Annotated in this window: 62 protein-coding genes and 2 tRNA genes (1 of these 64 running past the window's edge); 36 read left to right on the forward strand and 28 right to left on the reverse strand. The window is 48.8% G+C overall.

Translation table 11 applies throughout. The annotated features are described in order from the left end of the window. Positions 1 to 423 precede the first annotated feature (423 nt). Together SIC18_RS08180 and SIC18_RS08185 are read left to right on the forward strand one after the other, a co-directional pair. Positions 424 to 669, forward strand: coding sequence for a hypothetical protein (locus SIC18_RS08180; RefSeq protein WP_413429272.1), 246 nt, complete (start codon positions 424 to 426; stop codon positions 667 to 669). A gap of 295 nt (positions 670 to 964) precedes the next feature. Next, entirely contained in the window at positions 965 to 1,594 is a 630-nt protein-coding gene (locus SIC18_RS08185) for an outer membrane protein (RefSeq protein ID WP_413429274.1), read from the forward strand. Between the two features lie 68 nt (positions 1,595 to 1,662). On the opposite strand, the gene SIC18_RS08190 is transcribed toward SIC18_RS08185, so the two are convergent. The 3 genes from SIC18_RS08190 to SIC18_RS08200 all read right to left on the reverse strand — a co-directional run bounded on the left by SIC18_RS08190 (position 1,663) and on the right by SIC18_RS08200 (position 4,040). After that, positions 1,663 to 2,007, reverse strand: a complete 345-nt coding sequence (locus tag SIC18_RS08190) for a hypothetical protein (RefSeq protein WP_413429275.1) — start codon at positions 2,005 to 2,007, stop codon at positions 1,663 to 1,665. A gap of 242 nt (positions 2,008 to 2,249) precedes the next feature. Then, positions 2,250 to 2,930, reverse strand: a complete 681-nt coding sequence (locus tag SIC18_RS08195; RefSeq protein ID WP_413429276.1) for a type 1 glutamine amidotransferase domain-containing protein — start codon at positions 2,928 to 2,930, stop codon at positions 2,250 to 2,252. A gap of 558 nt (positions 2,931 to 3,488) precedes the next feature. Then, positions 3,489 to 4,040 (reverse strand): hypothetical protein, encoded by a 552-nt coding sequence (locus tag SIC18_RS08200; RefSeq protein WP_413429277.1) that lies wholly within the window; start codon positions 4,038 to 4,040, stop codon positions 3,489 to 3,491. 1,789 nt (positions 4,041 to 5,829) lie between these two features. Between SIC18_RS08200 and SIC18_RS08205 the strand changes: the two genes are divergently transcribed. The 6 genes from SIC18_RS08205 to SIC18_RS08230 all read left to right on the forward strand — a co-directional run bounded on the left by SIC18_RS08205 (position 5,830) and on the right by SIC18_RS08230 (position 11,385). Beyond that, complete coding sequence (locus SIC18_RS08205) at positions 5,830 to 6,276, forward strand: cupin domain-containing protein (RefSeq protein ID WP_413429279.1); 447 nt, start codon at positions 5,830 to 5,832, stop codon at positions 6,274 to 6,276. A 632-nt stretch (positions 6,277 to 6,908) separates the two neighbouring features. Beyond that, positions 6,909 to 7,076: a hypothetical protein gene (locus tag SIC18_RS08210; protein ID WP_157028558.1), complete on the forward strand. Its 168-nt coding sequence runs from the start codon at positions 6,909 to 6,911 to the stop codon at positions 7,074 to 7,076. A 151-nt stretch (positions 7,077 to 7,227) separates the two neighbouring features. After that, positions 7,228 to 7,680, forward strand: a complete 453-nt coding sequence (locus tag SIC18_RS08215; protein ID WP_413429280.1) for a hypothetical protein — start codon at positions 7,228 to 7,230, stop codon at positions 7,678 to 7,680. A gap of 156 nt (positions 7,681 to 7,836) precedes the next feature. Further along, positions 7,837 to 8,586 carry a ZIP family metal transporter gene (locus SIC18_RS08220; RefSeq protein WP_413429281.1) on the forward strand — a complete coding sequence of 250 codons (750 nt, stop codon included), beginning with the start codon at positions 7,837 to 7,839 and terminating at the stop codon, positions 8,584 to 8,586. A 628-nt stretch (positions 8,587 to 9,214) separates the two neighbouring features. Then, positions 9,215 to 9,835 carry a cysteine hydrolase gene (locus tag SIC18_RS08225; RefSeq protein ID WP_048348092.1) on the forward strand — a complete coding sequence of 207 codons (621 nt, stop codon included), beginning with the start codon at positions 9,215 to 9,217 and terminating at the stop codon, positions 9,833 to 9,835. After that, entirely contained in the window at positions 9,835 to 11,385 is a 1,551-nt protein-coding gene (locus SIC18_RS08230; protein WP_053068522.1) for an ATP-binding protein, read from the forward strand. Before SIC18_RS08225 ends, SIC18_RS08230 begins: the two co-directional genes overlap by 1 nt. A 268-nt stretch (positions 11,386 to 11,653) precedes the next feature. Here the strand turns inward: SIC18_RS08230 and SIC18_RS08235 are convergent, their stop codons facing one another. Beyond that, positions 11,654 to 11,908 carry a DUF3764 family protein gene (locus SIC18_RS08235; RefSeq protein WP_245407286.1) on the reverse strand — a complete coding sequence of 85 codons (255 nt, stop codon included), beginning with the start codon at positions 11,906 to 11,908 and terminating at the stop codon, positions 11,654 to 11,656. Between the two features lie 417 nt (positions 11,909 to 12,325). On the opposite strand from SIC18_RS08235, the gene SIC18_RS08240 reads away from it, so the two are divergent. Continuing rightward, complete coding sequence (locus SIC18_RS08240) at positions 12,326 to 12,502, forward strand: conjugal transfer protein TrbI (protein WP_071840730.1); 177 nt, start codon at positions 12,326 to 12,328, stop codon at positions 12,500 to 12,502. A gap of 703 nt (positions 12,503 to 13,205) precedes the next feature. Here SIC18_RS08240 and SIC18_RS08245 read toward each other — a convergent pair. Next, the gene (locus tag SIC18_RS08245; RefSeq protein WP_048348094.1) at positions 13,206 to 14,006 is read right to left on the reverse strand and encodes a hypothetical protein; all 801 of its coding nucleotides are present in this window, start codon (positions 14,004 to 14,006) and stop codon (positions 13,206 to 13,208) included. A 719-nt stretch (positions 14,007 to 14,725) separates the two neighbouring features. Here SIC18_RS08245 and SIC18_RS08250 point away from each other — a divergent pair. The 3 genes from SIC18_RS08250 to SIC18_RS08260 all read left to right on the forward strand — a co-directional run bounded on the left by SIC18_RS08250 (position 14,726) and on the right by SIC18_RS08260 (position 15,972). Beyond that, positions 14,726 to 14,983, forward strand: coding sequence for a high light inducible protein (locus SIC18_RS08250; protein ID WP_413429284.1), 258 nt, complete (start codon positions 14,726 to 14,728; stop codon positions 14,981 to 14,983). Further along, a complete protein-coding gene (locus SIC18_RS08255; RefSeq protein ID WP_413429285.1) occupies positions 14,980 to 15,192 on the forward strand; it encodes a hypothetical protein in 213 nt (70 codons plus the stop codon). The genes SIC18_RS08250 and SIC18_RS08255 overlap by 4 nt, the downstream gene beginning before the upstream one ends. A gap of 69 nt (positions 15,193 to 15,261) precedes the next feature. Continuing rightward, positions 15,262 to 15,972, forward strand: a complete 711-nt coding sequence (locus SIC18_RS08260) for an alpha/beta fold hydrolase (RefSeq protein WP_413429286.1) — start codon at positions 15,262 to 15,264, stop codon at positions 15,970 to 15,972. Positions 15,973 to 16,242: 270 nt separating this feature from the next. Here the strand turns inward: SIC18_RS08260 and SIC18_RS08265 are convergent, their stop codons facing one another. After that, on the reverse strand, positions 16,243 to 17,385 hold the full coding sequence (locus SIC18_RS08265) for an acyltransferase family protein (protein ID WP_413429288.1): 1,143 nt from the start codon (positions 17,383 to 17,385) through the stop codon (positions 16,243 to 16,245). 102 nt (positions 17,386 to 17,487) lie between these two features. Here SIC18_RS08265 and SIC18_RS08270 point away from each other — a divergent pair, with 102 nt between their 5' ends. Further along, positions 17,488 to 17,859 carry a hypothetical protein gene (locus SIC18_RS08270; protein WP_413429289.1) on the forward strand — a complete coding sequence of 124 codons (372 nt, stop codon included), beginning with the start codon at positions 17,488 to 17,490 and terminating at the stop codon, positions 17,857 to 17,859. Positions 17,860 to 18,377: 518 nt separating this feature from the next. Here SIC18_RS08270 and SIC18_RS08275 read toward each other — a convergent pair. Further along, positions 18,378 to 19,607 (reverse strand): YbfB/YjiJ family MFS transporter, encoded by a 1,230-nt coding sequence (locus tag SIC18_RS08275; protein ID WP_413429291.1) that lies wholly within the window; start codon positions 19,605 to 19,607, stop codon positions 18,378 to 18,380. Positions 19,608 to 19,905: 298 nt separating this feature from the next. Between SIC18_RS08275 and SIC18_RS08280 the strand changes: the two genes are divergently transcribed. Beyond that, positions 19,906 to 20,118 carry a hypothetical protein gene (locus tag SIC18_RS08280; protein WP_413429292.1) on the forward strand — a complete coding sequence of 71 codons (213 nt, stop codon included), beginning with the start codon at positions 19,906 to 19,908 and terminating at the stop codon, positions 20,116 to 20,118. 487 nt (positions 20,119 to 20,605) lie between these two features. Here the strand turns inward: SIC18_RS08280 and SIC18_RS08285 are convergent, their stop codons facing one another. Further along, entirely contained in the window at positions 20,606 to 20,932 is a 327-nt protein-coding gene (locus SIC18_RS08285; RefSeq protein WP_413429294.1) for a hypothetical protein, read from the reverse strand. A gap of 616 nt (positions 20,933 to 21,548) precedes the next feature. Further along, positions 21,549 to 21,622 (reverse strand) — tRNA-Pro (locus tag SIC18_RS08290). A 78-nt stretch (positions 21,623 to 21,700) separates the two neighbouring features. Between SIC18_RS08290 and SIC18_RS08295 the strand changes: the two genes are divergently transcribed. Then, positions 21,701 to 22,084 (forward strand): PAS domain-containing protein, encoded by a 384-nt coding sequence (locus SIC18_RS08295; protein WP_413429295.1) that lies wholly within the window; start codon positions 21,701 to 21,703, stop codon positions 22,082 to 22,084. Next, entirely contained in the window at positions 22,074 to 23,267 is a 1,194-nt protein-coding gene (locus tag SIC18_RS08300; RefSeq protein ID WP_413429296.1) for an ATP-binding protein, read from the forward strand. The genes SIC18_RS08295 and SIC18_RS08300 overlap by 11 nt, the downstream gene beginning before the upstream one ends. On the opposite strand, the gene SIC18_RS08305 is transcribed toward SIC18_RS08300, so the two are convergent. Together SIC18_RS08305 and SIC18_RS08310 are read right to left on the reverse strand one after the other, a co-directional pair. Continuing rightward, a complete protein-coding gene (locus tag SIC18_RS08305; RefSeq protein WP_048346306.1) occupies positions 23,264 to 23,617 on the reverse strand; it encodes a response regulator transcription factor in 354 nt (117 codons plus the stop codon). The two genes, SIC18_RS08300 and SIC18_RS08305, sit on opposite strands and share 4 nt — an antisense overlap. Before the next feature lie 73 nt (positions 23,618 to 23,690). After that, positions 23,691 to 23,762 (reverse strand) — tRNA-Lys (locus tag SIC18_RS08310). 95 nt (positions 23,763 to 23,857) lie between these two features. On the opposite strand from SIC18_RS08310, the gene SIC18_RS08315 reads away from it, so the two are divergent. Genes SIC18_RS08315 through crtH form a run of 5 tightly spaced genes read left to right on the forward strand, consistent with a single transcriptional unit; the run spans position 23,858 to position 28,480 of the window. Beyond that, entirely contained in the window at positions 23,858 to 24,406 is a 549-nt protein-coding gene (locus SIC18_RS08315; protein ID WP_413429297.1) for a gamma carbonic anhydrase family protein, read from the forward strand. A 27-nt stretch (positions 24,407 to 24,433) separates the two neighbouring features. Further along, positions 24,434 to 24,556, forward strand: a complete 123-nt coding sequence (locus SIC18_RS08320) for a photosystem II protein Y (protein ID WP_006852358.1) — start codon at positions 24,434 to 24,436, stop codon at positions 24,554 to 24,556. Between the two features lie 43 nt (positions 24,557 to 24,599). Beyond that, complete coding sequence (gene trmFO / locus SIC18_RS08325; protein ID WP_413429299.1) at positions 24,600 to 25,979, forward strand: FADH(2)-oxidizing methylenetetrahydrofolate--tRNA-(uracil(54)-C(5))-methyltransferase TrmFO; 1,380 nt, start codon at positions 24,600 to 24,602, stop codon at positions 25,977 to 25,979. Continuing rightward, the gene (locus SIC18_RS08330; RefSeq protein ID WP_048346309.1) at positions 25,960 to 26,913 is read left to right on the forward strand and encodes a cation transporter; all 954 of its coding nucleotides are present in this window, start codon (positions 25,960 to 25,962) and stop codon (positions 26,911 to 26,913) included. The genes trmFO and SIC18_RS08330 overlap by 20 nt, the downstream gene beginning before the upstream one ends. Before the next feature lie 31 nt (positions 26,914 to 26,944). Beyond that, on the forward strand, positions 26,945 to 28,480 hold the full coding sequence (gene crtH, locus SIC18_RS08335) for a carotenoid isomerase (protein WP_413429300.1): 1,536 nt from the start codon (positions 26,945 to 26,947) through the stop codon (positions 28,478 to 28,480). 997 nt (positions 28,481 to 29,477) lie between these two features. Here crtH and SIC18_RS08340 read toward each other — a convergent pair. Next, positions 29,478 to 29,684 carry a hypothetical protein gene (locus tag SIC18_RS08340; protein ID WP_157028561.1) on the reverse strand — a complete coding sequence of 69 codons (207 nt, stop codon included), beginning with the start codon at positions 29,682 to 29,684 and terminating at the stop codon, positions 29,478 to 29,480. A gap of 681 nt (positions 29,685 to 30,365) precedes the next feature. On the opposite strand from SIC18_RS08340, the gene SIC18_RS08345 reads away from it, so the two are divergent. After that, a complete protein-coding gene (locus tag SIC18_RS08345; RefSeq protein ID WP_413429302.1) occupies positions 30,366 to 30,911 on the forward strand; it encodes a hypothetical protein in 546 nt (181 codons plus the stop codon). Positions 30,912 to 31,528: 617 nt separating this feature from the next. On the opposite strand, the gene SIC18_RS08350 is transcribed toward SIC18_RS08345, so the two are convergent. Then, positions 31,529 to 32,251: a response regulator transcription factor gene (locus SIC18_RS08350; protein ID WP_413430529.1), complete on the reverse strand. Its 723-nt coding sequence runs from the start codon at positions 32,249 to 32,251 to the stop codon at positions 31,529 to 31,531. Positions 32,252 to 32,369: 118 nt separating this feature from the next. On the opposite strand from SIC18_RS08350, the gene SIC18_RS08355 reads away from it, so the two are divergent. After that, positions 32,370 to 32,642, forward strand: a complete 273-nt coding sequence (locus SIC18_RS08355) for a DUF6761 family protein (protein WP_071840731.1) — start codon at positions 32,370 to 32,372, stop codon at positions 32,640 to 32,642. A 36-nt stretch (positions 32,643 to 32,678) separates the two neighbouring features. On the opposite strand, the gene grxD is transcribed toward SIC18_RS08355, so the two are convergent. From grxD to SIC18_RS08375, 4 genes are all read right to left on the reverse strand, one after another. Beyond that, entirely contained in the window at positions 32,679 to 33,002 is a 324-nt protein-coding gene (grxD, locus tag SIC18_RS08360; RefSeq protein ID WP_048346315.1) for a Grx4 family monothiol glutaredoxin, read from the reverse strand. A gap of 45 nt (positions 33,003 to 33,047) precedes the next feature. Beyond that, on the reverse strand, positions 33,048 to 33,281 hold the full coding sequence (locus SIC18_RS08365; protein ID WP_413429303.1) for a BolA family protein: 234 nt from the start codon (positions 33,279 to 33,281) through the stop codon (positions 33,048 to 33,050). Positions 33,282 to 33,349: 68 nt separating this feature from the next. Beyond that, a complete protein-coding gene (locus tag SIC18_RS08370) occupies positions 33,350 to 33,889 on the reverse strand; it encodes a hypothetical protein (RefSeq protein ID WP_413429304.1) in 540 nt (179 codons plus the stop codon). Between the two features lie 26 nt (positions 33,890 to 33,915). Beyond that, complete coding sequence (locus SIC18_RS08375) at positions 33,916 to 34,569, reverse strand: lysophospholipid acyltransferase family protein (RefSeq protein ID WP_245407289.1); 654 nt, start codon at positions 34,567 to 34,569, stop codon at positions 33,916 to 33,918. 178 nt (positions 34,570 to 34,747) lie between these two features. Between SIC18_RS08375 and SIC18_RS08380 the strand changes: the two genes are divergently transcribed. From SIC18_RS08380 to SIC18_RS08405, 6 genes are all read left to right on the forward strand, one after another. Further along, positions 34,748 to 35,497, forward strand: coding sequence for a pyridoxine 5'-phosphate synthase (locus tag SIC18_RS08380; RefSeq protein WP_048346317.1), 750 nt, complete (start codon positions 34,748 to 34,750; stop codon positions 35,495 to 35,497). Further along, positions 35,494 to 35,814: an MgPME-cyclase complex family protein gene (locus tag SIC18_RS08385; RefSeq protein WP_048346318.1), complete on the forward strand. Its 321-nt coding sequence runs from the start codon at positions 35,494 to 35,496 to the stop codon at positions 35,812 to 35,814. The genes SIC18_RS08380 and SIC18_RS08385 overlap by 4 nt, the downstream gene beginning before the upstream one ends. A 99-nt stretch (positions 35,815 to 35,913) precedes the next feature. Continuing rightward, positions 35,914 to 36,120: a hypothetical protein gene (locus SIC18_RS08390; RefSeq protein WP_250395650.1), complete on the forward strand. Its 207-nt coding sequence runs from the start codon at positions 35,914 to 35,916 to the stop codon at positions 36,118 to 36,120. A gap of 135 nt (positions 36,121 to 36,255) precedes the next feature. Continuing rightward, positions 36,256 to 36,432, forward strand: coding sequence for a hypothetical protein (locus tag SIC18_RS08395; protein ID WP_413429307.1), 177 nt, complete (start codon positions 36,256 to 36,258; stop codon positions 36,430 to 36,432). A 609-nt stretch (positions 36,433 to 37,041) separates the two neighbouring features. Continuing rightward, positions 37,042 to 37,437, forward strand: coding sequence for a phosphoribosyltransferase (locus SIC18_RS08400; protein WP_048348098.1), 396 nt, complete (start codon positions 37,042 to 37,044; stop codon positions 37,435 to 37,437). A gap of 9 nt (positions 37,438 to 37,446) precedes the next feature. After that, on the forward strand, positions 37,447 to 37,911 hold the full coding sequence (locus tag SIC18_RS08405) for a nucleoside 2-deoxyribosyltransferase (protein WP_413429308.1): 465 nt from the start codon (positions 37,447 to 37,449) through the stop codon (positions 37,909 to 37,911). Between the two features lie 15 nt (positions 37,912 to 37,926). Here SIC18_RS08405 and SIC18_RS08410 read toward each other — a convergent pair whose 3' ends face one another. The 4 genes from SIC18_RS08410 to SIC18_RS08425 all read right to left on the reverse strand — a co-directional run bounded on the left by SIC18_RS08410 (position 37,927) and on the right by SIC18_RS08425 (position 41,212). Continuing rightward, positions 37,927 to 38,553: a DUF3598 family protein gene (locus tag SIC18_RS08410; RefSeq protein WP_413429309.1), complete on the reverse strand. Its 627-nt coding sequence runs from the start codon at positions 38,551 to 38,553 to the stop codon at positions 37,927 to 37,929. 127 nt (positions 38,554 to 38,680) lie between these two features. Continuing rightward, positions 38,681 to 39,262, reverse strand: a complete 582-nt coding sequence (locus SIC18_RS08415) for a glutathione S-transferase family protein (RefSeq protein ID WP_413429310.1) — start codon at positions 39,260 to 39,262, stop codon at positions 38,681 to 38,683. Between the two features lie 413 nt (positions 39,263 to 39,675). Further along, positions 39,676 to 40,692, reverse strand: coding sequence for an SDR family NAD(P)-dependent oxidoreductase (locus SIC18_RS08420; RefSeq protein WP_413429312.1), 1,017 nt, complete (start codon positions 40,690 to 40,692; stop codon positions 39,676 to 39,678). Between the two features lie 283 nt (positions 40,693 to 40,975). After that, the gene (locus SIC18_RS08425; protein ID WP_250395827.1) at positions 40,976 to 41,212 is read right to left on the reverse strand and encodes a hypothetical protein; all 237 of its coding nucleotides are present in this window, start codon (positions 41,210 to 41,212) and stop codon (positions 40,976 to 40,978) included. Positions 41,213 to 41,376: 164 nt separating this feature from the next. Between SIC18_RS08425 and SIC18_RS08430 the strand changes: the two genes are divergently transcribed. Beyond that, complete coding sequence (locus SIC18_RS08430) at positions 41,377 to 41,781, forward strand: hypothetical protein (protein WP_084763986.1); 405 nt, start codon at positions 41,377 to 41,379, stop codon at positions 41,779 to 41,781. Positions 41,782 to 41,788: 7 nt separating this feature from the next. Here the strand turns inward: SIC18_RS08430 and SIC18_RS08435 are convergent, their stop codons facing one another. Then, positions 41,789 to 42,025 carry a hypothetical protein gene (locus SIC18_RS08435; RefSeq protein ID WP_413429315.1) on the reverse strand — a complete coding sequence of 79 codons (237 nt, stop codon included), beginning with the start codon at positions 42,023 to 42,025 and terminating at the stop codon, positions 41,789 to 41,791. 105 nt (positions 42,026 to 42,130) lie between these two features. On the opposite strand from SIC18_RS08435, the gene SIC18_RS08440 reads away from it, so the two are divergent. Further along, positions 42,131 to 42,577: a Fur family transcriptional regulator gene (locus SIC18_RS08440; protein WP_048346324.1), complete on the forward strand. Its 447-nt coding sequence runs from the start codon at positions 42,131 to 42,133 to the stop codon at positions 42,575 to 42,577. On the opposite strand, the gene SIC18_RS08445 is transcribed toward SIC18_RS08440, so the two are convergent. After that, a complete protein-coding gene (locus SIC18_RS08445; RefSeq protein WP_048346325.1) occupies positions 42,578 to 43,051 on the reverse strand; it encodes a GLTT repeat protein in 474 nt (157 codons plus the stop codon). Between the two features lie 19 nt (positions 43,052 to 43,070). Between SIC18_RS08445 and SIC18_RS08450 the strand changes: the two genes are divergently transcribed. Next, the gene (locus SIC18_RS08450) at positions 43,071 to 43,370 is read left to right on the forward strand and encodes a cell division protein SepF (protein WP_157028562.1); all 300 of its coding nucleotides are present in this window, start codon (positions 43,071 to 43,073) and stop codon (positions 43,368 to 43,370) included. On the opposite strand, the gene arsS is transcribed toward SIC18_RS08450, so the two are convergent. From arsS to SIC18_RS08465, 3 genes are all read right to left on the reverse strand, one after another. After that, positions 43,363 to 44,343: an arsenosugar biosynthesis radical SAM (seleno)protein ArsS gene (arsS, locus tag SIC18_RS08455; protein ID WP_413429317.1), complete on the reverse strand. Its 981-nt coding sequence runs from the start codon at positions 44,341 to 44,343 to the stop codon at positions 43,363 to 43,365. The genes SIC18_RS08450 and arsS overlap by 8 nt on opposite strands. Before the next feature lie 109 nt (positions 44,344 to 44,452). Then, positions 44,453 to 45,649 carry a glucosylglycerol 3-phosphatase gene (gene stpA / locus SIC18_RS08460; RefSeq protein ID WP_048346326.1) on the reverse strand — a complete coding sequence of 399 codons (1,197 nt, stop codon included), beginning with the start codon at positions 45,647 to 45,649 and terminating at the stop codon, positions 44,453 to 44,455. Positions 45,650 to 45,766: 117 nt separating this feature from the next. Beyond that, a complete protein-coding gene (locus SIC18_RS08465; RefSeq protein ID WP_413429318.1) occupies positions 45,767 to 46,351 on the reverse strand; it encodes a glutathione S-transferase family protein in 585 nt (194 codons plus the stop codon). 545 nt (positions 46,352 to 46,896) lie between these two features. Here SIC18_RS08465 and SIC18_RS08470 point away from each other — a divergent pair. Further along, positions 46,897 to 48,426: a hypothetical protein gene (locus tag SIC18_RS08470; protein WP_048346330.1), complete on the forward strand. Its 1,530-nt coding sequence runs from the start codon at positions 46,897 to 46,899 to the stop codon at positions 48,424 to 48,426. On the opposite strand, the gene SIC18_RS08475 is transcribed toward SIC18_RS08470, so the two are convergent. Both SIC18_RS08475 and SIC18_RS08480 read right to left on the reverse strand, forming a co-directional pair. Beyond that, a complete protein-coding gene (locus SIC18_RS08475; protein ID WP_413429319.1) occupies positions 48,423 to 51,074 on the reverse strand; it encodes an AAA family ATPase in 2,652 nt (883 codons plus the stop codon). The genes SIC18_RS08470 and SIC18_RS08475 overlap by 4 nt on opposite strands. After that, the gene (locus SIC18_RS08480) at positions 51,065 to 52,381 is read right to left on the reverse strand and encodes a metallophosphoesterase family protein (protein ID WP_413429321.1); all 1,317 of its coding nucleotides are present in this window, start codon (positions 52,379 to 52,381) and stop codon (positions 51,065 to 51,067) included. The genes SIC18_RS08475 and SIC18_RS08480 overlap by 10 nt, the downstream gene beginning before the upstream one ends. Between SIC18_RS08480 and SIC18_RS08485 the strand changes: the two genes are divergently transcribed. The 3 genes in view from SIC18_RS08485 to SIC18_RS08495 are tightly spaced (at most 22 nt apart) and all read left to right on the forward strand, a layout consistent with a single transcriptional unit that may run on beyond the window. Continuing rightward, positions 52,380 to 53,534 (forward strand): phosphotransferase enzyme family protein, encoded by a 1,155-nt coding sequence (locus SIC18_RS08485; RefSeq protein ID WP_413429322.1) that lies wholly within the window; start codon positions 52,380 to 52,382, stop codon positions 53,532 to 53,534. The two genes, SIC18_RS08480 and SIC18_RS08485, sit on opposite strands and share 2 nt — an antisense overlap. Position 53,535: 1 nt before the next feature. Continuing rightward, positions 53,536 to 54,120, forward strand: a complete 585-nt coding sequence (locus SIC18_RS08490) for a DOMON-like domain-containing protein (protein ID WP_413429324.1) — start codon at positions 53,536 to 53,538, stop codon at positions 54,118 to 54,120. Between the two features lie 22 nt (positions 54,121 to 54,142). After that, positions 54,143 to 54,773 carry the 5' portion of a lytic transglycosylase domain-containing protein gene (locus SIC18_RS08495; RefSeq protein WP_413429325.1) on the forward strand. The gene runs 362 nt beyond the window's last position, so the window shows 631 of its 993 coding nt (coding positions 1-631); it begins with the start codon at positions 54,143 to 54,145; its stop codon lies beyond the right edge, outside the window.

The following is a 54,773-nucleotide window of genomic DNA, read 5'->3' on the forward strand; positions in this document are numbered from 1 at the left end:
TTTGACAAAGCCATCCTAACGAGTGAATTGTGTCTTAAGAATCAGAACTCCTAAGTCTATGTTGATTGGTTGGTTGGCTGATCCCATTCCCTTCCTAACTATGTAGGGTTCTATGTCTGTAAAGGTTTTCTTCCCGCTTCCCACGACCCACTCGAAGATGGCTGAGGTGCCTTCTTCGATTGACCTGCTTTCATTTCATCTCTGGAGCTATGCCAGCGCTGGTCGGCCTGACAAGTGTGCAGATTCTATGTTTTGGTTAAGGACTGCCACTGATGTAGCAATGAGCACCTGCCTTGCGTCAAAGTGACTGGATTGAATGGACAGCGATGGCTAAACAATCAAGTGTTCTGTTTGTCTCCATCCAAAAGATGGTGATGACCTCCATTACTTTCGTTGGAATTCTCGGAGCTACATCATTGGCCATTGCTCCGGCAGTTGAAGCTAACCATCACCATCATAGGAATCACCACAACAGACATCATCGCCGTGTCGAGAACAGGGAAAGACGCCGAGCTATCCGTCATGACCGGCGGGATTGGGATCGATATCGCCGTAATAACTACAGCATTGGAAGATATGGAGGTTATCTACCACTTCGTCCTGCCTACGCCTATGGATATGGCTACAGGAATGGTTACAGGTATCACAATCCTTCTGGCATACAGGTAAGGATTGGATTTTGATCTAGATCAGCTCCATCATTGTTTAGGGGCTCAGCCCATCTCAGTACTCATCCGCTAGAACTTTGCCCAGTTGGTGTACCGCGCGGCTTGGTTAGGTGCTCCTCCTACTGCAACTCCTGCATGACCTTTGCATAGGTCTAGGGGGCATTAGCGGAGAGACGAGCGGATGGTCAAACAGCAAACCTGAAACTGCCTACTTCGACTGGTATCAGCAGCACAAGTGAGGCATCGTTGCCTTATTTCAATACTGTGCTGTGCTGCGTTGTCTCTCCTTAGGCCTGTTGGCTGCTTCTATTTCTGTTGCTGCTTTACCTACCGTTGCTCAAGAGGGCAGTGCCGACTTCCCTAAGCTGTATATCACTGGGGCAGCTGGAGCGAATAATCCAACAACCCGATCGAATACTGGAGAGGCCGGAACTTTTGAAGAATATACAAATCCTGGTGCATCTGCAGAATTAGGATTCGGTCTTGATTTTGACGGTTTTAGAGTCGAGGTGACTTATGCCATAGATGCCAGTCAATTGCGAGGCTATACGAATATTAGAGGAGTTGATTTTGACTATGTTTCAGGCGGAGAGACCCGAAAGCAATCAGCTTTCTTAAGCGGATACTGGGATGTTTTGCGTCATAAAAGTTGGACGCCTTACTTCGGTGCCGGAATAGGCTATTCAAATTTAGATGTGCGAAACTTTTCTGATGCAGGTCTCTCTTATGATGCATTCAATCGCTCTCTTTGGGGGTATCAATTAAAAGCTGGCCTGTCTTTAGATGTCTCGTCAAGATCGACACTGTTTGCTGAAGGTATTTATAGGGCAACGTCTCGCTTTGATACCAATGATGGATTCAATGATTGGAACAATGCGTCTTGGAGTAGCTGGGGTGGTCAGCTGGGGATCAGAGTAGATCTTTGATTTGTGCTATTGAATAGAATTGACTGAAATTAAAAATCATTTTGTTGTGAGAATATTGGCTTTGCATTCTACTGTTTATTTTTCTTGTAATGGTTTCTAATTGCTACTGGCTTATTGCCAGATTGGAGAAGAATCATGTCTATTGAACCGTCTGGTAGCAGTCTGCCCCTGTAAATGCCAGGCTCATCATATTCAGCTAGGCCAATTTCACAATCAAATGGGTCTACTACACCTATTATCTTCTCGGCATGGGCCTTGGTCACTTTCCCATCATCTGTATGCCCAGAATGTGTCGGTGACTCCCACGACCGAGTGCCGGTGATCACGCCATCATTATCCACATTAATTGAAAGCATGGATGTACCTACATGTTTCCCGATACTATTAAACCCTATGTTTTGGGCTGAATTCATGCCTGATAGTTCTGACAAATGTATTGGTGGCTTGCAGGAAATATCAGCTATTGTTTGATGCTTTTCAATTCCACAGGCAGAGACAGACCCGGCTAGCAGCAACCAATAAATTGTTCGCATTGAACTAATCATTAGATTGAACTTGAAGGGAATGACTAGCCCTTCGGGGCTGTGTGTTGTGTCAAAGCTTGATTAGCAGGATGTCCTGTTTTGTCTCCTGCCAGGCGTTGCTAGTTCTCATTCTATTTTAGTGCTGCAAGAACTAGATTTGCAACAGCCTCTGAGGAGCTCGGGTTCTGACCGGTGATGAGATTGTCATCCTGACAGGTGTGGGACTCCCAGTCGCTTCCTTTGGAATATTTGGCACCATGTGAAATCATCGTATCCTCCACTAGCAGTGGAACAATCTTCGTGAGACCAATAGCATCTTCTTCAGAGTTTGTGAATCCCGTCACTTCTCGCCCTTTCACAATGTGAACCCCGCTCTTGTCTTTTGCGTTGACTAGCGAAATTGGAGCGTGACAGACAGCGGATACTGGCTTATTGCTATTCCAGAACTCTTCGATCAGACGAATCGATGCATCATTGTCGACGAGATCCCACAATGGACCATGACCACCTGGGTAGAAGACTGCATCAAAATCTTTGCTAGAGATTGAGTCAAGCTTCGCTGTCCTGGAAAGTTCTTCATTGGCTGCCCTATCTGCTTTGAAACGTCGAGTGGCCTCAGTTTGTGCTGAAGGGTCGTCGCTTTTGGGATCAAGTGGAGGCAGCCCACCTTTTGGAGATGCCAGTGTGATCTCAGCTCCTGCATCTGTGAATGCGTAGTAGGGAGCAGCAAGCTCCTCTAACCAAAACCCCGTCGCTTGGCCTGTATCGCCGAGTTGATTGTGTGATGTGAGTACGAAGAGGATTCGTGTCATGATTGTGATTGCTTTTCAGTGCATGTAAGTGTTGATGCTTGTCTATTCAGCAAGCAAAGAAAAGAGCTTACCGCTGATAGATTTTAGCTGTTAGAGGGGTATGATTTGTAGTGTTGTTCCCAAATCAGATACCTACTCGATCCCCATTGTGTTGTCTTTAGGCCGGGACGTCCTGTAAATCGATTGAAAGAACAAAGGTAGTCTGAGTTCGTCGATCTTGTTCTAGTTTGTTAGGACGAAAGAAATCATGTTGATCTCTTCCGTTTCTATGCAGCATTCTTCTCCCCATATCGCCCATCAGAGTAGTGATCTCTGTTGCTTTATTGTCCAACGCGCCTTATGGCTTACTCCTAGGCTGCTAAGTTATAAGTCTGTTTCTTGTCACTCTTGTCAATCAAGTTACTAACCACTCAGGCTCAACCTCTGCGACTATATCCCTTTTAAATTCTTTAATACTGAGTGCTCGCCAATGCTTACAGTTTTCAGAATTGTCAGTCCTCAGTGCCACCAGTGGGGGTGACATTAAATCTACTTTGTGTTTACAATTTTCTTGCCAGACTAATTACTCGCAGCATGGCAAACGGCATTTAATGTATGAACATCTGCTGCGCTTCTCGGCTGATTGCCGTTGATCAGACCTTGCTGACAGTTGGCTTGACCATTCACTCTGATTCCATTGACATAATAGGTGAAATCGATGCTTATAGGCTGTGGCGATGATTGTTCAAGCTCGTAATCAAGATTCCTATTGGTTTCTGGAACGACGATCGTAGGAGAATTTTGCTCACGAGAGTTGGCAATCGCAGAGGTGATCATTGCTCCTGTTGCTAAACCTGCGATACCCCATTCAGCTCTTCTATTTGGATACCAGCCCCAATTATCATGATGCCATCTGCCACCGTGATGCCAACCACCTCCGCCGTGATGCCCACCTCCGCCGTGATGCCCGCCTCCACCGTGATGCCCACCGCCGCCGTGATGCCCGCCTCCGCCGTGATGCCCGCCTCCGCCGTGATGCCCGCCTCCGCCGTGATGCCCGCCTCCGCCGTGATGCCCGCCTCCGCCGTGATGCCCGCCTCCGCCGTGATGGTGTCCAGCACTGATTGGCATGACTCCTGCCAACGTTAATGCTGATGCAATCAAGAACGTTCGCAGCATAACCTCAATATCATTTTTTTATGGAATAGCCACTGATAATCGATTTGTCAACATTGTTAAGAATTTAGAATTGCTCCTGTTAATTGTAATCTTGCTTGTTCGCTTGCCTGAGTGTTGGTGGATGAGACTTGGCTTGATAAGCCACTCTCAAATGTTTTGGTCGGTTTGGTTATGCGACCAATGATTTGTGGCTCTCTGGCGGCCAAAGACCAGCTATTTTTTGATTCTGAACGTTCTAAGCAAAGTCAAATATTTGGAATCAGAAGATCCGAATTCTATTCTCCACCGCAGTGTTAATCTTCCATTCCTTTGCAGAAGGTGCAATCCTTGTTATAGGGATGCGCAGAAGCGACCACGCCCAATCCCACAATGAGTTGCCTGTATCAGCTGTAGTTGTGCTGATTCTCATCTGCTGGAGCACGAGGTTATGAGTGCTGTTATCACTGGTAGTTGGATCAACTGAAAGGGTCCGAAGGCCTTTCATTTCTATGCGTTGGTGTGATGTCTAGCCCTCTTCAGTCTTGGTTTCTTGCTTTCGTTTGTTCACCAATGCTGCATCTTCGCACCTCTTTGCTGTATGTATCTGCAGAATTAGTGGGTTCTGCCCTGACTTGTTGTCCAAAAAACTAATCATTGGGAGTCAGTATTTCATCCCCACTGCCTGGGTCGAATTGATCCTTTGAAGGTGTATGAGGGCATCCTTTGGAGGTCTGCATTTCTGCAAGACACCTTCTGGCGAAGATCTGAGTGATTCCTCTTACCTAGCCCATCTTGCATGAGACCTTCCTGTCCACACTCTGCTGCCTTCAGCTTCAGCAGGCAGCAGTTGGAGCAGGGGTAGCACCTAATCAAGAGTTGAACTCTTCGATCAACCACCTATCCATGCACCGCCGGGTCGGCTCCTGGCCTGGCATGGCATGGGGTGAGTCAGGCAAGCCCCAACAGGTTGTCCTGCGGGGGCAGTCCTGGTCCTGGACGGGATCCAAGAAACCTAAAGGTTAGGTCTCAAGTTCTTTCTACCAAACAATGCAAAGTCCCTCAACCTTTCGCGGGCTTCTAAATCGCGAAAGATTGATGGTTGTGGGACTGTTGACCCCGTCCAAAGAGTCACTATTTCATTTTGCGTCCGCCTGAGTCTCTGTTAGTGCGAAAAGCTCTCAATAGTTGTGACGATTGAGCGTGACGCATGAAAAAGGTGAGCCCTCTTGGCTTCATTGTCTTGACCTCTTGCACCGTTGGTTCCTTCGTCTGCCTTGATCAATCAGGCAATACAGAAGGCGACTAACCTTCTTCTGGGGTCTGAAGAGCCAAACTCTTTTAGAACTTTTAAACCACAAGCTGAGGACATTCTGTAGTTCAGTCAATCAACCAAGACGTAGGTTCTTGCTTATTGGGTTTTCTCTGGCATTATTTCGATGTGAGGAGGGCTTCTTCACGGAGTGGAAACTAGGAAACACGTCTAACGAGAAGCCGAGAGACCCCGCCTTTGGCGGGGTTTTCTTTTGTCTCTTCACATAGTCCGAATCGTTGTTGACACCACTTCGATTTCATCTGTTTTTGCGTGAGCAGCAGATCGCCGTTATTGCAAGAATGATGTAACCCTCGGATCGATCCTGTGTGTTGCGATGGAGGCAAAGGCCGGAAAAAGCTCGGGGGCAGCACAGGTGCTCATTCTTTAAGTAAGGAGGAATCACCCATTCATCGCACCAAAGAACAAGTTTTCGCCAATCTCTAAGAAACAATGATCCGCATCACACTGACCGCTGCAACACTGCTCTTAGTTGCCAGCGGTACTCAGAGGGTTCTTGCCGAACAGGTCGAGCAACAGCCTGATCCCATCGCTTCTGAGGTGGTTCTGCAAGCATCCTCTTCCTGGAAGGGTGATCAGTACAAATATCCCCAAGGCACGCCACTGATCACTGTCAAAACAATCCTCTTCCAGCCAGGAGCCAAATCAAAACCACACTCCCATGACATGCCGGGAGCTGCACTGATTCAACAAGGAGAACTTTTATGCGCGGTTCCTTTGAAGGGACCTGCCAAGCGCTTTGTAGAAGGGGACGTTCTCCCAACAACATTCAAAAATGATCTACATACCTGTGAGAATACGGGAACTGACGTGGCCAAAGTATTGGTTTTTTATGCAGGTGCAGTTGGTCTTCCTACGTCGTATTACATCCAGAAATAAGCGGCTTGAAGGCATAAGCAAACGGACCTAGAACAAATGATCCGCACCACACTCACTGGAGCAGCCGTCCGATTAATGTCAAAAAAAATAGAAGCCCAACTGTGAAGGCTGGCTGTGATGAACTGTCAAGAAGGGACCATCATTCAGATCATGCTGGCTGTACTTCAAATCCTGTTCATGACATTTTGAGCTCAAAAGGTAGATGACTACATGATTCGGATAGCACCTAGTTTCGAATGGCATAAAGGGGATGAAACAGCGGAGGTCCATCCAATGATTTGCGCCCACTTCGATTGCCACAACCTCGTTAAGTCATCACAAAACGGTCGCCTTCTTAATGTTGCTCTTCTTCTTAAGAGGCCTCAACACTCCAGTTAGGACTTCAATGCAAAGTCGACTCATGGATATGCGAGTGTCTAGATAGCCCCCAATATTTTAAGAAGCAAAAAAAAGCCACCCTGTCCAGGGGCGACTCACTGCATGCGCCACCAAGTCATCCAAACCGGGTGCTTAACCATCAAAATCTAGCGAAGGTTGATCGTGAGAGCTAACCGCACATTTTGATTGAACACTTGTTGTTAGTTGGTGTAGCTAATGAAGCGCATACGGCTGTGAATAGATGCAGGTAACAAGTGCCTCGTAGAGACAGACAGGCTGATGGCCTGGTAGCTGGGAGTGAGCCTCTAGCCCTTTCGCGAGAGATGTCAGCTGAGCACTCCACCCTTCTATGGGATGTGGAGATGGGGTTGTTGGCAATTTCTGAACAGGCCCAGGACGGTTCACCTCTTCAATTTCCATAAAGTCCATCCAGGACTGAGAATCACTCAAGTATGGCTAAAATTCACCGCTTTAGGTGGCATAGTATTAGTTATCGATAGAGCCTTACAAAGGAACACTAGTGGGTTGTTTGTTTCACTATTTATCCTTCGACAAAAAATACTTGATCTGCCAATGGCGGGGATTTTCGATTCTTGCTATGAGGGAGGAGACTTAGTCTTTTCAATTTTGTCAAATCAACGTGTGGGACTCGCAATTCTTGCTGGCTTCATTCTCTCGGGACAGGTACAAGCGAAACCAGTTAACAAAAATCTCAATCTTATGTCTGTTAACAATAAGGCAGAGATGACTAGGGCTATTTGTATGAATTCTGGTGCAACCAGTAAGCTACTAATCACAAAGATGGCTGTCGTAAGGCGTATGAGTAGTGTTAAGTGTCATTCTGGGGAAGCCATGATTAGATATCGAGAAGATTCCTCCGATCCAGGTCATGTGTTGGTCAATATTGATCCACCTATTGGCAATGGTAAAGGTTTAGACTGTGATGGTAAAGCTGATATTGGACTTCATTACATTGGCCTAAACTGTTTGCAATCAAATCTAGAATCTACTGCACATTCCAAATAGCTTATCAACTTCTATCCACCACGCCTTTTTTGTTTTGCCCCTCTTTTTGAGGGGTTTTTATTGTCTGCAGAATCTCAGTCCAATTGTACTTTTTGCAGCAGCGGAAAGTGTGCGAGGACCTGTTTGCGAGAATGAGAATCATTCTTGCTAACGCAAATGTCTGGTATGGCCTTGAAACCGCTGTTGGTCGTAGTTGTCGTCCTTGTTTCTCTTGCAGCTGGCAGATCTGCCATACGAGCTAAGGGTTCCGATCTTCATAAACCAGCCCTAGGTTTTGGCGAAGCTTTCGCTGCTGGGATTTTTCTTGGAGCTGGGCTCATTCATATGCTTGGCGATGCTGAGGGAGCTTTTGTCGCTGCAAACGTCAACTACCCCTTCGCAATGGTGATCTGTGGTGCTGTGATGTTGCTACTGCTCTGGATCGAACATCTGGCTAATCAGAGCAGTGCAAGCCCAGCAGGAAACAAAAAGCTTGTAGCTTTTTCGGCTGTGCTGATGCTTTCAATTCACTCGCTGTTGATGGGTGCTGCTTTTGGAATATCAATATCAGCTGCATTGACAATGGTGATTTTTGTTGCAGTTCTTGCTCACAAAGGTTCTGCAAGTTTTGCCTTAGGTCTTGAGCTAAGCAGGTCTCAATTTTCTTTATCGTCTGTTTGGTGCTTGTTTATGTTTTTTGTTGCGATGTTTCCGCTTGGTGCCTTGCTTGGCCAGTCCGTGAGCGGAGCAGCTAAGGCCTATCCTTTGGTTGAAGCTTCAATTAGTGCTGTAGCTGCTGGAACATTTTTATTTTTTGGTACGTTGCATGGTTTAGCTACCAGTCCAATGATCGTTCGTTGTTGTAATCAGAGGGAATTTGTGGGAGCGGTTGCTGGATTTACTTTGATGGCAGTTGTGGCTATATAGACATAATGGAATTATTTGAAATATACTACGGGATTATTGATCACTTGCTAAGGCTGCTTGGGATCGCATGTGACACGAAATTTCAAAGATTTATAGATAAGCTTTGTCCTTCATGATTTCTAGTATTGGTAATTATCCGCACTGTTGTTAGCAACAAATTTGCTTCTACTTGGCTTTAATGTAAACTGACACATCCCATCCAAGCTGGTTAATGCCGTGTGTGAGCTAACAATTGTAGCTTTTATTGTCATTGCTCGTGAGGACCATAGTAGTCCTTTCTAGAATGCTGGAAATAGTCATTTTTCATTCTTGTTAATTCTCTGCCAACATTAAAAGTATACTTCCGTAGGTTAAGTTGGACAGTTGTTTGTGATCAGTCTAGGCTAATCCCTAATGTTGCTTCGTTTATACGCGAACAACTTGAAGTTGATATAGACATTTTATTGGAAAATTCTCAAAGAGTTTAGGTCGGGGTCACTTGGATTGATGGCTTAAATACTGGCATGATGCGTGCGGCGCCACCATGCAGACAGAATTATCTCTTTCTCTTTATGAGGATTTGGCAATGATATTATTCATTTTAGTATTCATGGCTTAGATTATAACTCTGCAAGTGCTGCCTACTCCTATGTCTACACTGCCTTCGCGTAATATTGCTTTACTACTTATTGGCTTTCAGCGGGACTATTTTGACCCTGACGGCATTCTGTTCTCTGTTGTTGAAGAATCTCATCGTATTTCTGGAACTCTTGAGCATACAATTCAACTAATTGATTCTATTATTGATTCACCAGTTACTATTGTTAATACACCAATTGTGTTTAGTGAGACTTATCATGAAATAGAGAATCCGATGGGTATTTTGAAAGCAATCAAAGATGCTGAAGCATTCAAGTCTGGCACACCTGGTGCTGAAACTATTCCGCAAATTGCAAAGTATGGAGATCGAATTGATGTTATTCCAGGAAAGAAAGGTTTCAATGCATTTTCTAATACAGAATTGAAAGATTTACTTGAGAAGAAAGGAATAGAACGACTTGTAATAGCAGGCTGCGTGACCTCTCTTTGTGTGAATGCCACTGCACTTGCGGCTAAGGAAAATGGGTTTGAAGTAACGATCTTATCTGACTGTACTTCTGGTCGAACTCCAGTTGAACAAGATATGTTCTGTAAGGAAATTTTTCCATTATTTACTGATGTGATAGATCATAATCAATTCGCCAATGGAATTCTTCGTGATTCTGACTGATGTCCATAGATCGTCATCATGATCCAGATGCTATAGCAGAAGCTCAGTCAAGGCTAATTGAACGCTTGGCAGAGTCTGAACGAAGTATTAGAGATATTCTTACTAACCTTCCTGTTATTGTTGCTCGCTTTGATAGGCATGGTAAAGGAGAAATTCAATTTGTGAATATGGCTTGGAATAGAATATTAGGGTTTGATATTGATTCTACTATTGGGACCGCGATTGACTCATATGTTTTGCTAGATGATTTAGAAAAGTGGAGAATACTTGTTACTAATGCTAAGAGTAGTGCTCATGATTTTTCGGATAGTCAAGTTCGCTTTAAAGACTCAAATGGCGAAATACGTTGGCTGAAGGTTAAATTTGATCAGCGCGAAAGTGGTGAGGCCATTGTTTTAATGGAAGACTTTACAGATAGAAGACGTTTAGATTCTGAATTGTTACGTGCTCAGAGATTGGAGAGTATTGGCAGGCTCGCCGGAGGTCTCGCGCATGATTTCAATAATCTTCTGCAGGTTATTATGGGTTATATTGATCTTAGCCAGAGATTAAACAAGAATAATGGCATTGACGCAAAGTATTTGAAGATTGCGAGTCAGGCTTGTCTCCGTGCAGCTGGTTTAACAAAGCAAATGTTGTCATTTAGCAAAGGTGGAGATCCTGTTAGAACGATATGGGCATTGCAAGATGTTGTTAAGGAAGCAATGGAAATGACCTTGCACGGTTCTAATGTCAAAGGTGTTTTAAATTGTCAGTCATTATTGCCTAATGTTGACATTGATTCTGGACAGATACATCAAGTTTTTAATAACATTATTCTCAATGCCGAACAAGCTATGCCAGAAGGTGGTCAAATTGACCTACAAATTTGTAATGAATGGGATGGAAATGATGGACAGTTGAGAGAGATGGTTGTTGTTGAAATTACAGATTCTGGAATTGGCATCAAACCAACGGATATGGACAAGATCTTTGATCCATTCTTTACTACCAAAAGCCATGGAACAGGTCTTGGCTTAACAAGTGCATATTGGATTGTTAAAAGGCATGATGGCGACTTGCAAATTAAAAGTGAATTAGGCAAGGGAACTCTTGTTCGTGTTTCCTTGCCTGCTGTTCGAAATGTTAATACTCCTGTGAAGTCGATTATTGTTGACCAACAACCTTTGGATCGTGCCAGAATATTGATTATGGATGATGAAGAGATGGTGAGATCATCGCTCCGCCTAATGCTTGAAGAACACGGCCATTCTGTTGTTAGCACTGAGCATGGTCAGGAGTGTTTAGATGTTTATCTTAGTGCCTTTGATGCTGGAAATCCGTTTGATCTAGTCATACTCGATCTTACTATTTCTGGAGGTAAGGGAGGGATATGGGCTATTAATCAGTTGAAAACAGTCAACCCATCAATTAAGGCAATTGTAGCTAGTGGATACAGCCAGGATTCAATCTTGGCAGATTATAAAAAAAGTGGTTTTAGTGCAGTCTTGCAAAAACCTTTCGATATGCAATCGCTTTCTAAATCATTGGCCGCTATTTTGACAGATTGATGAACAGTGATCTTGATGCTTCATTCTCTTGCTAATGTCTCATGTTTTTCTTTTGTCTCCAGAAAAATGACAAATGCCGTTTTGTCTATCACTTTTGAGTCATAAGCATGAGGATTCTATCATTTATTGATCATTTGAATAGGTTTAATTGTTGGAACCCTATGCTTCCTTTGGCTTTTATGAGTATTGGTATTGTGAATCGCTTTAATTGATGTTTCTCCCTGTCAGCATGCGTGAATGCTGATTTAATGCATTGAAATTAGCTTGCTCAACCAATCCAGATGCTTGTGTTCACGGAATCCATCACTGCTCCATTTGTTTCTACATAATCTCTATTGTCAAGAAGGAATTGTTCAGTAGCTCCTTCAGGAGCTTGAATGATTACCAGTACCTGCTTGGGATCCTTAGGTGAAACACCACGAAAAAGAACTTGCATGGCGTAACGGTCATGGAGCTCAGAGGTTTCTTTACTGTCAAAAATTTGAACCCATTCATCCCAAGTATTTGAGATGGACAGTGTCACGACTTCAGTTAGGACCATTGATTTCTCTCGTCTGAATCAAAGTTATGCCTCCGTTTCAAGTCTTACAAGGGTGATAGCCGACCCGCTTATTGGTAATACCCGACTCATTGACAAAGGACAACTCTCTAATGGGCGAGGAGTATTGCATGGGACATGTGATCGTCAGTTGCCACTAACGGGTCTGCTCAAGCAGTGATCACTCGCGTCTAGCTCAATCTTTAACGCACCTCCGTCATCATCCGATTCCACTGGAGTACCAATCAAGAGCTGCTTTCGATTAATACAATTATCGTTTTGAATGTCATTCTCTAGAAACGGTAATCATTCTCACTGTCGATCTGATTGTGTAACACTCATGAAATTTTAAGGCTCTATATTTACCTATGCTGTTAAAACTACTATAGATGGAATAGGTCAATGACAGTAACAGTCGTCAAGTGTGCCTGCTCACGCTGCACCTGTGAAGTAAGCAGCTCTTCTGCTATTTCTAGAAATGGCCAGATCTACTGTTCTGATGCTTGTGCAAGTGGTCACCCCAATCATGAACCTTGTCATGACGCCGTTGGCGCTTGTGGTTGTACTTGTGGTTCTTGACCAAGTTAATGGGAGGGATTCTCTTTCAAATGATCTGCTATTACCTGTAGTGGGCATCTCGCCCAACTGCCCAAATGTGGCAGCAGTAGTGCGGCCCCGCCCAATAAACGAGATGTTCAACGGTCAAGACTGTCTGTTTAACAGACAAGACTGGACGCTCATCTAGATCAAGTCAAAGACTAAAACACAGCATGTCTTTGCTTTGAGGGGTCGGTTAGCAGCGATGTCTCATGGGATTTGGACCTGTTATGACCAAATGATTTCTCAAGCAATTGGTAACGGGGATCAGCCATCAAGGAAGAGGGTCGCCTAAGGGGTAAGGCAACCTCCCTTCCTCTGGGAAAGACGGTTGCTTCCTCGAAGGACCGCCTCATTACGGGTGATGACTCCCGTCCCACTCCAACTTTGCTCCCTAAGGATTTCTTTGTCTATGGTTATCTTCAAGGCTATACCTATTGGAAAGAATGAAGACTTTTCTTCAATGGAACTAAGAACTTAGCTAAACAAGCATGTACAAATATTTTCACCGATTCACTGATCGACGTAACAGGGGGAATGCAGACGATGTTCAAGTATCTACAATTCATCAAGCGTTCCGTTCTTGTCGTTATTGATCTCCCTAGTCGTAGGGCTCTATGACCAGGCTTTTCTGCCAGTAGACCTTCCTACGAGTCTTCCCTTTCTAAAATCAGGATTTTTCGACTTATTTTGATTCGATATGTTCAAGGATTGCCACAGTGAGTGAACCTCCCTGTGTTTGTAAATAGGCATATCCCTTACTGTCGGTGCGCAGAATGGCTATGTAGTCGTACGTCACTCCATAGGAATCCTGTTGTTGAATTCTTCCAATACAATTACTAATTTGAGTGAATTTACCTTGATACCTGGCTACTTCAAACTTTCCCGAGTAGGATGAAATTGCAACCCCAGACATCGTCCAGTCAATCCATTGCTCCCTTTGAATCACTCTGTTGGATTGCCAGCGACCATTCTGGAACTGATGGCCTTCCTGCAAGCTCAATATTTCACCGGTAATTGTGTCTTTTGTGCAAGACATGTTTGATTGCGGAAACCAACGTTCACTTGCGACCACTCCAGGTGTCCCTAGGATGCCAAAATGCGGTTGACCGTTGGAGTTTAGTATTGCATGGCTGTCCATGCCGCCGTCATTGCGGTTTATCTTGACACTGCAATTGTCAACATTCTTCCATCTTCCTGTGTAATGACTTGTGCTGTATTTTTTACCCTCTCTGAGAAAACGTGTTCCTTTTAAGCTGCCATCTGAATTCCAGGTTTCTCGTTGAAGTTGTCCAAGAGGGATGTTTTTTTTGCTTCCTTGGCTAACGATTAGGTAAGTGCCAATCTTGGCCTCCTCGCAAAAAGTATTGGAATTGGGTCTTGCCTTTGATGGCTGACCGAAAATTGGAATAAGTAGTAGTCCAAGCAACGGGAAGGAAAACCATTTTTTCGTTGATAAATTGCAGATGCGTTTTGACGTTAACATTTCATGTTTCACAACGAGGACTGGCCCTAAATGATGTCCTGCTTTCAGTTGACAAGATTTTTAGGTGTGATGCTTTCTGTGATTATTTTAGGGTTTTGATCCCACTCCTCATTCGATGCTTATCAATATGTAGAACTACGTCGGCTGGCGCTAATCACGAATGTTTTCGTCACTCAACACTTTTTGTCAGAATTCATGACTCTATCTCTCCACGCCCTGCCAGGATCGGGGCTTTGGATTTCTTACTGACTAGCGGTAAAGGCTAGGCATCTTCACTTCATCTAATGATTGCCCCAAGTTTCGATGTCTTTTCCAGAGGGCTTCTGACTTCTGCATCTCTGTTGCTGCCTTGCCTGCCATTGCTGAGGAGGATGGCAGTAGTGCAGATGAGCTTGGTGAGATGAGTTTTAGATTGAAGGACTTGATCTAACCAATACAGGCACTCAGCAAGGATCAGGAACGCCAAGCCAAGCATGCATTGAAGGGTTCTTGCCTCTCTCACTGGTGGCATCAGCAGATCAAGCGGGCTTGAACGTTAGCGGTACATTAGAAAATTGCTTTCTTCTAGTAGGTGGTACTCAGAAGTGAAGAATCCGTGAATTTGCTCCCGTAGAGACCGACAGCCAAGTTCGTTTAACCGTCCCTCTAATGACGGCTGACCCATCTTCCTGGCGGATCGAAGCAGGCATAGACCGTTTGGGTCCCTCTCGGAGACACCCATGACCACCACCACACTCCGTTACAACGGTAGAGCTTTTATCTACGCACCAACCAGTCCTGTCGCCAGAGATGGAGAAGAGCAGGGCAATGTGTACAGCAAAGAGCGGCGTCTGGAAGTGTCCGCACCAGATGCGGGATGGGGCTTTCATGAGCGAACAGAAAAGCTCATAGGACGCCTCGCAATGATTGGATTCGTTGCTGCGACAGCGACAGAACTGATCAGTGGTGAGGGTTGGCTGCGCACCATTGGACTTTGACCTGGCGTCCATCGCTCAAAGCAATCACCATCCACTGCCCCGCCACGAGCGGGGTTTTGTATCAGCAAGGAATGCTTTACGCGCCTGCCCTCAACCAACAACCCTCAACCCTCAACACTCAACACTCAACACTCAACACTCAACACTCAACACTCAACACTCAGATGATGCTGGCTTTGCTTCAGGAGTTACTGATGGGAGGCACCTAAGGACTCAAGGTCATCACTCCTTAACCATCCTTCTTCGTTGATGATGGTGTTATTCCATGTATACGAGCGGTGAAGACTATTGATCCTCAGCAGCCGGTTGTGATCCTTGGAGGGTTTTTGATTACAGCCGAGGCTTATGCACCAATGGCTGAATGGCTGAAACATCAGGGAGTTTGTGATGTTCTGGTGGTTCCCATGACTCGTTTGGATTGGTTTTTGACCATTTGGAAATTTGGTTGGCGTCGCGCAATCGACCGTGTGGATGACATGGTCAAACAAGTTCAACAACAGTCACCTAGTGGAAAAGTTACCTTGATTGGGCACAGTTCCGGAGGAGTGATGTTGCGTCTCTTTCTCAGCGATGAACCTTTCCAGGGAATTGTTTATGCCGGTTCAACTCGATGTGATCGCTTGGTTACGCTCGGCAGTCCCCATCAGGCGGCTCGTGCAACACCTTTGAGGGCGATGGTGGACCGTCGCTTTCCTGGTTGTTATGAATCTGGAGTCGATTATGTCTCTATCGCAGGAAAGCTGGACTTATCGAGTGAACATGCATCGAGTTTCAGCCGCAGAGGTGCCAAAGCTAGTTATCAAAGAGCCGTTAATGATGATGGATGTCTCGGTGATGGATTGGTTCCAGTTGAGTCAGCTCTGCTGACAGGTGCTCGCTCTTTGATTCAAGATGACACTGCCCACGGTGGTTTATTTGGGGACATCTGGTATGGATCTACGCAACGTCTTGAAGCGTGGTGGCACTTTGTAGTGAGTTGTGAATTCTAATAGGACAACGCTAATACTTAAAATGATTTATCAATAAAAATGCATGCCTTTAGGTTAACTCGTTGTCGGCTTATTGGATTGTCAATGCTTGAGGCAAGGGTTTATGCCAGTTGTTTTCATTCACTTTCATCGATCTGTAAATCTCTCATTGCTATTAAAAAGCCTTTGGTAAAAAGCAATTGATAGGGGTCCCCAAAAGAGCTGGACACGACAAAACTAACTGCTTGGCCGTAACAGCAAATAATTCGCTGGAGGAATGTGATTTGTGATCTATATGATCCTGGCGACAGATGGAATTCGTCTGAGCTGATGGCTGATTCCGAACGAGATTATGATTCCTATAGCTGATGCAGCTATTGCAATAAGCCAATGATTTAGCCCGATGAAACCAATAGCCTCTAGCAATACCACGAGCACCAGTGGGTGAATGATATAGGCGCCGAAGCTGTCGATTCCAGCGGTTGCTAACCACTGACCGTATTTGGTTTCATTGCGCTGGAACCACAGCAACAGATAGGCAATCATTCCCCAACCGATGAAGGGATTCAGGAAAGCCCCCAAAATTGTAAGTTTGCCAGATTCAGATGACATGCTGCCGTTGAAGGTCAGCACTAGAGAGATCGCCAGAAGGCAGAGAGCCAATGCGACGGAGAAGCGGAACCAGCGCACAACCAGATGGGAGTTAAGTCGCTCCAGCCAGCGATGGAACGATGCCTTACTACCCAGAAAAAACAAAAATGCATAAGTGAAAATGTGCATGCCTTGGAAACCCAGGCCATCTAACGGTGTACTTCTCAAAGCAGCCCATAGGTCTGTTCTTGTCGTTAGCACCACCTCAATGATCGCGAGGACAACGGCACTGATGAGCCAAGAGCGAAGCCGGGGTATGGGAACGGAGGTGTCGACAGAGAAGCGATCTCCTCGCAGCGCAACCCAGGCGCAATAGAGCAAATCGAAGACGAAGAGAACCACCAGAAACCAAAGCACTCCTACGCGATTAAAAGGTATGTCGCTCCAGGGCAAGTCGGCTAAGGGACTTGCTGGCGAGAGCCTCCCTAACAGCCATGCGGTGTTGTTGATCAAGAACAGACCAATTAAAAAGGGAATTCCAATTCGCCGGAGACGATCTTTGAGGTAATTCGCTATGCCCTTCTTATGTACTGATCGCGGCACAAAGTAGCCCGACAGCAGAAATAGCATATAGATGAAGAAGGTGTTGCAGAAATATCCAAACCAGATGCTAATACCTCCAAAGAAAGGCACTGCAGCTCCCTCGATTGGAATACGCACTCCCATCCAACTAATGCCAAAAGCCATTGGAACATGGACAGCAATGACTAGCGCGATCATTAGCGCCCTGATCTGATCAAAGAAGAGCACACGCTGGTTGGTGCTGATTTGTTGGTTAGTCATAGAATCAGTATCAGCAGGAATTAAAAATTCTTGCTCCCCTATATGGGTGATTTCTGTCTGAGTATTGAGTGAGTAAGAGTGACCTAACTGTCACAGTGGCTAGTGACTTTCGTCCAATTGCCAAGCCATCAGCCTGTCTGTCTCTTCTACAACCAGCAAAGGCTTCCTCTACTCGGACTTGACCTCACCACCTATATCGCGTCCAAGTTATTCAATTCCCAGTACCAGCCAAGACTTGTAGCCATCGCCGAAAGGGCGGTGAAGGCGCATCCCCCAAACGGACTAAAGACTTATGCCCAGCTGCCAAGCCATAAGCATCTCTCTCTCCTCTTCAACCAACAAAGGCACCATCCAATCCGACCCGACTTCACCAGTACATCCTTCCAAGCTGTTCAATGCCCACCCTTGAAGCCCTCAGCGTTATTAGCCCGTAGCTCCATCAGCAGCTCCTGCAGCAAAGCCAGCGTCATCTGAGTGTCGAGGGTTATTGATCACAGGCAACTCCTTAAAGCATTCCCCGCTGCATTAACAAACCCTGCTCCTAGAGGGGCACATGATTGAATGCAAATATGACTTAATCGGATTCCCCGACCTGACTTCGCACGGGGTTGATACCCCTTGTCATTTGAGATTCCAAAGGTCCATTTACTTCTCTCTGAGCTACCAAAAATTGAGAACACACTTCTGTCTGCATTGACTTATCTTTTCATACTGTTGCCGCTTAATCTATATGGTTTTATAAGTATACCAACTGAACTATCTGAGGCTTGATATTCAGAGCTGACTCCAGCTCTTTCGAAATATATCTGTCTAGCATTTCCTGCATTGGTTATCGATATGCAGATGACGCTCGCTTCATAGGTGGAGTTGATGATGTCAATGGTTTGGCGGCTCGGTCTAAGCAGCTGGACCTGTTGTGGGTGTAGCCTAGCCGCACAAAATCGCTTTGCTGAGTGGAATTAGTGAATGGGAAGTTGTTGCGATCTCTGCTCTTATTTGTCTGATCCATAAGAAGCAATCGGTGACCTAGGCTTAATGACAATTAAGCATTGCATGAATTCCAGAAGAACGTGAATCACAACTGCGACAATTCCCAGCGTAAGAACAAGATTGATATTGGTAGCTGAAAGTTGAGATGTTGAAGTTGAGAAGATGATGAATCCCAGTGAGCCAAAGGATGTAGCAAAAGCCCAATATCTTCGCTGAAGCTCTTCATTGCATAATTGCCCAAGACGATCTATAGTCAAAGCACCAATCATCATGTCCCAAACACCAATCAAGAGAATAGAGATAGACAGTGTTGATGCGTGTTGTGTCGCTCCAAAAAGAATGACTCCCGATAATCCAAATAAAGATATAAGTGGTAAAAATGCCTTAGTTGTTAGTCTTGAGGTCGTCATTGAAGGTATTAAACCGCCCATGATTAATCCAAACCCGAATAGACCATCTACATTGCTAGACACTATGGGAGTTAAGCCGATTTTCTTGATTGCAATCAATGGTTCATAAAGAATTACGGGTACCTGGCCTATCTGCATAAAGACAAATCCCGTGATAATGAATAAGATTGAAAGGCCAAGACTCCTAGATTTGCTCTTTGATTTGACATCACTAGCGGCCTTGAAATTAGATTTTGTGCAGTTAGCCTGAAGCTTGAAGTTTGTTAACATTAGTTTTATTGTCGGCAAACTCAGAAACGCGGTCAGCAATGCAAGAACATTCCATGCAGTAGGTGCAGAAGTAGGAGAAAAAGTTCCGATTGCTACAGCTCCGAGAAGTGCACCAACTCCACCTCCGCTCATGATCACCCCAGTTGCTTGTCTTCGCCAGTTGGGAGGAACACGCTCAAGGGCGACAGATGGCAGTCCGGCAACGAGCTGAGCAGCGCCCCATCCACACAGTAATCGCAAAATTGATTGACTTGTGAGATTAATGTATCTCCCCTCCAGAATAATAGAAATCATGATAACTATTAGTCCTGCAAATACAAATCTGCTTGAAATCTGCCTGCGCTTGATGCAAGCCTGCTGAATAGCTCCTGCAAGATAGCCAAGCATATTGATTGCAGCTAGTTTTCCAATATCTTCAATGTTAATCCATTTAGCGTCTACCATCAGGCTGCCAACAATTCCAAAATCAAACCGAACTAGGCCCAACCCAATTGCGATCCCGAAGCATCCACCAAGCAGATCAAAAGACCAGTGATCAAAACTAAATCTCATTTTTTCTGTACCAGATAATTGCTTTGGTCGGCAATTGATAAGTGAGTAGAGGGCTTGACTCTCCCAGGTAATTTTTTGCTTGCGAAAAAATAAAGGTGCTGAGCGTTTATTGCTAGAACATTTTATATGAATGATTGAATCCTGAACTCACGATGCAAGTATCTTTAGAACTTAGTCGGTTCAGGTCCTCAAGGCGATTTGGGCGGTTCGTGGAGCAGCCTCGTTACTTCGTGCACCTCGGTAGAAAAAAACGATCTGTTCGAAGGTGATGCGCATCGTCTGCTTATAAGGGAAGGTCTTGAACACGTTCCGCCCGATCAACCGGGCCACGAATCAAGAAACCTCAGGTGCAGTCTTCTGCGCCATCTTTGAGCATTGCGCCTATGGCCTCGTAAAGAGCCTCCATGCCATCGAGTTGCGGATCGTCAGTCCTGTGCGGGTTTCTGTTTTGGTGGTCATGCCGGCCATCACAGTGCAGTTGTCCCGGCGTCAGTGCATTCAAGGAACTTGATCAATCCCCGATAAGCTTGTGCTACTTGGCAATTGACACGGTTTGGGGGCGAGCCAGCGTCCTCTCAGTGCCGAGGTTCATTGGTTTAGGGCCACTGCATCAAGTTTCCCTGATGCAATAAAAACCCCGGTTGAGTTTGTCAGGCAAGCCCCAACAGATTTTTCTGCGGGGCAGTCCTGGTCCTGGACGGGATCTAGGAAAACCTAACGAATAGGTCTCAATATCGTTCTATCAAAAAAGACAATGTCCCTCAACCTTCCGCGGGCTTCTAAATCGCGAAAGATTGATGGTTGTGGGACTGTTGACCCCGTCCAAAGAGTCACATCCGTATTTTTATGCCTGCTTGAGGCTTGGTTAGTGCGAAAAGTTCTCAATAGGTGTGACCATTGAGCTTGTCGCATGAAAAACGGTGAGTCTGACCTACCTGGCAAAGCACCGCAGGTTGGGCACCCCAGATGGGGTGAACCATTTCGTTTCTAAGGAAGGATCAGCGCTCGAACTCTTGAGCGGGCATCCCGTTCTGAAAGACAAAGAGGCTGTATTTGCCGAGGCGATGGAACGACAGCGGATTGGAATTTATCCGCACATAAGTCTTGCCCTGATCAACTGCCAAGAATTCAAAATTCCAATTCTTGCTCCAGATCTGCGCGTTGCCAGCGGACTGGCGAAATTCACACGGAAAGATTTCAGTGAGGGGAGAATCTCCATACTTGGAGAGCTTGCACTCAGCCTTGATGATTTCAGCTTGCGATGGTGCTGATGTGAGGGCGGCAGCGAAGGCGAGCGCTGCGGCGGTGAATGTGGAGCGGATCATTTGATTTGCTCGACTTGATTACGGATAAAGAGCTGTGGTCCAAAGCTATTCCAGGTGAAAAAAGCCATGGATCTGACCACAGCGACGTGAAAGACGAAACCACCCCAGTCATGCTTAAATACTGTTTTTTGGCGTGGTCCCTGCTGCTAATGGGCAGAGGGTTGACCCCAGTCGTTAGTCATCAGTTGTGCTCTCCATAGGTCTTGATGCGGCTAGCGTTGTGGAACGCTTTGACCGTTTTGGCGGCTTGCCATTCCCTGATCGCTGGCACGTTGAACCGCATAGGTCCACTTGGCTTGCCTTTTGCGTAGATCCAATGCTTTCCAGGCGTTAGATCACCAGCCCATTGCAGGCTGCGTCAAGCGGTGGATCCAATGCCGAGTTGTAGTTGTGCCGATACTTCGCTTGCGTTTAGCCAGTCGGTACACGCAGGAGTTCCGTTGCGTTTGTGCATCGTGTTGCCGTCTATTAGTGACGTTTCCCTTTGTCTAGGCAAGGTCAAAAAAGCTTGGCGCTGCTCTTGACCGTCAATGCTCACGGGACAAAGGCTTGACGCTACAAAAAAGCCGCCCTGGGGAGGCGGCAACTGAGCCCGTCAATACTGACGTCTCGGGCATCGGGGTGACAGGATTCGAACCTGCGACATCCTGCTCCCAAAGCAGGCGCGCTACCAAACTGCGCTACACCCCGCAGCTCACGTACTTTAAAGGAATGGGTTCTCTTGATCCTTTAGATGCGTGTCTAAGCTGACAAAAAGCTTTTCCGGGCATGTCGGAATCCTGGACTCCTGGTGCGGTTGATGCGTTAAGGCAGAAACACAATCTCCCTTTTGTACGAACCGATTCCCAGGGTCAGGTCGTTGAGTTTAATGACCGCTTCCGCCTGGTTTATGGCTGGGACGATCGCTTGGTAGGTCAAACCATTGGGATGATCTTGCCCGCATCGTTCCGTGAGCTTCATCACGCAGGCTTCTCTCGGTTCAAATTCACAGAGACCTCAACGCTTCTGAATCACCCTCTTGAGTTGGCGACCATTTGTAGTGATGGAGCAGAGATTCGTAGTGAACATTTCATCGTTGCAGAATGCGGCGATTCTGGTGGTTGGAGCTTTGCGGCAACGCTGAGGCCCCTGGAGGGCCCCCATGCCTGTTGAAGACAGCTTTTCAGCTTCCCCAGAGTCCAGATTGCTGATACAGCAGATGAGGGAGTCGCTCGGATTGTTGCGAGTTGCATTCGATTCGACTGGTGAAGCGATGTTGATCGTTGACGAATCCTCTGCAGTGCGCTGGGCCAACCAGCAAGCCGCAGATCTTTGGGGAGGAGGAATCACATTGCAGATGGTTGGTCGACCACTTTCCGCTTTGCTGAATTTTTATCATCTTGATCGACGTCCCTTGGGGGAGGAAGAGCCCAGTCACCCCCTACATAAAGCCCGATCTGCTGAAGGTCGTAATACCTTCCTATTGCAGGCACTTTCTAGTTCTGTTATTGATCCTGATCAGTCAAGACTGATTAAGCGATCGGTGAGTTGGCGTCTGATTATTCAAATGAATCAGAGGTTTGTTCTGCTGATATTTCGTGATCTTGATCCATTGGAGAAAGCCTTGGCAAGGCAACAACAATTTATCAACAATCTTGCTCATGAATTAAGAACGCCGCTTGCAATTATTGCTGGCAATTTGCATCGGCTTAGGCGTAAACAACAGTTTTCTGACAATGTTCGACAATCACTGTCTGATGCCACTGCGGAAACTCAAAGGATGGCAACTCTGGTTGATAATCTTTTGTTGCTTTCTGAGTTGGATGCTGATTCTCGCTGTTGGAAGTTACAAGTCGATGATTTGCGAATTTTTCTGGATCAGTGGACTGTCACGCTAAGTTCTGGTTTGAGAGGTTGTCTTTGGGTCGATGTTGTTGATGAGGCTGATGACTATCTAGTTCAGATTGATCAGGATGCTTTGCATTCTATTCTTGATAACTTGCTTGATAATAGTTGTCGTTTTTGTCGCTCCGAGCCGTTGATTCAGATCCGATTGATTCGAACTGAATCCTACGTAGAGCTGCTATTCATTGATAACGGTCCTGGGGTTCAGAGTGAGGATCAATGTGTTGCAGTGTTTGATCGATTTGCCCGTATTCAGGACCATCGAAATCCCGACATTGCTGATGGAGGAGGGCTAGGGCTTCCTTTGGTGAAGAGCCTGATGGAAGGAATGGGAGGCTCAGCAAGTTGCTCGTCTCCTCAAGCAACAGCTAGCTCAGGCCTGAATGGCCTTGTCGTATCGTTGCGATTTCCACACCCAAAGTCATCCACTGGGATGGTGAATTCTGATTAGAGATATCGCTTCAGCAATTCAGGTAGGAGTTCGAATAAATCTGGTTTGAGAATGAAATCGCTGGCGCCGAGTGCCTTGGCTTCGCTCCGTTTTTGATCTTCGTTGAAGGCAGTAACAACCAACACTGGAACAAGATTGGGACGCTCACTCAGCCGTTGCAGGCAGGTCATGCCATCCATCTTTGGCATCATTAAATCTAGCAAAATTAAATCTACTTTTCGTTGATCTAGCAGTTCCAGTAAAGCTTCTCCGTCCGGGCAAACAACAGGCTCCACTCCCTCGTCAATTAATTCATCCCGAATTAATTCTCGTATTCGTGGATCATCGTCAACGATCGCAACGCACTTCATGGTTTTTTCGATCCAAGGAGCTTTTGCCTGAAACCATTAAGAAAGAATGGAAAAAGGTTTAGCTTTGAACAAATGGGTCGCCTGAGATTCGAACTCAGGACCAATCGGTTAAAAGCCGAGTGCTCTACCGCTGAGCTAGCGACCCGCCACATGGGCATGCCAATCAGGCACCTGTGGAGGTTATCACTCAACGATCCTCCCGCATGATATTTCCTTCCCATACTGATCACCGAGTTAGGAATGGACAACCTTTGGCCCCAGCCCAGCATTGCTTCGGATGCCTTTATTGCACCTGGAGCTGTACTGATGGCCGATGTGACTGTGAGCTCAGGAGCAAGCATTTGGCCCACGGCCGTTGCCCGTGGTGATATGGCACCAATTCAGATCGGTGCTCGCAGCAACGTTCAGGAGGGAGCTGTTTTGCACGGCGATCCCACTTTTCCCGTTCACATTGCTGAAAACGTGACGATTGGACATCGAGCCGTTGTTCACGGTGCTTCGCTAGAGGCTGGGTGTCTAATTGGTATTGGTGCCGTTGTGCTCAATGGCGTCACAGTTGGGCGAGGGGCCCTTGTTGCTGCTGGGTCTGTGGTCACGAAGGATGTTCCAGCCCAAACCCTTGTAGCCGGTGTGCCTGCCAAGGTGAAACGTGAGCTGGGTCAGGAGGAAATCAAGGATCAGTGGAGCCACGCAGATCACTACGCCGAACTAGCTGCGCAGTGGTCTCAATTGCTGCAAAACCAAACGGACTGCCCACTGTTGATCCCCCCTTCTCCCGACTGTCCTTAAACTCCAAAAGATTTTGTGAATGAACTCATGGACCTTCGGCTCGTGCTCGTTGCTTCTCCGATCCTTCTGGCACTTGCCTGGGCTGGGTTCAACATCGGTCGTGCTGCTGTTGGGCAGCTCCAGCTGATGATCAAACGAAGCCGTGCTTGATGGTGATCGATAGGGTTGAGCTGAGTTCTCGATTCCATCGTCCTTGAGCGAACAGTCTTCGGTTGTTGTGATTGGTGCCGGCCTTGCCGGTACAGAAGCTGCTTGGCAGGTCGCGAACGCTGGCGTTCCCGTCACGCTCTGGGAAATGCGCCCTATCAAGCGATCCCCCGCTCATCACAGCTCTGAATTTGCTGAGCTTGTTTGCAGCAACAGCTTCGGAGCTCTCAGTAGTGACCGTGCATCAGGGTTGTTGCAGGAAGAGTTAAGGCGCCTCGGATCACTCGTCATCCAAACAGCTGATCATCACTCCGTTCCCGCCGGAGGAGCTCTTGCTGTCGATCGTGGCCGATACAGCGCAGCACTGACATCTGCCCTAGACGATCACCCTTTGGTAACGATTCGTCGAGAAGAGCAGCTAGCTCTGCCAGATCCTGATCAGATCACCGTGTTGGCCACAGGCCCTCTGACCAGTGAAGCGTTGGCCGATGATCTACGCGCTTTCACAGGCCGAGAAGATTGCCATTTCTTCGATGCGGCGAGCCCGATCGTTGAGGGTGAAAGTATTGATATGACAAAGGCTTTTCGGGCCAGTCGCTACGACAAGGGCGATGCCGACTACATCAATTGCCCAATGGATCGAGACCAGTTTTTGGCGTTTCGAACCGCCCTGCTGGAGGCCGAACAAGCCGAACTGAAGGACTTTGACAAGAACAGTGCCACTTTTTTTGAGGGCTGCTTGCCGATTGAAGAGTTGGCCCGTCGTGGAGAGGACACGATGCGTTATGGACCTCTCAAGCCAATTGGTTTATGGGATCCGCGCTGGGGAGATGTGAATGACCGTGATGTGCGGCGCGCAAAACGCGCCTATGCCGTTGTTCAATTGCGGCAGGAAGATAAGGATGGGAGGCTCTGGAATCTCGTGGGTTTCCAGACCAATCTCAAGTGGGGAGAACAGAAACGGGTGCTGCGTTTAATCCCAGGGTTAGAGCAGGCCGATTTTGTTCGTTTTGGGGTGATGCATCGCAACACCTTTTTGGAGGCTCCAGAACTGTTGGAGCCAACTCTTCAGTTTCGACGCCGCCCTCATTTGCTCGCTGCTGGTCAAATCACAGGCACTGAGGGATATGCAGCCGCTGTTGCAGGAGGCTGGTTGGCGGGTACGAATGCAGCACGGTTGGTTCATGGTCATGACCCGATCCAGTTGCCACACACCACGATGATTGGGGCACTCACCCATTTCATTAGTGAGGCTCCGTCTGGAAAATTTCAACCGATGCCCCCTAACTTTGGCTTGATGCCTGAACTTCAGGAGCGCATTAAAGAGAAGCGAGCCCGTTATGGGGCTTATCGCGACAGAGCCTTGGCGGATCTTCAGCAAACCATCGATGAGAGCCAGGTAGCCAATGTCGCTTGCACCGCTTGAAGCGCGTCAAATCGAAATCCGCTCGTTACGCATTGGCGTCTATGCCAGCGCCTGTATGGCCGTGGCTGGGATTGGCGTTCACTTGCTTTCAGGGTCCTATGCCCTTCTCCTCGATGGTCTTTATTCCGCGGTGATGGTGGGTTCAGGTCTTGTCGCTTCGAGGATTAGTCGCAATGTGGTGCGTCCTCCCGACCGGGCCTACCCCTACGGCTACGACGGTCAAGAAGCCTTGTACGTCTTATTCCGTTCACTTGTCTTGATCGGTGTCCTCAGTTTTGCCGCGATCAGTGGCCTGAGCACGTTGATTGATTACGCAAGCGGAAGTTCCATTGCCGTGGTCACCCTGGGCCCCGTAGCGTTTTACTCCATTTCGATGGTGGCGATTTGCTGCGGTCTGGCATGGCGTCATCACCATGATTGGAATCGCTCCGGCCGTCAGTCTCAATTGCTTTTGACCGAGGCCAGGGCCGCGAGTATTGATGCCTTGATCAGTGGGCTTACGGGCATTGCTTTGCTCGGCGCGCCGCTGCTACAGGGGACGCCTTTGGCGTCTTTAAGTCCGATCGCCGATTCAATCTTGGTGTTGGTGGTGAGCATGGTCATCCTGAAAGATCCTGTGCAGACCTTTTTGAATTCGCTTGGACAGGCAGCAGGTGCATCTGCAGAAACCGAGATCGTCCGCAGCACTCGACTTGCTCTGGAAGACTTGCTGGCCGGGTTGTCATGTTGGCTGTTGGATCTCACCGTGATGCAGGTGGGCCGCACGTCTTTTGTGGTGGTGTATCTCAATCCCAATCAACCGATGGATGGGGCTGCCATAGATCTGATCCGAGAACGAATTGAGGAACGCTGTGGGGAGCTCTTAGCCATGCCGGTGCGATCAGAAGTGATTTTGACCGCCACCCCTCCCTTTTCCACGACCGGAGCCTCCTAGGGTCTGGATCGAAGGATGAATCGTCGCTCCGATGCCTGACTGGGATGTAATTGTCATCGGATCTGGGATCGGTGGCCTGGTCACAGCATCACAACTGGCCGCGAAGGGAGCGAAGACCCTGGTTCTCGAGCGCTATCTGATTCCTGGTGGTTCTGGAGGCAGCTTTCGCAGAGAGGGATACACCTTCGATGTTGGTGCTTCGATGATTTTTGGCTTTGGAGAGAAGGGGCACACCAACCTGCTCACTAGAGCCCTGGCCGACGTGGGCCAACACTGCGCGACGGTTCCTGATGCTGTGCAGCTTGAATATCACCTTCCAGACGGCCTCACGATGGCTGTGGACAGGAACTACGACGACTTCATCACGCGAATGAGTGCCCGCTTTCCCCATGAAGCCAAGGGCATTAGCGCTTTTTATGAGACCTGTTGGCAGGTGTTTCGTTGTTTAGATGCGATGCCTTTGCTTTCTTTGGAGGATCCGGCTTATCTCGCAAAAGTATTTTTTAAGGCGCCACTTGCTTGCCTTGGTCTGGCTCGGTGGCTGCCTTTCAATGTTGGAGATGTGGCCAAAAAGCACATCAAGGATGAGGATCTTTTACGTCTGATCGACATGGAATGCTTTTGCTGGTCTGTGATGCCAGCAGATCGGACACCCATGATCAATGCAGGCATGGTGTTTTCCGATCGGCATGCCGGTGGCATCAACTATCCGAAAGGTGGCGTAGGTGTGATCGCCGAAAAACTCGTGGCTGGTCTGGAAGCCAATGGTGGCGAAATTCGCTACAAGCATCGCGTAACCAACGTTTTGATTGAACAAGGTCAGGCTGTTGGCGTTCGGCTTGCCGATGGCGAGGAGCTAAGAGCTAAGCGGATTGTGAGTAACGCCACCCGCTGGGATACCTTCGCCGGGAAAGAGTCACCACAGTCAACTCTGGTTGGCCCTGATCACACGCCAGCCTCTGAAACGACATGGCGCAAGCGTTACCAGCCCGCATCATCATTCCTGTCCCTCCACCTCGGCGTTGATGCATCTGTGGTTCCTGAGGGTTTTCATTGTCATCACTTGTTGCTTGAGGACTGGGCCGAGATGGAAGCAGAGCAAGGGGTGGTGTTCGTATCGATGCCATCTCTGCTCGATCCTTCTCTGGCTCCAACTGGACGTCACATCCTGCACACCTTTACGCAGAGTGATATGCGCTACTGGAAAGGCCTCTCCCCCTCGGCTTATGCCGAGAAGAAACAGAAGGATGCCGATCGCTTAATTGATCGGTTAGAGGCACTCCTTCCTGGATTAAAGAGTTCCATTGAGTTCAAGGAAGTCGGGACACCCCGCACGCATCGGCGCTTCCTTGGCCGTATGGGTGGTAGCTATGGGCCGATTCCGGCGAATCAACTTCCTGGGTTGTTGCCGATGCCGTTTAACCGCACCGGTTTGAAAAACCTGTACTGCGTTGGTGATTCCTGCTTCCCCGGTCAGGGGCTCAATGCAGTTGCCTTTAGTGGTTACGCCTGCAGCCACAGAATTGGGGCGGACCTTGGCCTGAACCCTTGGTCTCTTCCAGATTGAACGGTTAGCAGCAGCATCCGAGGCTGTGTTGGTTCTTTTTAACTCCTGTGATTGATTCGTGTGGGCAAGGAACCATTCTCCTCAAATTGCCAATGATTTAGCTGTGACGGTGATTGACAACTTTTTCGAGGCTCCATTAAATCCCATACTCCACACCACATGGCATAGGTAGATCACGCTTTGGATTGTTGTCTTTGCCTAAGGCTGGGCCACTCTGGTAACGCCCATCATGGAGTCCATCCCTCCCAGTGCCGCTGAATTGGCTCACGATCTCGAGAGGAGAGGGGAAGCCGTGTGGACTGAGTCTGTGGTTGAAGTTGTTCTGATTTCCCTAGTGTTGTGAGTAGTCATTGAAGGTTTAGGTTTAGCGATACCTAAGGTGTTGTAATAAGCAGCCTCTAAAGCATTCTCATAGTTCCTGAGGTGCTTCCTCAGGCTTGCCTCTGCCTCCATATTTGCAGTGGTTAGTGGTGGTTTAAGCATCACCCAATAAGGTGACATAAGGGGATCTATCGCGCAGCGGCTACCCTCGGGCCAATCCTTGGCAAGTTCAAAGGGGTTGCTGTTGGAGATAACATTGGCCATCCACTTAGAGTGCTTGCGATCTATCCAAGAGTGGGATTGTCTGATGCGAACTTTAATCACATTCGTTACAAATTTATCCCATTTGGATTGTTTCTCCAGGTTGTTCTGCTTCAGCCTCAGAAGACGTAGGTAGTAACCATTGTGGTGTAATTTCTGTTTGAGGTATAGGCGATCTCTTCTCTCTTGGCTAGTCTGTCTAATCCTCTGCTTGAGTCGCCTGAGAGCCTCTGCAGAGGCTTGTTCTTGATGTTGTTTGTCATGGGCTGTCTTCTCGCTAGGAGTCCTACAAAGGGTGTCTAGATCGTTCTGGTAGGTGGAGAAAACTGAATGTGAATAGAGGTATTTGCCATCAAGGATCTTCTTTTTTTGAGCCCCCGACGTTATGCGCTGGAATCGACTAGGCGAAGGAGATCTACTTGAATTGTTCATTGATGGTTCCTAATTGTGCAACATTTATCTGCGTACGCGCAGGCTTAAGCCCAAGTGGTTTTGTGGGCGGTTTAGGGGCTTCCCGGAGAGCTGTCTTGCCTTCTGCACGTTGAATACGATCACCAAAGTAAGAGCCCACATCCTCTGTCTTCTTTCTGCGCATTTCCTGAGCTTCTAATGAAGAACTCATTAGCGGCTCGGGTGTAAAGGTTTCAGTGGTTATTATTCTTCCTTCAGTTGTTTCTCAATTTTCCACGGACGTCTCTCCACTGCTTTAAGAGTGGTAAGGCTCTACTGTGCAGCACTCGCCCTTAGCTCGGGTTGAAGTGTTGATGTCAATAGTTAATGGCTTGGTAATATTTAGCGTTGATGTTCTCACCCTCAAAAAGAGCTGTTCGAGGTCGGATATCTGCTCTCTATGTTTTTGATGCTCTGGATTGGCGGCAAGGATCCCCCATAGAGCTGATTAGTGCTCCAACTCTGATAATTGTTTGATCACTTTTATGGAATGGGATGGATTAGTCATCTGCGAAAATGAGCATGAAGCGATTCCTCCAGTGTTTGGAGACTGGCTACGCTTTTCTATCCCCTATCAGAGCACTGATCAGGCTAGATCGTCTGCTTTTTGATCTACTTGCCCCCTTATGAAGCCCAGGTTTCGTGCTCTTGCGTATAACTGCTAAATCACATCGATTCCTGGATGGAGATGAATTCCTTTAATGTGTCCTTTAAGATGCATTGGTATACCTAGGCTCTCTTAACGGTTCATGCGATTGGGTGAATTCAGGAAAGGTCGTGAGGCAAGCGTATTGGTTGGGTATTACGGATCCAATGACGTGATCGAGCCCTTGCCGGGATCTGCGGAGGATCGATGAACGAATGCCGCCAGTGTTTTCAGCTCTCCCCGTTGATTCGTGGGACGTTGATCAGCGTCTACTTGGCTTTGGTTTTGCCATTGCCAGCCCTGGCACCCGAATCTCTGAGGTTGTGGCTGTTTGCTGCTGTTCCATTGGGATTGTTTGTTGTGTTGGCGATGCTCAGTGAACAAGTCACCGTCACAGATACTGGAATCACTGTTGGACACCCGCTTTGGAGCAGCTGGCTGCTGCGTCGAGGATGGAGCCTGGAATGGGCCGAGATGAAAGCCCTCGTTCCTGTGGGTACGAGTCAAGGCGGGAAGGTGTTTTACATCACAACCCATGATCAGAGTCACCGTCTGCTTCCCCAGCGTTTAGAACACTTTGATCGTTTTCTCGATCTGATTGAATCTCAGAGCTCATTGCGAACGACGGGAATTGGTAGGTTGACACCTCCTTGGACTTATCAGCTTTTGGCTGCATTAGCTGGTTTGATGCTTGTTGGTGAAGGATTCGTAGCTATTGCTATTCATCAAGGTTTGATCATTATTCCTTCATGATCTGGTAGCTCTAGAGGGATTTATTCATTGTTTGAATTAAAGAGTAAGAATGAAAAAGAGTTCTTTTTGGGCTTCTATTGTGCAGCTAAATGACTTCTTGTTGTTTGACTTGGATTAGCGGCACTGATAGCAGATTGTGGAGATCAGTGCCACGTTTAAGATAACGAGGCTTCCCGCGATCACAAAACTAGTCATGGTTTTGACAAGGGAGCCCAGTTCTAGTGAGCCGAATCGTTACCGTCTTAGCAGTAACTTTTGCTACCAATAGCTTTGGTTATTCCACTATCGCTGCTGGCTTAGAGCGAATCAGCTCTCTCGCCCCATTCTGTTTTAGGCAGAGAGCCTTGAAAAGCAGCTGTCCAGGGTGGCAAAGCGCAAAGGGCCTTCTGGGCTGTTGGCTCGGCCACACGGCCTGTGACGCCATGTTCTCACTTTCTGAGCTTCTCAGAGGCCCATACCCAAAACTCAGCTCAGCCAAGATCATGAGAGAGGACAACGTCGGCGGATGCTGTTTCGTCAGAAGTCACCGATACATCTCGATGGGGCAATTGATTGGGTGATTTCCCTAACCAATTGCACCGATCGAGCTATTGCACAAGCCATCACACGACCCACCCTTAGTCCCTGATGTTTTCAAGGCTGAATCGGTAGCCCTGTTGGCGAACGGTTGTGATGCCGCCCCCATCTCCCAATCCTGCTTGTTCCAGTTTGCGCCTCAGTGTGAGTACCTGGGTGTCAACGGATCGTGGTCCTCCACTGAAGGGAGGCCATGCCATACGCAGCAATTCCTGTCGACTTCGCACCATTCCGGGTGGCATCAACAGAGCACAGAGCAAGGCGAATTCCCGTGGGCTGAGCTCAACAGGCTTCTCTCGCAGGGTGACCTGTCGAAGTAGGAGGTGAACTTCTAGGGGGCCAACACTGACGCGCTCCTGAAGACCGCTGTGGCCTCGTTTCAGCAATGTGCGGCAGCGTGCAGCTAACTCCTCGAGCCCAAAGGGCTTACGGAGCACGTCGTCAGCACCATCGTCGAGTAGTCCTACGACCGGTTCAGCGCCTGTGCGTGCGGTTAAGACAATGACTGGCGAGCGCAATTGCTGTGCCAAGCGCAAAGCTGAACTTTGCTCAAGGAGCTCAGCACAAACCAACAGATCAGGAGATTGGTCCTGACAAAGCTCTTGAGCTTCTGCAGGGGAGGCAACCGCTGCAGTCAGGTGCCCGTCTTGACGCAGACGCTGAACCAGAACAGTTCTCAGCGTGGGATGGGGCTCAACAACCAGAACCCGGAACGGTTCTCGAGGTTGACCTGCAGACGGCAAAAATTGTGAAGTGGAGACCAAGTCAGGACTGTTGTCCAGAAGGTCCCGAGATGAGGAGGTCACACAGCAGGGAAAACCGCGCTTACGCTAGTACCATTCCACTGAATGCTGGTAGCAGAGGCTGCAGCTCACACCAAAGATGACATCCCTACAGCATCCGGAAGCTATTCGACACTTCCAGTCGCTGTGCGATGCCTGTCAGGAGCTAACCACCAGATACCACAGCCCGTCTGAGCTCAGGCTGTATGCGGATGGTTATTTGCACGCACTAAGGCGCAGTAGTGCACTGGAAACGCGCGACATGGCTCGACTTGAGTCGCTTGTTGAGCGCTGGATTATGGATCCATCAAGCTTTATTGGGCCCGATGGGGATGTCAGTACGTTGTACAGCCATCCCCATCGCGACTGGTAACGGGCCAATTTTTAGGTCAGATCGAATTGCTCAGAGTTAGCTGGCGAGCTCAATCTCTAATTTTTCCTTCAATTCCCCGCTGTTGTACATCTCGATCAAGATGTCGGATCCACCCATGAATTCCCCTTTGACATACACCTGAGGAATGGTGGGCCACTCTGAGTAATCCTTGATGCCCTGACGGATTTCCATGTCAGACAAAACATCAAAGGTCTCAAAACTCATGCCCAGGGCATTGAGGATTTGGACAACATTGTTTGAAAAGCCGCACTGTGGCATTAATTTCGTGCCCTTCATAAACACAAAAATGGGACTTGACTGGATCAGCGCCTGAATGCGCTCTTTCGTTTGGGAATCCATGGATCAAAGATGGCGATGAGGGGTAAGGACTGAAGGCGCGAACAATTAGCTAGGAGTGGACGTGATGAGAGCTAAGGCGTGAATGGCCTCATTCGCAAGGTCTTCACGCAAAGCCCCATAGACCAATTGATGCTGCTTGATTCGGGTGAGACCCTCGAATTTTGCTGACACCACAGTGACTTGGAGATGATCTCCACCTCCCGTTAGGTCTTCCACTGAGACTTGAGCATCTGGAAGAGCTCGGCGAATCGCCGAACTCACCGCCTCTGACTGAACCATGCAACGCGGGATTGAACTGAGCTGATGCTGGCAGATCAACGTCGTGAATGACTCCTGTGGCTCGCGTCTTAGTTCGCTGATTTCGCCCCAGCAAAGGGAGTCTCTACAAACCCCAGCTCAACCAGGCTTTGATAGGCCTTCTGACCCTCGCTGCTGGCTGGAGTCATCAGACGCACGACCTCAACGAGAACAGGCACTGCAACTTCTGGTTGATTTTGGCGTCTGAACAAAGCGGCTAAACGCAAATTGGCCTGCGCCAAAAGGGTGAGAGCTTCGCGTCCTTTGGCATCCATCTCCCTTGGAATCCGTGCATCCAGGCCTCTGAAAGCACCACTGAGATCTCTATAAAAAGCCAACAGCTGCTTGGCCGCAGTCCGAGCGCTGTCGTAATCGGTCTTGGCTTGATCAAGATTGCCTGATGCCACTGATGCATCACCCCGGTTGAGAAGGGTGCGGACAGCAGCAACATTGAAGCCAGCACCGCTTGAAGCCAGAACTTTGCTCACAGAGGAGTTGGTTCCATCTGAAGACTGAGCCACCACCTGCACGGGAGCAGCAGCCAAACCAGCCAAAAGGGCCAAGGCGGTGATGGTGAGACGGGAACGCATGAACTGAGCAGGACAGTGGGCGGACTTTAGTGGCTTCTTAGTGGTCGGCCCACTGCCTGTCGGGCCGCTTGTTCAGCCGTATGCATCCGATCTGCTAATTGCTGACTCATATGAGCTGCAGCTTCCCGACCTGTTCCTTCGGCTAAAAGAGGGGCTTCAAAGCAGATTGCGGCACGACTAGAGGCCGGCGGACTGGCCTCGCTGTAGGCGATCCCTACGGGAACAACGCTGACGGGAACCCCATTCGTTTTGGATAGTTGGGCAAGACGAACGAGCCCTTGGCGCAAACGAATTGGTTCGTCGGTGCGGTTGATTCGCCCCTCGGGAAATACAACCACCTGCTCGCCAGCCGCCAGAAGATCGATTGCGAAGCGAAGCGTCGTCAGTGTGGGGCGTCCCTGGTCTACGGGAAAGCAGCCGAGCCGATAGAGGAACCAGCCCTGAAGTCCTTTCATTTCACTTCGCGTCACCATGAAGCGGCAATCACGACCTGTGATCCGTCGACCCGTTGCCATGGGCAAGATCAGGGCATCCCAGCGAGCTCGATGGGTCGGGGCCAAAAGCACAGGACCCTCTTTAGGCAAATGATGGGCCCCGAGCACATATCGCTCTCGGAAATACCAAGGCAAAGCCAAGTCTTGCGTGAACAACATCGCAAGCGATGACCAGAAGGGATTCATCGCTGAACCCAACACTTCTCCTCTCGTTTTCAGAACACTGCCCACGGCTTAATACCGCTGTCCTACAGGGTTGAAATGTAGGCGGCTCATGTCTCCCTATCGCGCATGCTTGGGCAGTTAGAGCGGCGTCTCGTTCGGAGACCACCCGCGCATAAAGTTGAATCTTTGGACGAGGGTTGTGGCCAGTCTCGGGGTCAACATTGATCACATTGCCAATGTTCGGCAAGCCAGGCGAACAGTCGAACCTGATCCCGTGCCGATGGCCTTGATGGCTGAGTTGGGTGGTGCTGACGGGATCACGATTCACCTCAGGGAAGATCGCCGTCACATTCAAGATCGCGACCTAACCCTCTTACGTCAAACCGTTCGGACCCGTTTGAACTTGGAAATGGCTGCCACCACAGAGATGGTGGAGATTGCGCTGCGAGAACAACCAGACATGGTCACATTGGTTCCTGAACGGCGAGAAGAAGTCACAACAGAGGGAGGATTAGACGTCCGCAGTCAGTGCAAAAGCTTGTCTTCTCTGATTGATACGCTCCAGAGCAACGACATTCCCGTCAGTTTGTTCGTGGATCCAGATCGCAACCAGCTGGAGGCTTGTCAGCAAAGTGGCGCCCGTTGGGTTGAACTTCATACCGGACGCTATGCGCAGGCCAGCTGGAGGGAACAACCCATGACCTTGGCGCGTCTTGTCGAGGCGACGGAACAGGCTCGGTCGATGGGGTTGCGGGTGAATGCAGGCCATGGATTGACCTATCAAAACGTGGAGCCCATTGCTGCAATCGCAGGAATGGAGGAGCTCAACATCGGTCATACCATTGTGGCCCGGGCTCTTTCTGTGGGCTTACAAGAAGCCGTAAGAGAAATGAAGTGTCTGGTTCAGAATCCACGACGTGACCCCTTGTTCGGAAGCACTAGCTCATGACCATCCATCATTTTGTTGCAGCGAGTGCTCGCTTCTTAACGGAAGAAGAACCTCTCGATGAAGTGCTTAAGGAAAGACGCAGGCATTACGGCGAACAAGGCAAGGAAATTGATTTTTGGCTTGTTCACAATCCAAGTTTCTTGAATGCGCCTGAATTGTCTGAGATCAAAGCGAAGCTGCCACAACCTTCAGCAGCAGTGGTCTCCACAGATTCCACCTTCATCACATTCATGAAGTTGCGTCTGGAATATGTACTCGAGGGACAATTCGATGCTCCGACCGACTCTATTCCAGACCCTCTTGCAGAAGAGAGCTGACGCTAAAGGATTGAGACCCAAATTAAAGAGTGAGATCTAGGTTCATGGAGCTGTGTTTTTCTTAGTGCATAATAATAAAGAAGACCTAAGGACGATCTGATGGAGTTTAGTCGAAGACAAATTATCAAAGCGCTATGCAATGAATACAATCAGTTGTTCAAAGATACTTATGATCCTGGGATTGATCTCTCGTTTGAAGAGTATCAATCAGCAATGGAAGCCAAGACTCTTGATGAGTTGATCAAAGAAACCTCTACAGACAATGAGTTCTACACGCTTGACAACTTTATGAAGCGTTATGGGTAATCAAAGAATGTGACTCGTCAAATCACCGCTAATGGTTGATCCATGCTCGATCAGCGTCTTTGATCAGGAAGGCAGCACAGATGCTGGCGCCCTGCTTGAAAGTTGTTAGTAATAACTTGGTAGCAACCTCCACTGATGCAGATCAGTATCACCTCAGCACAGCCCATTGGCACCGTGATTCGTGAGGGAGAGCACAAGCCCTTTAAAGCCTCTGCATGCCCAATTCATGCCCTTGAGTATGACGAATCGCAGATGAGGGATGATGATGTGATTAGGCGCCAACAGCGTTCAGAAGTGGAATATGACTGCTGACATTCAATTGTGATTAGGTTGATCAGAATAACTGTGAGATCTGGTGACAGCGTTGTCTTGCAATTCTCTTCTCATCCAACGCTTGTTTGCATGAGCTGTGCCTCAACGAGTTACTAGTTCGATTCTGTTTCATGGCATCCATCACAGAAAGGATTAGTCGTAATTCACTGCCTTTCTCGTAACACGTTGGCTCGGGCTTCTTTCAAAATTGGCCTCCAAGCAATCAAATCATGCCTGTTTTGCCTAAGCTTACGATGAAGGAAGAGCGTCAAGAACTTGTGAAAAAGATGGCAAAGCCTTTTAGGAAAGAACCCAATTATTTGCAAACGAAACACTCATTCACGTGTTTTGTATCTCAACTTTCGGCCCCAAATGTTTTGCATTGCCTTGCAGTGATGGAGGAGTAGGGACTTTCTTTCTGAGCCCTTCGCTACAGTTGAATTCAATGTTTTTCATTTTGTTGTTGCCTTATTCTTGCTCATCAGTGCTTGCCAAAAGCAAGTTGCTTTGACTAGGCCATTGATTGACATCGGAAATGTCTCGGTGACACCCTCTCCACTTGAGTGACGACCTTTGAGTGACTACGATCAGCAAACGATCTACGGTTTCATGCAGCAACTCACTTGGAGCCAATTTGATTGGGCAGTTGAGGAAATCACTGCTCGCTATGCCTCTCACTCATTCATAGGTGTTTATGGAGTTCCGCGCGGTGGTGTTTGTTTAGCAGTGGCATTGAGTCACACACTCTCTCTTCCTTGGCTCACAGAACCAAAGGATGGTTGTCTTGTCGTGGACGATGTGTATGAAACTGGCCAGACCTTGAGGGCGATCCGTCAACAGGTTGATGCCACTTTTGTGGTTTGGATGAGCAAGTGCTCTCCGGAATGGTGGAATACTGCAACAACCATTTCACCCGATCAATGGTTGGTCTTTCCTTGGGAAAATTTGGACCTTGCGGCAGAGGATGAAGGTCGCTATCGGGCCTCTCGATCCATCGCTCACTGAGACTTCTTCATGACATCGAAAACGATTTATTTGGCTTCTCCTTATGGGTTCTCTGCTCAGTGCAAACGTCTTTTAATTCCTGAGTTTGTTACTGCTTTGTCCCAGCTTGGCCTTACGGTCTGGGAGCCATTTGAGCGGAATGGAAATGTTGATACCACCAAGCCTGGATGGGCCTATCGCGTGGCCCAGCAATGCATGCAGGATGTACGAGCCGCTGATGGCGTGTTTGCCATCGTCAATGGAACCCCGCCAGATGAGGGAGTGATGGTGGAGGTTGGAGCTGCCTATGCTCTGAACAAGCCTGTTTTCTTGTTCCGTGATGACTTCCGCCGTTGCACTGATTCTGATCAGTACCCTCTGAATTTGATGTTGTTCGCCGGTTTGCCTGCATCGAATTGGCAAGAGATGGTGTACGACTCAGTGGATGCGATTCAAAACCGGGAAAGGCCCTTAGGGCAATGGGCTCAATCCTGATCATTGCTTTGGGGTTCAATTGGGTGACTTAATCCAACGATCTGACAAAGGACAAAGGGCACCTGCTGTGTTGTACTGACGCAAAATCTGATGGGTGATTCCGTTGTGATCGCACCAACGAATCCCACAGCCTGTAATGTCTCCTTGCTGTCGATTTCTGGGATCAAGAAATAATTCAACGCCTGGTTCTGGGCTCCAAATCAATAGCGATCCAAAGGATTTTGATTGGCATTGCAGTGGTTGTGGTGTGTTTTGCTGAACTGCACCTTGTTTTGTTTCTACAACATAAATGACGCGATCCAGTCCACTCACATCGTGCCGAACGATCATCCGCCGCCGTTGTTGTTGATTGACGACGCAGAGTTCTGCAACCCAGTTCCATGGTGTGATGAAACTTGGACCTGTTGACCAATGCCCTGTCTGTGTGACCTGCATCGATGGAGGTAACGATGCGAAGTTCATCGACTGTTGACGTCCATTGCCTTTGTAGGTCAAACAGGTTTGAATGACGCCATCAGTCTCCCTCACGTCAAGGGAAGTGAAAAAGCGTTCCTGTTCTTTTCCAGTGTGATTCAGCCTGACAAAGTATCCTTGCCAAACTCCGCTGTTATACATGAGCAATGTACTTCGAAGATCATTCATCAGTGGGTGGGACAGATGTTAATTCTTAAGTCTATTCATTATTAAAAAAAACTGAAAGTCTGATTTGTTCAATGTCCCCATTGATTAACATTTGTTCTGTTTCTTTTGGTCCTATGCTTATACAGCTTTAGGTGAGTCCCATCACTTTTTGATAGGCAGGTCGTTCGCGAGTGGCTTGGATTAAAGTGTTGACTGCTGGGTATGCACTAAGGTCCTCATTGGGAAAGAATAATTTGATATAAGCTAAGTAAGATGTAATGGCGCAATCAGCTGCACCCCACTTGTTGTTGATGAAATATCCTTTTGTGATCTTTGAATCAAGTTCACTTAGAAGTCTCGGTAAGGTTTTTTGCTTTTGATCAGGAACAAAAATTGCAAAGGCCAATGTTGAATTAGCGAAATGTGTCCACTGGCTGATTAATGATCGATCGCCAGGTTGCTTGATCTCATCTCCATGATGCTCTGCTAAATGCAAAAGGATGGCTCCGGATTCAAATAAAACGAGTGGATGACCATTGGAATCAAGGACAGAATCATCTTTCATGGCAGGAAGTTTTCCGAAAGGATTGATCGCCAGGAAATCCTCCTTAAGATTTTGCCCCTCAGCCAGTGATAGTTCTACAAGATCGTAGGGAATTCCCTTCTCTTCCATGTACCAGCGGGGCATAGAGGCTCGTGTTTGGGGACCGCCGTAAAGGGTGATTGCCACTGCTGATTAGATCTTCGTTGATCAGATAATGCTAGTAGATGATTGGTTTCATTCGCTGGTTTCAAGCGTTTGATAGAGACTTGTTTCCATTCTCTAATTCCCTTTGTTGTGTGGGTGGATCACCGTGTGATTGAAGTCTTCTTGGATATCCATGGATTTCATGAGTGTTTTGAATGCGTTGTATTGGCATCTGTTTTTTTGTTCCTCCAAGTACTACCCCTAAACTCCCAGCTGGTAATTTCAGCACATAGCTCTCCCCATCTTTGATTTGACGTTGAGCACACCAAGATTGACTTAATCAACCAGGAGATTGTCACCCTTGTTGGGATGAGCGAAATTCTTTCGTTTTTTTTGAAGACTGCTTTGCTCATTTAGCGTGTCTTTATAGATCCTATTCTGTGATGCTGTATCTCTTAGTTGCATTCGATTGAGTGGCATTCAAGCAACTTATGCTCGATCAGGTCTTTGCTCAGTGTCCACAACTCTTCGCCAAGTTTTTCATTCTCCCCTTCCTGGCTTGTTTCTGTTTTTTTGAAAATATGGCGTCCGGGGCTGATCAGTTGATTGCTGATGTATTGGAATCCGTTCTGTTCATCGTTACCCCCATCCGTGAGGTCCGCAAGTAAGGCTCCTGCTTTTTCCACTGTTTCTGTCAGTCGTAGTAAATCTCTCGCAACGAAAGAGAAGAGAGCTAGACCAATGGGGTTGTGTTGGCGACTGGTTCGGAAAAATCCTCCGCTTCCTTTGGGAATCACCAGTCCTGGGCTCCATGTGATGACCTGTATTTCCTGACCCTTTTGCTTGAGTTTGCTGGCAAGGTATCGTGCCATCAGGATGTTGCAGAGCTTGCTGTCTTTGTAGGCTTTATCAGCGTCAAAAATGGTTTGACCATTGATCATTGCGACATGCTTGTGGTGTCTTAATCCATCGAGTGTTCCAAGTGTGGCTGGTTTGCCAACCCGTCCTCCTCCGCTCATTGGGTTGTGGACTTCTGAGCTTGTGATCACAAGTCGTGGCTTTTTACTTTTGAGTAGTAATGGCAACAAACGCATGACAATGTGTTGATGTGCGAGGTGATTCACACAGAATGTCTCTTCTATCGCTTGTTTTGTGAATTGTGGCTTTTTAAGCCCTACATTTTGAATTCCTGCATTTAAAATGATGGTATCGATTGGTTCATTTTTTTGCAGGAGTGTGCCACAACCCGTTTCAACGCTTTGAAGATCTTGAAGGTTGATGGTTAGTCCCTCTGCTAAAGCCCGCTCCGCTCTCTCGGCGGATAGGGTTTTCATTGTTTCCAGACAACGCTCTTCTGTGCGGCAAAGAAGTGTGAGCTGATGCCCTTTTTGAATTAACCGTTTGCTTGCTTCGAGTCCGATTCCAGAACTTCCTCCTGTGATCAGGATTCGTTGTGGTGTCTCGGACTGCATTTAGGGGTGTGTCGGTTTAGTTTCACATGAGAGTAGCCGTATTTCTTTTCGATGGCATTCGTATTATGTTTATATGCTCAGATTATGCTTCTGAATGATGACCTTACTGTTGACTGTGATTCATGTTTTATCGTTTGTTGGTTCGTTGTCTTAATGAACGATCTTGATGCCTGATTAAGAGCTTATTGAGATCACTCTTTGGCTCTTGATTAAAAGGCTTGGTTTTTGAGTTTCGATTGACCCTGAGACCAAGCTCTTTGATGCTGTCTTTTTGGTGATTTTATTACTGTGAAATCCGGTCCCACCACGATGGCTTTAGAAATGTGTCTTCACGGTCTGTTTCTATGAGGTCGCCATTATTGAATTGATCAAAGTCATGGGGATGAATATCAAATCCTTTCTCTTTGGCAACATTGCATTGATCATCAACATCAGCGCATTGGCTTGATGCGCAGAGCGCTTTCAACGTTGGATCCGCTTTGATTGCGTTGGCAAGGTCGATGACGGCCTGAGCGGACATTGGCTTTCTGGGTGTGTCACTCCTTGTTAGCGACGATTTTTGCCGTTGGGGCTGGTTGTTGCTGGTCGAGAATGGATCTGTGATGGACCTGGTTGCAGCCTTAAACGGCTTGAGTTCCGTGGGCAGCTGCGGACACTCATGGTTCGCAGCGTTTCGTGTTCTTGATGACGTTCGGCTTGCGGTCTTGCTATGCCGAAGTCAGTCATGGCTTGGAAGCGATGAAAGGACTGCGCTTGGCTCTCTGCGTCTTGCCATTCCTGAGTGTTGGCGCTGGCTTCGCCGACTCCATTTCTTCTTCGACAGTGCAATTGCAAGTGGGTCAGTCGATTCGCGCGGCAGATGCATCGTTATTGGCATCAGGCTGGTTGCCACAACCTGATCCATCCATTCAGGCCCTTGCGCAAGATCCATCGGGATCAGCACTTCCTGCTCTCTCCTCTTGTTCTGGCACTGGTGTTGGCTTTTGTCGCTACGACTATGCCCGTGATCGACAGCGGCTTTCGGTGGTCACAGTTCCTTCCCCCTCGTCTGATGTGTCTGAATTGGTTCAGCGTTGGTGGATCGATTAGCGACTGCTCAGCCAATGGTGTTTGTAAGCCTCAGTGTTCCCCATAGATCGAAAACGCAGAAGACCACTCCGATCACGATTAAGTCCCAGGCGCGATGACGGATCGCCCAAGGTGCAAGGAAGATTTCAGCAACACCGTGTAGGGCTGTGCCAAGCGCCACGTACTCGAGCACGAGTAATCCGTGTGCCAGCAGGAACAGCCCACTCGCTACAAAGCGCATCAACACTCGCCAGGAGCTAGACACAGCGATTGAAAAACAGATTTAAACCTTACCGGTCTTTCTCCCAGCCATGTTCTCCTCTCGCATTAATGGGTACTGTTGAGAAGAGTTGTTCCGGTGCAAACGCCAATGGCTTCATTGCCAGTTCCGGTTGAAGGACCCCTCGAGCGTGGATTGCATCTGGATGGCAGGCGCTTAACGCCACAGCGTCGACTGATCCTCGACCTGTTCGAGCAGATCGGTGGAGGCACTCACCTCAGTGCTGAGGATGTCCATCGTTTGCTGGTGGATTCAAAGGCCAGGGTCTCATTGGCAACGATTTATCGAACCCTGAGACTGCTTGTTGAGATGGGGTTTCTGCAAGAACTTGAACTCAGTGACGGAGGTCGTCGGTTTGAGCTTGCAAGCGATGATCATGGCGATCATCACCATTTGATTTGCGTTCGTTGCGGACGCACTGAAGAATTTGAAAGCACCTCAGTTCTTGAGGCTGGCCGTGAAGCAGCCAAACGTTTCAATTTTGAACTGATCGAATCGAGTTTGACCGTTCGAGCTATCTGTCCTAACTGCCGTTAATCATTGCTCGCTTGTTGGATGCTCTGAGCAGGGCATCCAGAAGTCACCCATCGCGTGAGCCCCTTTGCAGCCTTGAGCCTCGGCCTGGGCTTCTGCTTCGGCCCGTGTTGGGTAGGCCAAGAACCTCGGGTCATCACCATCTTGATGTTGGTTTGTGTGGCCATGGTGATGACCGCTGTGGTCCGTTGTGCTCTTGCCTAGTTGAACGAGACCCATGCTCATCGGTCCTGCTGTCCAAACGCCCATGGTGTTGACCCCGATCGCCAACAGTCCCATCCCCACGACGGACAGGTTGATGACGCCCATCGCAACGACCCCGATCGAGACAACCCCCATCGGAACAACTCCTATACAAATCACCCCCATGGGAACAATGCCGATGGAGACCGTTCCAAGCGGAGCAATTCCGATTGCGAATTTTTTTGGCTTGGTGCCGCAGTGTCCCCCGTCGGTCTTTGGATCTGAATCAATCATTGATTAATTATTACTGCTCTTGTGGCGAGCAGAAGGTTCCGTCAATCTGGTGAGTATGGACCTTTCTGGTGTTTCTGGCTTTCACGAAATTCTCGTTCTCACACCTCGCGGATTCGAGGAGGGGTTGGATGCGGTGATGGCTGTACGTGAACAACGCACTGTTCTGCTCAATCTCTCAGAGATGGAAGCAAAACTCGCTCAGCGCACGGCTGACTTTGTTTCTGGTGGTGTCTATGCCCTTCAGGGGCAAGAGCGTCGAGTTGGAGAGAGGGTGTTGTTATTCGCGCCAGCTTCTGTTGATATCGATCAGCTCAGTTGAGTGCTCCACCACAACTGGAACCTCCTCCAGCAGTGCATCCAAAACAGTGAGTGCCAACAGCAATCGATTGGTTGTTGATGGTTTCAGCTTGATTCAGAAGCTCATTCAGGGTTTTTGGCCCAGAACCCACAGGAATGCCTAATTGCTGGTTGAAATCGCAGTCGAACAACATCCCTGTCCAACTCACACTGATCAAACTTCTGCACATCACTGAGTTTAGATTTTTGTCGCGATGAGCTTGATGAAGCAAGGAGTAATAATCATCTAGTTCACCCCGGGCTTTCAACGTTTGTGCAAACCTCTGGATCGGCATATTTGTGATAGTTAATAATTTGCTGAAATGAATGCCATAGTTCTCAAATAACTTGTCGCGGTATGTGTGTTCTAATTCTCCTTGAGCTGGGGGTAGCTGTGCCCCTGAAGGATTGAATACTAAATCTAGTTCAAGGTCAGTATTCGGCATTCCATAACCTCTTGCATTCAAGCTTTGTAATCCAGAAATGCTTCGCTGGAAAACACCCAAGCCTCGTTGCTTATCCACTCGCTCCTCTTCAAAACAAGGCAGAGAAGCAACCACTTTCACTCCTTCATTGGCTAAGAATGCGGCTAAGTCTTCTTGGCCAGGTTCTTGCAAAATCGTCAGATTGCAGCGATCAATCACTTGAACGCCAAGAGCCTTTGCCTCTTGTACAAGGGATCGGAACTGGGGATGCAGTTCTGGAGCGCCTCCGGTTAGGTCAAGGCAGTTGAGATTCAGGGTTTGGAGAACTTTGGGAATCAGCTTGATCTGCTCCTCCTCCATCATTTCCGTGCGCCACGGTCCTGCATTCACATGACAGTGGCTGCAGCTTTGATTGCAGCGATAGCCGAGATTGACTTGAAGCGTTTCAAGCTCGCCACGGTTGAGTGCGGGGAAAGCAGTGGCGCTGCTTTGTTGGGATGGCCGATCAGTTGCTGAAGAGATAGAAGTCAAGGTGATGGGCTAGGGGAGAGTGCCTGATTTTTCTTTTGAGATTCAATCTCCATTGTTGGTTAGCGGGGTGCTGTGTGTGGAGTAAGCCCCATCGCTCGTTGGAAAATGATCAACATTGAGGCAACGTCTTAAACCAGTCGACATAGGCCTCTGGACCGCCCTTGACGAGGCAATCAAAACGGAGTGGGTCGTCTGGATCGCTGATCCCTGAGAGCTTGCTGTCACTCAGATTCGGGCGATCGACTTCACCATGACTGCTATCGACAAGAACAACACGGGATGGGCGGTCGTAGCTTGCACCTAGTTGTTGAAGAAGAGTCAGGAACCCTCTGTCACTGCCGCCTCGGAGCCAACCATCGCCCAATGGGCAAGGTGTGGATGTCACGGTGTCACCAACTCCAACCAGCATGGGCATGGCCTCCCGTTCAATGTGCTGATGACATAGATCCAGCAGGGCTTGTTGGTCATGGGGGGCGTTGCGCACATTGAAAGTGTCACCGAGCGGCGCCGTACCGGTTTTTTGAGCGATGTGCCGATTGATCAGCACCAGCAAACCCACTTCTTTAATGGCTCCCTTCAGCATGAATTGAATGTCCGTGGTGCCAACATCTCCAGGTTCCGCCGGTTTGATTCTTTCCTGACCGGAAGCATCGTGTCCCAGGTTTGGAGCAACGTGTAGAAAAAATGACTGGGGAAGTCCAGCCGCTGTTGCCGCTGACATCAGTGAATCCATCAAATCTGACAACATCAATTGCAGTTGCTTTTGCCGCTTTACATCTCCTTTTATCTTGTTAAAAAGACTATTTAGGTTGATCGTTGGAGAGACCTGGGTGTCAAGAATTGCGAGCTTGAGTTCTTCCTCGAGAGCTTGGCCTTGCAGCTCTGGCATGACTTGACTCAGTTTGATACGCAACAGATCGCTCATCCGTTGAGGGACGGATTCCAGGAAGCTCATTTCCAGATCGCTCACTCCCGGGTGTGAGACCACTCCAAAACGATCTTGAAATTGAACGCCTCCGGCTGCCAGTCCTGGCAGGTAAAGACCTTCTCGTTTCGCCTTCTGGTCGTCGCCTAAAGCTTTCTCAACGAGTCGATTGACGCCACGACGACCCTCATGTTCTCCGTTGGTCAGAACGCTGAACTTGTTTTGCATGGCTGCCGCAGCCTGCACATAGTCAGCACGAAGGCTGCGTGTCAGTGGATCTTTGACGAGCGGCATGCAAACTCCATCGAGGTCTTGCACGATTAACAAGTCGGTCTCCGCCCTCATTTCGTCGCGGAGTGCATCAAGGCTTAGTGGTGCCATTGTCTAAACGATGTCCTTGCAGGAGTGATGGAGAGGTTTGATTGCGCGATCTGGTGTCTTAACCCAGGTCCTCATCTGGGCTGACTGTCTTGAATTCTGTTCCATTGTGGAGACAACTCAAGCTGCTCCGATGGCTTTTCGATAGGCGGGACGACGCACCACGGATTCGATCGTTGCTTGGATGGATGGATAGGGGTCTAGATCGACTTGGGGAAATAACCAAGGTAAGTAGGCTAGGTAGGCCTGAACAGCGCAATCTGCCGCTCCCCAGATGTTGCCTACTAAGGGTTGGTGGTTTTCTAATTGGTGATCTAGTTCTTTCATCAGCCGCGGAAATTCTTTTTCTCGGTGACTTGGGACCAATAGGGCAATCGATAAAGTTGAGTTGACAAACTGCAGCCACTGGTTGGTTAATGCTTTGGTCTCAATTGTTTTGATGTCGTCGCTATATTGTTCTGCTAAATGCAAAAGTATTGCGCCGCTCTCAAAGAGTTTAAGAGGCTCCCCGTTTGGCGTGAAAAGGTTCGAATCAATAAGTACTGGTAGTTTTCCGAACGGATTAATCGCAAGGAATTCTGATTGGAGATTTTCGCCCTCCTGGCGATTCAGTTCGATTAAGTTGTAGGAGATGTCTTTTTCTTCCATGTACCAGCGAGGCAGACTTGCCCTTGTTCTTTGACCTCCGTATAGCGTCAACACCATCAAAGCCTCCTCTGATTTCTCTGGCTTGCGTTGCTGCTTCGAGGACCCATCTCTGTTGCGATTGATGTCTTATGGTTCATAGCAGAATGGGCTGGATCTCACTCGTCGATTCAACCACAGATGTTGGATGCGTTTTGGATTGATCTCTTGGTTGGAGCTTCCGGTCGTGGTTTATTGGCTTGAAACTAGCGTGCTTTATCCTTATGAATGGGAAGGATATCTCGGCTTTATGATGACTCTTGAAAGGACATTTGTGGATCGTTTTCGTTTTCTGAATAGAGAAGCCTTTCTCTTTTTGCTCGCCCCTATCCTTTCTGTAGTTTTTATCTTTGTTTGATTTCTGTGCATTTGGCGTTGAACAGCAAGGCCACCCGACTGCTGGAGTTGTCTCACTGGCTGTGGTTGGGGGGGGAAGGTTGTTTGAGATCCTGTCGCTGCGTGCCAGCTATTGAGCTTTCACGGGGCCCTGTGGGGCTTCGTTTGGACCATCGAGCCCAGCCCAGCCAGGCCTTCTTTAGTGTTGGGGTGTGCATAGCGGTGAGTTGATGGAGACGGTGCTGCATAGCAACTCATTTTTTTCACCGTCTCTGGATCGGGACGCTATCCAGCGCCGAATTTTGGAGCTAGAGAAAGGCAAGGTTGGCCTCTACAGCGTGGGGCTCTATCCCGCCTCCCTTGCCTACAACTGCGCCATGCAGAAAAACAGTGAGGGACATCTTTTGTTGGCCCCTCGCCCAGGTCGGGATTTGCTTGGTGCTTTTCCTGATGATGTGATTCAAGGCATGGACGAAGTTCATGTTGCAACGATTGAGGCGATGGCCACCCACGAGCTTGCGGGCAAGCGGGTCACCAACTCCTTGGCCGACCTGCTCATGCGCTGTGAGTTGGTGATCCTCAGTGCCAACAGCAATCACGTTGAAGACGATCTTCGAGAGGCTTGCAGGCTGCGTTCGGAGCTCAATAGAGAGCAGGTGGTGATTGCTTGTCTTGCTGGCTCCTTTGGTCATGATCAAATTGCCAATGAGTCTTATGTTCTCTGCGAAAAAGAGCCCAATTTGGCTTTTTTCTCAGGTTTTCATCGTCATGGAGCCTTACGCAATCCCCTGGATAGTTTCACGGCCAACTTCTGTCATCCCAATGCATTAACGGCATTGTTGGGCGCGCGTTTGCTGGATCGCCTTTCGCCCAATATTCAGGTTTCACCAGGTGTTCACAACGTGGAAGGCCAGTACATCAAGGCAGCTAAAAACATGGCGTCTGTGTTTGCAGGCTTTGGGTATTCGTTTCACAAACAGAATCCAGGCGTTTTGCCTACTTTGCTGACGCTTCTCTTGGATCAATGCTTGGATCAAGCCGCCACGGTGTCGATGGCGCGCCGCGATCGTCAACGGCTCTATAACCGACAGCCTTTTTCCCTCACGGAATTGGGGTATGGGGTGCCGAGGATTGAAGCGGCCCTTGTGCGAGAAGGGGATATGGAGAAGGTTCGGGACCATACCTTTGCCCAGCTCACCGCGATGGTTGCTGATGTTCGAGGCAGCATGATGATGCCCGTTTCAGGTAAGCCAACGCGGAATTTTCAAGTTGGTCAGGTGCTCTCAGACCACATGCGTCTTGAGCAACGCTGTCCGGAGAGCATGGAGGAGCTGGAAGGGTGGTGTGAAGCTGCTGGTTTACGTAAGGGTGGCTTAGAGGGATTGAAAGCCTTGCGTTATTGGCCTCAAATTGCCCGCAAATATTCCATTCCTGTTCATGATGCATCCATGATTAATTTGCTTTATATGGCTATTTATGGTCGACAAGCAACTAAAGATGTTGCTTTTTCAGTCATGACTGATAGCCGGCAATTGTCTACCTATTGCCAGGAATCTGTTCGGCCCTCCCACAGCCGACGCTACGCAGAAGCTCTGCAAAATCTGGATCTGCCTGAAGCGATGGATCTCATTGTTAATGCAGTGATTGCCGATAATGCACGACGCTTAATTCGGGGCGATTCAGGCTTTGAAGATATGGAGGTTGATGATGACCCTCCTGCCTACCTTCGCGCCATGAATGTTATTGAAAATGCGCTTTAATCAAGCATGATTACTTTGTTGGCGATAGATTTGTAGGGGTCGGGATCACAGCTCAGAACAACGATCTGCAATCCTCTTGAAACGGCTTCCTGCAGCATCTTTAGAACTCCCTGCAGGCGCTGAGCGTCAGTGTTGGTGAAGGCGTCGTCGAAGAGCAGGGGAAGGCAGCCCCCATGACGTTCTTTGAGGGTGTCAGCGATGGCAATGCGTAGGGCTGCATTCAATTGTTCTTTCATCCCCCCGCTGAGTTGGTTAAAGGCAAAGAGTGTGCCCTCGCGATGTAAACTTAGATTTTTTAAACCATCCTGTGGGTCATAACTCAGGGAACAGCCTTCATTTGGATTTTCCAGTAAGGGTTGCAGGACCTGATTGATATTTGATTTCAAAGGATTGGAATAGCGCTGAGAGAGATCGTTGCGGGCTTTTTGAAAGCGTTGTAGTAGATGGCTACGGGCGCTGATCAAGAGTGCTTCTTGCTGTTCAGCTTGCGTGGCTAAGTCGAGCTTTGCTGAAGCTTCGGCCACTGCTGAGTGGAGATCGCTTTGCCCAAGAGATTCGCATCGTTCTAAGAGTGCACCACGCTGGACCCCAAGCTCATGACGCTGTTCTCTGAGCTGATGCTCTAGGCGATCTAGCGTCTCTAATTCTGCTTTTGGGTCGGAGTTTTTTGAGGATGGGATTGGTTGTCGAAGTTCCTGAATGTTGGCCTGCAATATTCGTTGCTGAGATGTCAATGTTTCGATCGATTGTGTGAGTTGTTCCAGAGATCCCACCTCTCTTTCAAGTGATTGATGTTGGTCAATGCGTTGCTTTTGCTCTGCTTTGAGTCGCTCTTGTTGAAGGAGCTTTTGTTGCCATTGTTTCTGTTGAACATCATGATGAGCCTCTAGTAGACGAACTTGTTTTTGATGAGTATCGCTTTGGTCTTTTATCTTTCGGTAGTGAGTTCGGCATTGATCCAGTTCTTTCTCATGATCTGAATCTGTTTTTAGATCTTTGGAGGGAAGGCCTTGATTGAGTGCGTCCAACTGGAGTCGTAACTCTGCGAGGTTGGGTGCTTGTTGTCCTGCGGGAGGGGCGAGTTGGGTGAGTTGGGCTTTGATCAACGCTTGTTCTTGGAGAAGAAGGTTGCGTTGTTCATTGCGTTGTTGAGCTTCTTCAAGGGAGCTTGCTTTCCACTTTTTTAATCCAGCTTTCAACGCGATTTGAAGGGATTTTTGTGTCTCCTTGAGTGGGGCAAGTCCTGTGCCTTCACCAGGGCTGATCTGAAGTCGGACCTGCTCTCCCACGTCAATCCGGAAGACACCTGCTTGCTCACACGATTCACCTTCCTTCAGCTGTGCCCCCTCAATGGCAATCGTTTGATCTGCAGATTCCACCAACACGCTTGTGGCCATGCTTTCGATGCGGATGGCTATGGCCTGAAGCTCTTCTCGCGTTTTGTTCAGTTGCTGAAGGTCTTGGGCCGTACCGCCTTCGATGTTGTTGAACGCCACATTGAGTTTGTGATGTTCTGCGGTTAAGCGTTGTCGTTCCTCATGTTGGCGATTCAGTCTCTCAAGGCGTTGATGAAGTTCATCGCGGTCCTTTCGTTGTCGAAGCAAAAGGCCTTGCTCTTCCAGGTTTTGTCGTTGTTGTTCGAGTTCTTCGCTCCGTTGTTGTGCCTTTTTGATGTGGTTCCTTTCCGCGTTGCAGGTCGTCTCCAAGGCTTGGAGTTCACGCCCCAGGTTGGCCAGGTTGAGTTGACAGGCCGTACTGTCTGCCGAAAGTTTGCGAAGAGTGGTGCAGCTTCTTTCGAGTTGTTGTTGCTGCAGGGTGAGTGGCTTCAATTGTTGAAGCGCTTCCTGCAGTTGAAGCAAGCGTTGGCGCTGTCGGCGGAGCTCAGGTAATTGCTCAAGTTCCAGGTTGCGCAGCTTGTCTTCAACCCGATCAAGCTCCTCACAGGACAGCTCAAAGTCCTGGAGTTGTTCAAGGCTTTCAGCGTGACGCTCCTTGGCCGCTTGAAGAGCCTCTTGACGCTTCCAAAGTTCGCTTTGGTGACGCACTCCTCGGCTACTCAAGCTTTCAGACACCAGGCGTTCGAGTTGGCTGTGAACCCGTTGATCCAGTGGCGACTGCAGTGATTGCTCGGCCTGTTGTTCCAAGCATTCGATTAAATTATTGAGGTCGTAGTGGTCATGACTGAGGCTCAGCAAGTCGCGACCTGATTCGCCCTGCTTCACCCAAAGATGCGCCCAGCGGCTGGGCAATGTCTTGTTGACCTGCCTGCTGTTGAGGATCTCGTCAACGCCGAGCAGATGGGCTAATTGATCCTCAGCTGCTGATCCAATCAGGGCCACCTGTCCCTTGGTTTCCAATTGGGTGGTGCCACTGGGACCGCTAAAGCGTTTGAGAAGGGTCCAGTGTTGGTCGCTGGTTTCAAATTCCACCTTGATTTGGGGATGGCCGGCATGAAGCTGGGACCGCAAATCCTGCACTGCCGTCCCGCTGGAGGCAGCACGCACAAACAGCGTTCGATGCAGAGCCTCGACCAAGGAACTTTTGCCACTTTCATTGGCTCCGCCAATGACCGTTAACCCTGGAGCAAAGTCCAGAGCCAAGTTTTGATGGCGGCGAACGCTTGCGAATTCACTGCGAATCAGCCGCATGAAGCCTCCTGCGCTTCCGCTTCTTCCAGCACAATCCTTTGCAGTTCAAACATCGCTTGTTCGAGCATGGCTCGATCCAATCCCTTGTGTTCAGCGTTGGAGGTGCTGTTGGCTTCCAACTCAGATGCAAGATCTTTCGTGATGCCCTGGATTAATGGCGCATCGTCGCGTTGCAGAAACGTTTGAAATTCTCCTGGCTCAGGCCTGCGATCGGGCATCCCGCGGATTCTGAGGTGGAGCAGTTGTTGCTCTAAATCTTGTAACAGCTGTTGCAACTGTTGATGCTCTTGAAAAGACAGTTGGCCGCTTAGCTCAATCCTCAATAAATCTTTCCCAACCTTGCGACCAACGCAGGATTCGATCGTTGTTTTAAGGCGTTGAAGATCAGCCCCACTGCTCACCTTGGACTCGATCCTGTGCCAGGAGATGGCACCGATTGGAATTGGTGTGACCTGCGGGGGGTGGTGTCGTTTGAGGTCAACCAGAAGTGCTTGCGAGCGTTGGTCTTGATCACTGGTGGGGAAACGATCGGGTTCAGGGGTGCCGCAATACCAAGCGCGCGGGTTGAGTTGAGTTAGGGCATGCCAATCCCCCAGAGCGATGTAGTCCACCTCTTGCTCAGGCCATCGATTGTGATGCAGTTGGTTGATCTGTTCTTCAGCACCAAAGCCCTGCACGGAGCCATGGGCGAGGACGACCCTGGGTTGATCCTGGGGCAACGAACTCCAGTTCAAAGAGTCCAGCCAATCTGCGGGGCTGCGACTGTCTCTTTGGCGCAGCAACGGGCAAGGGAGCAACACCATTTCTGCAATGACCTGAGGCTCTGTATGAAGTAAGAGTTTCAAATTGGGGCAACGTTCCTGCATTTGACGTTGCACATCTCGGCGCTGCCATATGCCACCGGCACCTCCATGGTCATGGTTTCCAGGAATGACAAGTACGGGACATGGAATCGACGCGATTGCTTCCATCACCTCCATCACAAGGGCTGGAGCCACCGTGCTCGAGTCGAATAGATCACCGGCCACCATCACGGCATCAAGGTTTTGTTCGCTGGCTGTGGCAGCAATACGTGAAACGGCGTTGACCCGTTCTTGTTGAACACGGGCACGTTTTTGCGGGTCCTCAATCCAGTGATAAGGCTTGCCGATTTGCCAGTCAGCAGTGTGTAGAAAGCGTGGCACCGTTGCTGAGCGGTTGTTCTCACCCCATGCTGCCGCTTCCCGGCTCTTTTTCCGCACACTCAGCGCTGGCGGATCAGCAGATACACGGCATTGTTTCGTCGTGAGTCTCATGCGATTCGTCATGGCCGATGCCACTACCAGGCTTTACCCATCGCTCGATGCGATTGCCGGACTGTTTCACCCGCCCGAGCAAATCACCTCGATTGACACGCTGGGATCTGGAAATGTGAATGACACTTTTTTGGTGTCTTTAGCGGCGGATGCGGATTGTCGTGCCTTTGTGATGCAGCGTCTGAACACGAGCGTGTTCGAAAAGCCCGAGCTGGTGATGCGCAATTTGCTTGCCCTCGGTACGCATGTGCAACAACGTTTGGCGACTGATCCTCCTGAATTGGCTGGACGACGTTGGGAGATTCCAAAGGTGCTCCCAACGCTTAATAGCGAAGGCCATTGGGTTGAGCACAACGGAGAGTTTTGGCGGTCGATTACCTACATCGGAGCGGCCACCACGAGTGATGTGATCCGTGATTGTGGGCATGCGCGAGAGGTTGGATATGGATTGGGCATGTTCCATCACCTCATCAGTGATTTACCGATTTGCGATCTTGCAGACACTCTTGAGGGTTTTCACATCGCCCCGAGCTACCTCAAGCAATACGACACTGTTTGCCGAGACCAATCTCAGTTGCTTGAGAAACGCTTATTGCTCGATCCGCGGCTGAAAAGTGCGCTTGATTTTGTGGAATGTCGCCGCAACTGCGTGGATGTGTTGGAAGCTGCTTGCGCTCGTGGCGAGCTCCAACGCCGTCCGATTCATGGCGACCCCAAAATCAATAATGTGATGCTCGATGAGCTCAGTGGCCGCGCGGTGGGATTGATTGATCTCGATACCGTTAAGCCCGGTTTGGTTCATTACGACATCGGTGATTGCTTGCGTTCTTGCTGCAACCCTCTTGGAGAGGAGACCCTGCAAGTTGAGTTGGTGTCGTTCGATCTTAAGCTCTGTCGGGCGATTCTTGAGGGCTATTTGACGATGGGAAGGTCCTTCCTTTCGGAGCAAGATTTTCGCTACCTACCAGACTGCATTCGCCTAATTCCGTTTGAGCTTGGGTTGCGCTTTTTAACCGACTACCTCAATGGCGATTCTTACTTTCGTACAGAACGTCCTTCTCACAATTTGGATCGAGCCTTGGTGCAATTTGCTCTGACCCAATCGATCGAAGCTCAGGGGGATGACCTAAAACTCATGATTCGCGAACTTTCAGGAGCGAGCTGAAGTGTCGCGGCATCCTGTGATGGTCCGGCAGGTTTGCCCGCTCCTTCCTCAAAATCCTCAAAATTCGCCTGATCTTCTGCTCAGTGCCGAGTTTGTTTGGAGCGAAGGAGGCCTCCTTGAACTCAGCTACAACCTTCGGCCGGCATACAGAGATGGAAACTTGCTTTCTCTTGCGTTGCCTCCACTAGAGCCAGCGACCGTTCCGATGCATGGTGATCGCTGCGATGAGCTTTGGAAGCACAATTGCTTTGAGGCGTTCATCGGTTTGCCTGGTTCTCAGCAGTACTGGGAATTAAACGTATCGCCATTAGGTCACTGGAACCTCTACAGCTTCGAGAGCTATCGGCAGGCTGGATCTGAGTTGGTTGAGGCCTTGCCTCCATCCGTGACCGTTCGACAAACGCGACGGGACTGTCGTTGCGATGTGGTCTTGGATTTACGTCCCTGGTGGCCGATTGAGGAGATGCCAGAACTTGGTTTGGCGATGGTTGTGGAGGACAGAGATGGCCAACTCAGTTATTGGGCTCTTTCCCATCCAGGAGAGGTTGCAGACTTCCATGACCGTCGCAGCTTTCTGATCTGTTGATGGGTCGTTGAGGCTTTTGATGATGACTTCAGTCCGCCGCCTACTGATTTCTCTTCCCCTGTTGGTGATTCCCCTGATCTGGGGCTGTAGGCGCTCAACCGCACTCCAGGCCAACCGGAATCAAGAACAAGCCGTCCTGGAACAGGTTGAACCAGGGGAACTCGCTGTTCCTGTGCTCCCTACAAGGCCAGATCTTCCCCGCTCTCCTTCTGGAGCGCACTATCCGCTGTTTCCGGTTCATTCCGATCAGCTGGCCCTGTTGTTGTCAGACATCGAGCTTGCGATTCGAAATCCCGAGGTCTCTCCTGAGGCCATTCCCCCTCTTGCGCATCAGCAGCAGGTGATCTATCGGGTGTTGTCGCATCGCCCTGCTCTCGCCGACCAGGTGCGCTCCAAGCTCGAGGACCGCTGGCGCTGGGTGTTTGATCAGCACCTCGCAGCGCGTCGCTCGTTTCTGGCCATGCATCGTGGCCCTGCTTCGTCCACCCTTCCCGCCTGGCGGATCCAAACCCCGGCTCCTCCTGATCAATTGCTCAAGGCTTATCGGAGTGCTTCAGCGTCGACAGGGATTGATTGGGAAGTCCTGGCTGCTGTGAATTTGGTCGAAACGGGAATGGGTCGCATTGATGGCATTTCAGTAGCCAATGCACAAG

Source organism: Synechococcus sp. Cu2B8-bc1011 (assembly GCF_047302735.1).
Classification (GTDB): domain Bacteria; phylum Cyanobacteriota; class Cyanobacteriia; order PCC-6307; family Cyanobiaceae; genus Synechococcus_C.

What these genes read in the sequence shown, in the direction of transcription:
- SIC18_RS08190 (WP_413429275.1), bottom strand. Translation starts at nt 2,007, where the DNA reads ATGAATTCAGCCCAAAACATAGGGTTTAATAGTATCGGGAAACATGTA.
- SIC18_RS08195 (WP_413429276.1), bottom strand. Translation starts at nt 2,930, where the DNA reads ATGACACGAATCCTCTTCGTACTCACATCACACAATCAACTCGGCGAT.
- SIC18_RS08200 (WP_413429277.1), bottom strand. Translation starts at nt 4,040, where the DNA reads ATGCCAATCAGTGCTGGACACCATCACGGCGGAGGCGGGCATCACGGC.
- SIC18_RS08205 (WP_413429279.1), top strand. Translation starts at nt 5,830, where the DNA reads ATGATCCGCATCACACTGACCGCTGCAACACTGCTCTTAGTTGCCAGC.
- SIC18_RS08215 (WP_413429280.1), top strand. Translation starts at nt 7,228, where the DNA reads ATGGCGGGGATTTTCGATTCTTGCTATGAGGGAGGAGACTTAGTCTTT.
- SIC18_RS08220 (WP_413429281.1), top strand. Translation starts at nt 7,837, where the DNA reads ATGTCTGGTATGGCCTTGAAACCGCTGTTGGTCGTAGTTGTCGTCCTT.
- SIC18_RS08225 (WP_048348092.1), top strand. Translation starts at nt 9,215, where the DNA reads ATGTCTACACTGCCTTCGCGTAATATTGCTTTACTACTTATTGGCTTT.
- SIC18_RS08230 (WP_053068522.1), top strand. Translation starts at nt 9,835, where the DNA reads ATGTCCATAGATCGTCATCATGATCCAGATGCTATAGCAGAAGCTCAG.
- SIC18_RS08240 (WP_071840730.1), top strand. Translation starts at nt 12,326, where the DNA reads ATGACAGTAACAGTCGTCAAGTGTGCCTGCTCACGCTGCACCTGTGAA.
- SIC18_RS08245 (WP_048348094.1), bottom strand. Translation starts at nt 14,006, where the DNA reads ATGTTAACGTCAAAACGCATCTGCAATTTATCAACGAAAAAATGGTTT.
- SIC18_RS08250 (WP_413429284.1), top strand. Translation starts at nt 14,726, where the DNA reads ATGACCACCACCACACTCCGTTACAACGGTAGAGCTTTTATCTACGCA.
- SIC18_RS08265 (WP_413429288.1), bottom strand. Translation starts at nt 17,385, where the DNA reads ATGACTAACCAACAAATCAGCACCAACCAGCGTGTGCTCTTCTTTGAT.
- SIC18_RS08275 (WP_413429291.1), bottom strand. Translation starts at nt 19,607, where the DNA reads ATGAGATTTAGTTTTGATCACTGGTCTTTTGATCTGCTTGGTGGATGC.
- SIC18_RS08285 (WP_413429294.1), bottom strand. Translation starts at nt 20,932, where the DNA reads ATGATCCGCTCCACATTCACCGCCGCAGCGCTCGCCTTCGCTGCCGCC.
- SIC18_RS08295 (WP_413429295.1), top strand. Translation starts at nt 21,701, where the DNA reads ATGTCGGAATCCTGGACTCCTGGTGCGGTTGATGCGTTAAGGCAGAAA.
- SIC18_RS08300 (WP_413429296.1), top strand. Translation starts at nt 22,074, where the DNA reads ATGCCTGTTGAAGACAGCTTTTCAGCTTCCCCAGAGTCCAGATTGCTG.
- SIC18_RS08305 (WP_048346306.1), bottom strand. Translation starts at nt 23,617, where the DNA reads ATGAAGTGCGTTGCGATCGTTGACGATGATCCACGAATACGAGAATTA.
- SIC18_RS08315 (WP_413429297.1), top strand. Translation starts at nt 23,858, where the DNA reads ATGGACAACCTTTGGCCCCAGCCCAGCATTGCTTCGGATGCCTTTATT.
- SIC18_RS08320 (WP_006852358.1), top strand. Translation starts at nt 24,434, where the DNA reads ATGGACCTTCGGCTCGTGCTCGTTGCTTCTCCGATCCTTCTGGCACTT.
- SIC18_RS08330 (WP_048346309.1), top strand. Translation starts at nt 25,960, where the DNA reads ATGTCGCTTGCACCGCTTGAAGCGCGTCAAATCGAAATCCGCTCGTTA.
- crtH (WP_413429300.1), top strand. Translation starts at nt 26,945, where the DNA reads ATGCCTGACTGGGATGTAATTGTCATCGGATCTGGGATCGGTGGCCTG.
- SIC18_RS08340 (WP_157028561.1), bottom strand. Translation starts at nt 29,684, where the DNA reads ATGAGTTCTTCATTAGAAGCTCAGGAAATGCGCAGAAAGAAGACAGAG.
- SIC18_RS08345 (WP_413429302.1), top strand. Translation starts at nt 30,366, where the DNA reads ATGAACGAATGCCGCCAGTGTTTTCAGCTCTCCCCGTTGATTCGTGGG.
- SIC18_RS08355 (WP_071840731.1), top strand. Translation starts at nt 32,370, where the DNA reads ATGACATCCCTACAGCATCCGGAAGCTATTCGACACTTCCAGTCGCTG.
- grxD (WP_048346315.1), bottom strand. Translation starts at nt 33,002, where the DNA reads ATGGATTCCCAAACGAAAGAGCGCATTCAGGCGCTGATCCAGTCAAGT.
- SIC18_RS08365 (WP_413429303.1), bottom strand. Translation starts at nt 33,281, where the DNA reads ATGGTTCAGTCAGAGGCGGTGAGTTCGGCGATTCGCCGAGCTCTTCCA.
- SIC18_RS08370 (WP_413429304.1), bottom strand. Translation starts at nt 33,889, where the DNA reads ATGCGTTCCCGTCTCACCATCACCGCCTTGGCCCTTTTGGCTGGTTTG.
- SIC18_RS08375 (WP_245407289.1), bottom strand. Translation starts at nt 34,569, where the DNA reads ATGAATCCCTTCTGGTCATCGCTTGCGATGTTGTTCACGCAAGACTTG.
- SIC18_RS08385 (WP_048346318.1), top strand. Translation starts at nt 35,494, where the DNA reads ATGACCATCCATCATTTTGTTGCAGCGAGTGCTCGCTTCTTAACGGAA.
- SIC18_RS08390 (WP_250395650.1), top strand. Translation starts at nt 35,914, where the DNA reads ATGGAGTTTAGTCGAAGACAAATTATCAAAGCGCTATGCAATGAATAC.
- SIC18_RS08395 (WP_413429307.1), top strand. Translation starts at nt 36,256, where the DNA reads ATGCAGATCAGTATCACCTCAGCACAGCCCATTGGCACCGTGATTCGT.
- SIC18_RS08400 (WP_048348098.1), top strand. Translation starts at nt 37,042, where the DNA reads ATGCAGCAACTCACTTGGAGCCAATTTGATTGGGCAGTTGAGGAAATC.
- SIC18_RS08405 (WP_413429308.1), top strand. Translation starts at nt 37,447, where the DNA reads ATGACATCGAAAACGATTTATTTGGCTTCTCCTTATGGGTTCTCTGCT.
- SIC18_RS08410 (WP_413429309.1), bottom strand. Translation starts at nt 38,553, where the DNA reads ATGAATGATCTTCGAAGTACATTGCTCATGTATAACAGCGGAGTTTGG.
- SIC18_RS08420 (WP_413429312.1), bottom strand. Translation starts at nt 40,692, where the DNA reads ATGCAGTCCGAGACACCACAACGAATCCTGATCACAGGAGGAAGTTCT.
- SIC18_RS08425 (WP_250395827.1), bottom strand. Translation starts at nt 41,212, where the DNA reads ATGTCCGCTCAGGCCGTCATCGACCTTGCCAACGCAATCAAAGCGGAT.
- SIC18_RS08430 (WP_084763986.1), top strand. Translation starts at nt 41,377, where the DNA reads ATGACGTTCGGCTTGCGGTCTTGCTATGCCGAAGTCAGTCATGGCTTG.
- SIC18_RS08440 (WP_048346324.1), top strand. Translation starts at nt 42,131, where the DNA reads ATGGCTTCATTGCCAGTTCCGGTTGAAGGACCCCTCGAGCGTGGATTG.
- SIC18_RS08445 (WP_048346325.1), bottom strand. Translation starts at nt 43,051, where the DNA reads ATGATTGATTCAGATCCAAAGACCGACGGGGGACACTGCGGCACCAAG.
- stpA (WP_048346326.1), bottom strand. Translation starts at nt 45,649, where the DNA reads ATGGCACCACTAAGCCTTGATGCACTCCGCGACGAAATGAGGGCGGAG.
- SIC18_RS08465 (WP_413429318.1), bottom strand. Translation starts at nt 46,351, where the DNA reads ATGGTGTTGACGCTATACGGAGGTCAAAGAACAAGGGCAAGTCTGCCT.
- SIC18_RS08470 (WP_048346330.1), top strand. Translation starts at nt 46,897, where the DNA reads ATGGAGACGGTGCTGCATAGCAACTCATTTTTTTCACCGTCTCTGGAT.
- SIC18_RS08475 (WP_413429319.1), bottom strand. Translation starts at nt 51,074, where the DNA reads ATGCGGCTGATTCGCAGTGAATTCGCAAGCGTTCGCCGCCATCAAAAC.
- SIC18_RS08485 (WP_413429322.1), top strand. Translation starts at nt 52,380, where the DNA reads ATGGCCGATGCCACTACCAGGCTTTACCCATCGCTCGATGCGATTGCC.
- SIC18_RS08480 (WP_413429321.1), bottom strand. Translation starts at nt 52,381, where the DNA reads ATGACGAATCGCATGAGACTCACGACGAAACAATGCCGTGTATCTGCT.